The sequence below is a fragment of the Mycobacterium ahvazicum genome, assembly GCF_900176255.2.
GTDB lineage: Bacteria > Actinomycetota > Actinomycetes > Mycobacteriales > Mycobacteriaceae > Mycobacterium > Mycobacterium ahvazicum.
Window position 1 is genome coordinate 1,299,043 of sequence record NZ_FXEG02000002.1, and the last position, 57,671, is coordinate 1,356,713.

The following is a 57,671-nucleotide window of genomic DNA, read 5'->3' on the forward strand; positions in this document are numbered from 1 at the left end:
AGATCGGTATCCGTGTCACGCCGAAGGCCATCGCCACCCACAACACCGCCCAGGCATTGAGCGTCCATCTGGCCGAGACGCTGGTGGCGGAGGTGGCAACACCGGCGGCTACCGGGGCCCCGACAACATAAAGCGTTGTCCTTCCGGCGATCTCAAGCCCATCTCTCGTCTGCCCCATGGTTCGGTCGTTGGCGGGCTGCCCGGGCCAAATCGTGTACCGCCAAGACGGGGTCGGCGCCGAGAAGCTCCATAGCGGTTCAGGCTAACCGGGTGGTGGTCAGGGTCACCCCGGCGGCCGGCAGCCGCGCCATCAGTGCGTCGCCCATCGCCGCGGCGGGGGTGAGCACACCGGATAGACCGGACAGGCGGTCGCGATCGAGCGCGAGCGCCAGGCCGCTCTCGCCGAGCATGACCGAGGTCGCGTGGTACGCGTCGCAGTTCTGTGCGTACGTCGCCAGGTAGCGGGCCCCGGTCGTGGTGGTGGTGTAGGTCTGCATCCTGAAGTGACCACGTTGCTGCGAAGCGTCACTCGGACCGGCGCCCGGCTTGGGCAGCAGCCGCTGGACCCATCGCCGCGGCAATCGGTGCGAATGCCGATTCGCCAACCGGAAGCCGCCCGCCAGGGCAGCCGTGACGGTCCTGGCGGCGAGCGGAGCCACAAACGATCTTCCCAGACTCATCGTTTCCGAATAGCGGAACCGCCGGCCATACGTCCATTCTTGTAATGCATTGCTGCGTCGCACTATTCGGTCGTTGTAGGGGCCTTGAAAGAACCCTCCAAGCGAGAACTCGGCTAGTTCGGGTGCGACGTCGCGGCCCCGACGCCACGAAAAGTCGGGCTGCGGACCGAGTTCGGGTTCGGCCCCGCGGTCGGTGGTCAACGTGTAAGGATCCTCGACGAGTCGGCGCGCTTGCGCGTCGGCAGACGCTGTGCGCATCGCATCGAAATACGATGCGAGGGTTCCGCCGGAGGCCCCGGTTTGCCGAAACGCCCGCAGCACCAGCATCGTGTCGCAGAGCTGGCCGGCCCCGTCTTCGCGTGCCTGTCGGTACAGCTGGTAGACGTTGAGATCCGAAGGGATGGAGTCGAATCCGCACGACAGCACGATCCGGGCGCCGGTGTCGACGGCCTGCTTGTGGTATTGGTCGATGGCGTTGCGGGCGAACATCAACTCGCCGGTCAGGTCGGCGTAGTCCGTTGCGGCCGCAGCGCAGGCGGCCACCAGTGGCAGGCCGTATTGCGCGTAGGGCCCGACGGTCGTCAGCACCACCCGGGTTCGGGACGCCATCGCGGCCAGCGTCGGCGGTTGCGCCGCGTCGGCGACGATCACCGGCCAATCCGCCGCCGCGGGGCCCAGTGTCTGCCGCACGGCCCGCAGGCGTTCACTGCTCCGGCCGGCCAGGGCGACGCGTGCCGCAGATCCGCACCGGGCGAGGTATTCCGCGGTGAGCGTGCCGGAAAAGCCGGTGGCCCCGTACAAGACGATGTCGAACTCACGCTCGGTGGTCACTCCACCATCCAGCTGTCCTCGGCGGGTGCTGCGCACAACAGGGCATGGACTTGCTTCAGCGACTCCTCGTGGCCGGGCAGGTTGGAGTGGCGCTCGATGTACAGCTGACCCGCGAAGGTCCAGCAACTGTAGAGATCGACCGGTGCGTGGGCCGCGAAGTGGAATTCGCCGCCCACGTCGGTGATTTCGACGCCTTCGGGCGTGCGCAGGCCGGGGATCGAGCCGACGTCGGTGCACATCACGAACGGGGGGAGTCCGGGCAGGCTGCCTTCGTACTGGAGGCTGAAGTGCAGCGAGGACTGCTGGATCAGGCCTTCGGACAGGTCGGCGCGAAACGCCTCCACGATGCCGCCGGCCAAGCCGACGAGATCGGTGTCGGGCCCGATTTCGGCCAGATAGCTCGCCAACCCCAGCGGCATCGTGGCATCGGTTGCACCGACCGGGGGGGTGAGGTGATAGCGCAGGTCGACCGGATAGAAGTACGGAATCGGGATGTGCGGAGTGTTGCGGAGTTCCCATTCGGCCAGCAGCAGCGCCGCGGCCACCAGGGAGTTGAGGCTGAGCGCATTGGCCCGGCCCAATTCCACCAACGCCGATGTCTCCTGCTCGGTGAAGCGGACTCGTGCCACCGGAATATGTTGCATCAGATCGGAATTCGTCACTATGGCCGGCTTCTCGACGGCGGGCAGGTCGTAGGCGAAGGCCGCCGGGAAAAGCCGTTCCAGCCCCGAACGCTCCTGCTTGGCGACGCCGCGCTGTTCGAGCAGCGCCTCGAGCGATTCGGGAGCGGGTTGCGGGGTCACCGGACCGGCATCGCCGGTTTCCACCACGTTGGTATAGCGGGACAGCAGCTCTTCAAACAGGCCGAAGACATGGTGCCCGTCGGCCAGCGCGTGGTGTGCATACAAGGTCAGTTCGCTTTGTTCGCTGTTGATCTGCAACCGAAGATTCAGCAGGGATTGGTTCTGATCCAGGCGCATGCCGGCGATCGCGGCCTCCGACGTGTGCTCATCGACGATCCACAGCCCCGGATGCATGACGTCTTCGGCGACGATCTGATGCCGGCCGTCGTCGGCCTGCTCGAGGTGGCCGGCCCAGATGGGGTACATCTGCAGAAGCGCATCGAAAGCGTCTGCCATTGCGTCGATATCGACGTCACCGGTGATGTGTATCTTCAGCCCGAAAAAGGTCTCATTGGCCGCGAACACTTCTTCGCTGTGCGCGAGCTTGCGGATCACGGATCCGGAAAACACTGCTGACTTCCCCTATCTGCGTGTGCTGGCCCGTCGATAACCCACCAGCGTTGGTCCGATGCAGACCGCGGTGATGCCGGTGACCCACAGCAATGTCTCGATCATCGGCGAGCGCACCGGCCCGCCCAGCGCCAGCGCGCGCATCGTGTCGATCGCGCAGCTGATCGGCTGGTGGGCAACCACCGGCTGGATCCACTTGGGAAATTGGTCCACCGGCAGGAACCCGGTCGAGAAGAGGATCGCGAGTAGGTGCACCAGCGTAATCGCCTCGAGGAGAAAGTTCTTCGACGCATACCAGGCGATCGTGGTGATCAGGGTCGCGAAGGCGAGTCCGAACAGCACCGGGACGCTCAGCCACACCAGGGTGGGCAGGATGCCCTGTTTGAAGCGGAAACCCAGCACCATCCCCGCGACCAGCACGATCCCCGTCGTGACGACGATCCGGGCCATCTCGGCGACGATCCGCGAACAGACGCCCGACGCCCGGTGTACGGGCACCACCCACAGCCGGCGCAACAGGCCCTCGTCGCGCTCGACGATGAGGCCGATCGCACCGACGGTCGATCCGTTGACCGCCGCGGCGAGCACGTTCATCGGAACCGTGTTGAACAGCGCGTCGTACCCGGCGACCTGGGTAACGGCATGGCCCAGAACAATATTCATGGTGATCAGGAACAGCACGGGCAACACCGTGACCATGATGATCGCGGTGATGTCACGTGACCACTTGGTGAGTATCCGCCGGGTCTGCACCAGGGTTTGCGGGATCAGCAGTCGCGCCGAATTCTCGCGCACCCGCGGCGCGGCGGCGCGGCGCGCGGTTTCCTCGTATACCAGAGTCATCATGCCCGCTTCGCCAAAACGATGACCGATACCGGGACCAGCAGCGCGGCCAATCCGCACAACCACACCAGCGTCGGCGCCAGCACGGACCAGGTCAACGATGTGTGGAACGGTGCGACGTCGGCGGCCGCGGCATGCAGACTGTCGACCAGCGCGGAGATCGGCTGGTTGCGAACGAAGGGCTGGACCCAGCGGGGGAACTGCTCGACCGGTTGAACACCGACCGACAGCAACCCAAAGATCAACGGCGGCAACGTCAGCATGGGAGCCATCGCCTCGGGATTGCGGGATCCGGTGCCCAACAGGTCCGCCGCGAATGACAGCACCGCCCCGAACACGAGTACCAACACGCAGAAGGCAACGGTGTCGACGGCCGAGCCGCGAAAACGAAATCCTATGGTATAGCCGCAGATCAGGGCCACCGTCAGAGACACCGTGCACCGGTACAGCGCGGCGGAGATGCGGGCGGCCACCGGGGTGAACGGTGGGATCGGCATGGACCGGAACCGGCGGTTGACGCCCTGCACCGAATCCGTCGCGGCCCGAAACGCCGTCGACATCGCGGCAAAAGTGATGGCCTCCAAGGCGATCAGCGGCATCAAGTACTGCGCGTAGCTACTGGCCACACCCCTGGTGACGTTGCCCATGATCTGGTGCAGCGGGATGTAGAAGCCCGCGGTGAACACCACCGAGACCGCGATCGTGATTGCGAGCTCACCGTTGCGCACGGTGGGCGCGATGAAGCGAGTGGTGAGCACCCACCACTGGGCCCGCATCGAGGGGTGGGGTCGCGCCTGGGATCCCGCGAAGCCGGCGGCGGTCACCCGATCGCCTCGGCAACGGATGTCGCGGGATCCTTTGTCAACGCCAGGAATACGTCGTCCAGCGACGGGCGGCGCAGCGCAACGTCGGCAACGGCGATGTCGGCGGCGGCGAGCCGTCCCACGGCCTCGAGGAGCGTGTTGGCGCCGTCGGGGGCCGGCATGGCGATGCGGTCGGAATCGGTTGTCAGCGCGGCTCGATTCTCCTCCGTCAACAGCGAGCCCAGGATCTCGGCGATCACCGCCAGATCGTGCAAGTCGCGCGGAACGACTTCCAGGTAGCTGCCGCCCGTGCGTGCCTTGAGCTCGTCGGCCGTTCCCTCGGCGATGATCCGTCCGTGGTCGATGACGATGATCCGGTCGGCCAGCGCGTCGGCTTCCTCGAGATATTGTGTGGTCAACAGCGTGGCGATGCCGCGGTCCTTGAAATTGCTGACTAGATCCCAAATGCCTTGCCTGCTACGGGGATCCAAGCCGGTGGTCGGCTCGTCCAAGAAGACCACCTGTGGCGGGACCACCAGGCCGCAGGCAATGTCGATCCGTCGCCGCATCCCGCCCGAGTATGTCTTCACGCGCCGATCGGCGGCGTATACCAGATCGAATTCCTCGATCAGTTCCTTCGCGCGGCTGCGCGCGGCCGCCTTTTTCAACCCGTAGAGGCGACCGAACATGAAAAGGTTTTCCAGGCCGGTCAGCGTATCGTCGATCGCCACCTGCTGTCCGGTCAGCATGATCGACCGGCGCACACCGGCCGGCTCGGACACTACGTCGTAGCCGGCGACCAGCGCGCGGCCCTCGTCCGGGCGGCTCAGCGTCGACAAGATGTCGACCAGCGTGGTCTTGCCGGCCCCGTTCGGGCCGAGCAGGCCGAGCACCTCACCACGGCCGACTTCGAAGCTGACCTCATGCAGGGCCACGAAATCACCGAAGGTCTTGCGCACTTTGTCGACGACGACGGCCTTGTCGAAGTCACGCTCTGCGTTGTTCATCGAGCCCCCCTCAGTCGAACGACGACAAGTCCACCAGCGCCAGCTCTACCGGTGCCGAGCCCGTATCGCCATCGTCGGGGATGGCATCGACAGCCTCGGAGATCAAGGCCCGCACTGCGACGGGGAAACGTTCGACCAGCGCTTGCGCCCGCTGCAGTGCGACGCGGCGCGCGTCGTACCACCAATCCAGATGCAGCGCGCCGGAATAGCGGTACACACGAAGTTCGACCGCATGGCCCAGCCCAGGAATCGGATCGCGCACCGGCAGCGCCGCGTCGGAATCGAACTGCACCGGCGCGTCCAATGGCGGCGGCTCCGGGACCGTGCCGACGTAGCGCAGGTGGATGTCGGAGGCGCCGGCGGCGGCCAGCGTCCGGGCGGTGGGCGCATACACGTAGCGAAGCAGTCCGTAGCCGACGCCGAAGTGCGGCACGGATTTCAGGGTGTCGCTCACGCCTGCCAGCAGCTCGGTCGCAGCCGCGGCCTTCGTGCATCGCAGCGCGGCCGGATAGATCGTCGTGAACCGGCCGATGGTGCGGCGCAGATCGACGTCCGGCCTCAGCACCGAACGGCCGGTGCCCTCCAAGTCGACCGAAACCGCACCCTCGCCGACGGTTTGGGCGATCGTTGCGCTCAACGCCGCCAGCAGAACCTCCTCGATCGACACGCCGAGCCTGCGGCGGGCGTCGTCGACTTCGGCTGTTTCCGCGACGTCCAGCGCCGACGGCAGCCTCAGCAGGTCGCCGGCGCTCGGCGGGTCGGTGATTGCGGGATCGCCCAGGTGGACCGTCGCCGTGGTCAGGGTCTGCAGCCAGAAGTCGCGGGTGTCCACGACGGCCGGATGCGTTGCCAGGGCCCCGGTGCGCAGCGACCAATCGCGCCACCCGGCGGCGGTCGGGGGCAGCAGGATCTCTTCGCCCGCAAGGTGTTGGGACAAGGCGGTGAACAGATCGGTCAGCAGGATTTCGCGCGAGGCGATGTCCGCGATCATCTCGTGGGCGGACAACACCAGGTAGGAACCGGCGGCGCCACCGGTGATATGGGTCGCGGTGAACAACGCGGTCAGGTCGTCCTGGGCCACCAGTTCGGCCACCACGTCGCGCACCGCGGCCCGCTCGTCGGCCACCCCGGCGGGCAGCGTCCGCGACGACAGGCGGCCGAATTCCTGTGGCGCGGCGATGTGCTGCTCCCAGGTGCCCGCTCGGTCGACGAGCTCGAGGCGCAACGCGTCATGGTGATTGGCCAACGCGGTCAGCACGGCGCGGACGTCGTCGATCGTGACGCTGGGCGCGAGTGAGAAGATCAGCGGGACGCGCCAGCGACCGGCTTCTCGCACACCGTGTTCCAGGAAACCGGCGATATTGGCGGGCACCGGTGAATACGCGTCGGCGTCCGGTGGTTGCGTCAGCCCGGCCCCGGTGAACTCGGCGTCGACGGCAGCGGCCAGGCTGGCCAGGGTCGGGTGTTCGTAGAGATGCTGCGGGGTGACGACCAAGCCGGAATTGTTGGCACTCGTCGAGATGCCGATCGCGATCAGCGAGTCTCCACCGAGGTCAAAGAAATTGGCGTTGCGGTCCAGGGAGGTGACGCCCAGGCACTGCATCCAGATGCGATGCAACGTCGCCTCGGTGGCCGATTGACCGTTGACCGGTGCCGCGGCGACGGCGACGCCGTTGGTGGACGAGCCGTTGACCTCCGCGGCCGCGCCGGTCCACACGATGGGCTTGGGGTCAACCCAATGCCGCTCGCGTGCAAAGGGATAACCGGGCAGGCTGACGATGCTGTTGGTTGATCCGGTGACCGGCGACCAGTCCACGGCCACGTCGGCCGCCCATAGCTGGCCGAGGCCGAGCAAGAAGGCGTCCCGGTCGTCGGTGTTCTGCACGGGGTGGCGCATCAGCCGCACGGCGCGGTGCTTGCCCGACCACTTGGAGTGCCGGATCGCCGATCCGGTCAGGCTGCCGCCCGGGCCCATTTCGACCAGGACCCGGTCGGCATCGCTCAGCAACACGTCGAGTTCGTCGGCGAACTTGATGGTCGCGCTGATCTGGCGCGCCCAGCTGGCCGGGTCGGTGGCCTGCTCGTCGGTCATCCAGGTTCCGGTCAGGTTGGACAGCAGCGGCGTGTTCGGCCGGTGCAGCTCGACACCGCAGAGGAACTCCTGGAACTGCGCTGCCATGGAATTCATTGCGCTGGAATGGAATGCGTGCGTCGCGCGGACCCGTCGAGCGTTGATGCCGCGTTCGCGCAGCCGCCCGGTGAACGCGCGAATCTGGTCGTTCGGTCCGGCGACGACGCAGTTGCCGGGATCGTTGACCGCGGACAGATCGACCCCGGGGGTAAGGAATTCGGCGATGTCGTCGGGCCCCAGCGCCACGGCGACCATGGAGCCGGGCGGGGATTCGTGCATCAGGCGGGCACGCAAGGACACCGTCTTGATCGCCGTCGGAAGATCGAAAACCCCCGCCAGCGTGGCCGCGATGTACTCGCCGGTGCTGTATCCGATGTACGCGCCGGCTCGCACACCAAAGGTCTCGACCAGTCTCGCCAACGCGTACTCCACCGTGAACAGCGCCGGCTGAGAACGGTCAATGCGCTCCAAATCCGTTGTGGCGTCGCCGAATATCTCGGCACGCAGGTCGATCCCCATCTCGTCGTTGAATCCCGCCACGCAGGCGTCGAAGTGTTCGGCGAAAACCGGCTCGGTATCGTACAGACCCCGGGCCATCCCGACGTGCTGAGCGCCTTGCCCCGGAAACATGAAAGCGACCCGGTCGGCCGTGGATTCGTCGGTGTCGCCGTGACTGACGGACTCCCCGACGAAAACGTTGTCGTGCTCCGCGGCCTGCAGTACCTTCGCCGCGTGCTCGCGATCGTGCACCACCGCCGCCATGGCGATGCCGTGCTTGCGACGAGCGGACAGGGTGAAAGCAGCGTCCGCCAGGTCGGGTCCGTCCGGGTCGGCCAACGTCCGGGCCAGGGCGGCACGCGATTCCTCCAGCGCCGCCGGCGTTCGTGCGGACAACAGCAGCACCTGGGGACGGTCGGGCTTGGCGGCGTCCGGGACCCGCGGCGCTTCTTCCACCACGACGTGCACGTTGGTGCCGCCCACGCCGAACGAACTGACACCGGCCCGGCGCACGCCGTCCCATTCCCACGGGCCGTACTCGCTGCGCACGGTGAACGGAGTCTCGTCGAGATGCAGTTCCGGGTTGGGACTGGTGAAGTGCAGCGTGGCGGGAATCGCCTGGTGCTTCAGGCACAGAATCGCCTTGACCAGACTCACCACGCCCGCGGCCACCTCGAGATGGCCGATGTTCGATTTGACCGACCCCAGCACACACGGTCCGGGCCGCGGCGTCTCGGACACGGCGAACGCGGCTTTGAGGCCCTGGACTTCGATCGGATCGCCCAGCGCCGTACCGGTTCCGTGTGTCTCGACGTAACTCACGGTCGAGGCATCGATACCCGATACCGCATGGGCTTCGGCGATCACATCGGCCTGCGCGGCGGGGTTCGGCGCCGCGTACCCCATCTTCATGGATCCGTCGTTGTTGATCGCGGACCCGCGGATGACCGCGTGAATCCGGTCCCCGGCATCGATGGCGGCCTGCAGTGGCTTGAGAACCACGATCGCGGCACCGCTGCCGAACACCGTCCCATCGGCGCGCACGTCGAACGGGCGGCAGTGGCCGACCGCCGACACCATCGCTCCCGGTGAGTTCCAGTAACCGACACGATGCGGGATGGCCAGCGATGACCCGCCGGCCAGGGCCATGTCACATTCCCCGGACAGCAGGCTCTGGCAGGCCAGGTGGATGGCGACCAGTGACGACGAGCACGCGGTCTGAACCGAGATGCTCGGCCCGCGCAGGTCGAATTGATGCGATACCCGCGTCGCCAGGAAGTCCTTGTCGTTCTGCAGGAACAGGTTGAACTGCTCGAAGTCGAGTCCGGTCGCCATGAAGGCGCCGCCGCCGTGATGCGACGCCAGGTTGTGCATCAGATAACCGCTGGGGGAGCTGGTTCCGTAGACGCCGATCGCGCCGTCGAACTCGGCGGGGTCACACCCGGCATCCTCGAACGCATGCCACGCGCACTGCAGGAACAACCGGTGTTGCGGATCCAGCTTGCGGGCGAGTTGCGGTGGGAATCCGAAGAACTCGGCATCGAACTCGTCGAAACCGTCGATCAGGGGCGCGCGCCGTACATACCCGGGGTTCGCCAGCACCTCGTCGCCGACGCCGGCAGCGCGCAGGTCGTCCTCGGACAGCGTGGTGATCGACTCCTCGCCGCGCCGAAGGTTGTCCCAGAAGTCCGCAACATTGTTGGCGCCCGGGAATCTTCCGGCCATGCCGATCACCGCGATGGCGTTGTCCGGCGGTGCCGTTGCGTAAGCCTCTGGCGTGCTCATTCCTAGCGTCCTCGCTTCCGCCGCTGTGCGGCTTGTTGGCGCGCCGCCGCGCGCTGCTGTGCCCGGTCGCGAACAGCACCTTCTTGCTGGTGTGCTTGCGCGTCACCGGTAAGCCCAAGCTGGCGGAGCAGCTCGGCCGTGAGATCGTTGAGCGTCGCGCCCTGCAGCAGTAGCGCCACCGGCGGCTCCGCGCCGAAATCCGCCCGCGCGGAATTGCGGATGCGCACGGCCATCAGCGAATCCATCCCCAATTCGACCAGCGGCAGGTCCGCGTCGACGGCCGATCGTTCCGCGTAGCCCATCACCGCGGCGATGCGTGCGTGCAGCCGGTCGGCGATCGCGGCTTTCGCTTCGGCGGGATCCAAACCGTGCAGCGCCTCGGGTCCGGCCCAGTTGCCGCCGTCGCCCGCGGCCTCGAGTTCGGCCACCACGCTGGTGAAGTAGCCGAGGTTGCGAATCTCGGGGAAGGCGATCAGCGCCCGGTCGGGACGCAACCGTGCGACGCCGGTGTGGCCGCGACCGGTGGCCAGCAACGGCTCCAGGGCCGCGGCACCCTCGGCCGGGGTGATCGGATCCAGCGGCCCGCCGGTCAGCGTGCGGGCCAGTCCGACCTCGGCCCACGGTCCCCAGTTGATCACCGCCGCAGGCAAACCCGAGGCCCGCCGCCAGTCGACCAGGGCGTCCAGCCAGGCGCTCGCGCAGGCGTACGAGGCCTGTCCCGGACCGCCCAGCAGGGACGAGGTGGAGGAAAAGCCGAGCCACCAGTCCAATTCGCACCCGAGGGTGGCCTCATGCATCCGCGCGGCGCCGATCACCTTGGGCGCCCATACGCGCTCCACGCTGTCCTTGGTCATGGAGAACACCAGGCTGTCGTCGAGTACCGCGGCGGCGTGCAGGACGCCGCGCAGTGTCGATTCCCCGGCGGACGCCACCAATTTCTCTGCCACGCCGTCGACGGCGAGATCGCCCAGGACGACCGCGATCTCGGCCTTGCGTTCCAATTCGGCCAGCACCGCCCGCTGTTCGTCGGACGGTTCGCTGCGACCGTTGAGAACGATGCGGCCGGCGCCGCGCTCGGCCAGCCAGTGCGCGAACACCAACCCGAGACCGCCCAGGCCGCCGGTGATGATGTAGGACGCCCCGGCGCGCACCACCTCGCCACCGGCGGGCTCGTCGAGCGTCGCCCGGGATAGCCGCTCGACGTACCGCTGGTCGCCGCGCCAGGCGATCACGTCGTCGATCGAGCCGGACACCGCGGACTCCAGTTCGGCGTTCAGCACGGTGTCCGGATCGCGGGTGAGGTCGAGATCGACCAGCGTGGTTCGCAATTCGGGGTGTTCGTAAGCCAGCACGCGCACCAGGCCCTTGAGCGCCCCGATCCCCGGCTGGCCGGCTTGCGCACCGATGGGCAGGCCGCCGCCGGAGATTAGCCAGAGCCGGGGCGGCCGGCCGTGCCAGCCGCCGATGATCGCGCGCACGACGGTCGAGACCGCCCAGACCGCTTCGCGGGACTGTGCGATGCCGTCGCGGTTCACGCTCGGGTTGTCCGCGATGAATACGACCACACCGACGGGCGGGTGTTCGGGGTCGGCCGCGGTGTCGGCGAACGCGGCGAGCACGGCGGACTCGTCGTGCAGGTCGGCGGTGACGACGCGGTGCGCCGGTGACCGCCATCCGGCGACGAACTGGTCGGCCCGGGTGGTCGTCCCATCGGTGAGCACCAGCCAGCTGCCGGGGACGTCCGACGGCCCGGCGCTGACCGGGCGGGGCTCCCACGAGGTATCGAAGACCTTCTGCGACAAGGGAAGCGGCACGCTACGGCGTTCCACCCGTCGCACGTAGATGTCGTTGATCTCCGCGGTGACGGTCCCGGCGTCATCGGTCAAGACGATTCTGCCGAGCTTTCCCGCCCCGCCCTCGTCCAGACCGGACAGCTGCGCCCGGCAGTGAGCTCGCCGGCCGGGGTTGCCGTACACCCGCACCGACTCGAAGGACACCGGGAGATAGCTCGCCTCGGCGGATCCGGCGAGTTCGTCATCGGGGATCGCGGCGGCCAAACTCTGCAGAGCCGCGTCCAGCATGACCGGGTGGAGCCGAAAGTCCGGGTGCCACGGCGACTCGTCAGGAAGAACGATGTCGGTTTCGACCGCACCACCGGGCAGCCGGCGGATCGCCGTCAAGGCGGCGAAAGCGGGACCGTGGAATTGACCGGCCCGCCGCAGCGCGGCGTACACATCGGCGGGGTTGATCGCCGTCTCGCCGCTGCCGCCGGCGGTTGCCGGCTGTTCGAGAGGGGTTTGGGGCGTGCGTACTTCGGCCCTGGCCGTCGCGTGCCGGGTCCAGTCGTTACCCGCTGAGCGGGAATAGATTTCGATCCGGATCTTGTCGTCGGCGCCCCGCATCAACTGGGTGGTCAACTGGGTGTGGTCGTTCAGGGTGAGCATCTGCTCGACTTCGAGCTGGTTGAGCGACACGGCGTCGGCCGGCACGCCCAACGCCTCACTGGCTGCGGCCAAGGCGATTTCGGTGAACCCCGCGCCGGGCATGGTCGCCTGTCCGAACACCTTGTGGTCGGCAAGCCAGGGCGACACCTCGGTGCCGACATCGGCCTGCCAGACGTGGTCTTTACTGGACGGAACCTCGATGTGCACACCGAGCAGTGGATGACTGGCAACGGAATTCGACACCGCGGACCGGTCGGCGATCCAATATTGCGTGTGCTCCCACGGTGTGACCGGGAGGTCGGCCAGCCGGCCGTCGGCACTGTTCGTCGCCGCGTTCGCGTTGCCGGCGGACTGCGCGGCGAGCTGCGCGTGGAAGGTGACAGTGTCGTCGGTGTCACGCTGCAGGGTGCCGAGGGTGTGCGCGTTGGCCTCACCCAGGGTGTCGTTGATCGAGTGAGTAAGCAACGGGTGGGGGCTGATCTCGATGAAGGTGTGGTGGTCGGCACCCGCGGCGCTGACGGCTTGGTGGAACCGCACCGGGTTGCGCAGGTTTGCCGCCCAGTAGTCGGCGTCCAGCGCCGGGGCGGGACCCTCCAGCACCGTGGTGATCATCGGGATGGTCGGCGGCTTGGGGGCCAGATCGCTTAATGCCGAACGCAATTGCGGCAATATCGGGTCGATGATCGGGTGATGGGAGGCCACGTCGACCTCGATGCGCCGGGCCAGCAGGTTCCGGGCGGTCACCGCCGCGATGACCGCATCCACCTGGTCGGGTGGGCCCGCGATCACCGACTGGCTCGGCGAAGCGTGGACGGCGAGGGTGACGTCCGGGTACTCGCTGATCAGTGCCTCGACCGCGAGGGCGTCGAGTTCGAGCAGGGCCATCGCGCCCTGGCCGGACAACTGCGCCATCAGTTTTGAGCGGGTGGCGATCACCCGCAGCCCTTCGGCGGCGGTGAGCGCCCCGGACACCACGGCCGCCGACACCTCGCCCATCGAGTGTCCGATCACCGCGTCGGGTTCGACGCCGTAGTGGCGCCACAGTGCGGTCAGCGCCAGCTGGATGCCCACCAGCAGTGGCTGGATCTTGTCGATGCCGGTGACCGGGCTGCCGTCGGCCAGCGTCTGCTGCAACGAAAAGCCGGTCTGGGCAACGAATTCAGGCTCCAGCTCGGCGACGGCGGCGGCGAAGGCCGGTTCGTCGGCCAGCAGCCGGCGGCCCATGCCGGCCCACTGCGCGCCCTGGCCGGAGTAGAGGAACACGGTGCCGGATCCTGAGCCTGCCTCGCGTGCCGCCCCCACACCGGGCGCCGGCGTGCCGGTGGCCAACGCCCGCAGTCCCGTCACCGCCGCGGCGTGATCACGCGCCACGACGGTGCCCACCCAACTGTGCCGGGCACGGCGATGATTCACGGTGTGCGCGACGTCGGCCAGAGGGACCGCGGCGCCGGGACCGGCGATCCAGTCGGCCAGGGTCGCGGCCGACGACGCCAGTCGCTGCGGTGTCTTGCCCGACACCACCAACGTGGACACCACCGGCTGGGCCGCGGGTGGCGGGGACGCAGCGGGCGGCTGCTCGACGACCACGTGTGCGTTGGTGCCGCTCAGCCCGAACGACGACACCGCCGCCCGGCGGATGCCGTCGGTGGGCCACGCGGTGCCCTCGGTCGGCACGAACAGCCGCGTTCCCGACGGGTCGATCGCGGGGTTCCACCGGTTGAAGTGCAGGTTGCGCGGAATATATCCGCGGTTCACCGCGAGGATCGCCTTGATGAATCCGGTGACGCCGGCCGAGGCTTCCAGGTGACCGATGTTGGTCTTGACCGAGCCCAGCGCGCAGCGGCCCTGGCCGCCGCCATAAGTGGCGGCCAGCGCCTCGAATTCAATCGGGTCACCCAAAATCGTTCCGGTGCCGTGGGTTTCGACGTAGTTCACGGTGTCGGCGGTGGCGTCGGCCATCTTCAGCGCGGTGCTGATCACGTCGCGTTGTGCGGCGGCGTTCGGCGCGGTCATGCCGTTGGACCGGCCATCGGAGTTGATCGCCGAACCGCGGACGACACCCAACACCCGATCACCGTCGCGAACCGCGTCGGCCAACCGCTTGAGCACCACCACGCCGCAGCCCTCGCCGCGCACGAACCCGTCGGCGAGCGCGTCGAAGGTCTTGCACCGGCCGGTCGGCGACAGGGCCGACCACTTGGACAACGCGATGCTGGTGAACGGCGACAGGGACAGATGCACCCCACCGGCGAGTGCGACGTCGCTTTCCCGTAGCCGAAGGTTCTGGCAGGCCAGGTGGATGGCCACCAGCGACGACGAGCACGCCGTGTCGACGGCCACCGCCGGACCGCGCAACCCGAGCAGGTACGAGATGCGGCCCACCGCGGCACTGTGCGGGTTTCCGGTGCTCATGTAGGCGTCGATCTCGGTGTTGCGCTCGAGGTTGAGGATCGTGTAATCCCACGCCGACACACCCATGATCGCGGCGGTCTGGCTGCCGCTCAACGAATCCGGGGCCAGTCCGGCGTGTTCGAGGGCTTCCCAGGCGACCTCGAGCAGGATCCGCTGCTGCGGGTCCATCGCGACGGCTTCGCGCGGGGTGATGCCGAAGAAGTCGGCGTCGAATCCGGCGACGTCGTCGAGGAAGCCGCCCCACTTGGTCGTCATGCGTCCCGGCGCCTGCGGATCGGGATCGTAGAACGCGTCCCCGTTCCACCGGTCGGCCGGCACCTCGCCGACGGCGTCGCGACCGTCCATCAGCAGCTGCCAAAAGCTCTCGGGCCCAGTCACATTCCCGGGCAACCGGCAGCCGATCCCGACGACCGCTATCGGCTCGGCGATGTCGGTCGGAAATGCCGTGCCGGCCCGAACAAGCTCACGCGCGAGCACCTCGCGCGCCTTGGGGGACATCTGTGCCGCGCGTTCGGCAAGACTCGTCATTACTCACTGCCCCCCGTGGCTGTTTCGAGCTCGCTCGCCGCAACGAGGTCGGACAACAATTCCATTTCCTCATCGGATAGCTCGGTCTCGGCGTCGGCCTCCGGTTCGGCAGCGGCCACCGTGTCATAACCCAGGCGTTCGCACATCGCACCGGCGAGATCGTGGATCGTCGGGTACGCCCAGACCAGGGCGGCCGGCAACGTGGTGCCAAGGCTCGCCTCCAGCCTGTTGCGCAGTTCGAGGGCCATCAGCGAGTCGAGACCGAGCGACTCCATCGGCCGGTCATGTGCGATCGGCTCGGTGGAGCGCAGCACCGCCCGGATCTGGTCGGCGATCGCGGCCGCCAGCCGATCCGGGCGCTCGGCGGGGTCGCTGGCATCCAATTCGACGCGGATCGCGCCACCGCCGTGCCGCTGCGCCTTGGCCGAGTCGTGCAACGTCGCGAACAAGGACGAACCACCCGCGGCCGGGAAGGATTGGAACCACTGCCTCGTGTCGAGGTGGATGACCCCGGTGCGGGCGCGGTCGGCCGTCAACAGCCGCTGCATGGCCGCCAGCCCTTCTTCGACCGTGATCAGCGAGACGCCGAGATCGGCGAAGAACTGGGCGCGGCCGACGTCGGCCCATGGGCCCCAGTTGATTCCGACAGCGGGCAGCCCGCGCGAGCGTCGATAGGTGACCAGTCCGTCGACCCACGAGTTGGCGGCGGCGTAGCTGCCCTGGCCGGGCGTGCCCAGCAGCGAGGACGCCGACGAGAAGGTGAGCCACCAATCCACGTCCAGCCCGGCGGTGGCCTGATGCAGCCGCCATCCGCCGGTGACCTTGGGGGTGAACACGCGGCGCGCGGCCGAGTCCGAGATGTTCAGCACGATCTCGTCGTCGAGGACCATGGCACTGTGCAGGACTCCGGCCACCCGCAAGCCGGCGTCGTGGACCGCTTGTACCAGCCGGTCGGCCGTGCCCGGTTCGGCGATATCGCCGGTGACGACTTCGATCCGGGTGCCCCCGGCGCCGAGTTCCGCGATCGCCGCCGTCACGTCCGGTCCGGGTGCCGAACGACCGTTCAGCACAATCAATCCCGCGCCGTGGCGCGCCAGCCACTGGGCCACGACGAAACCGAGACCGCCCATGCCGCCCACGATGATGTAGCCGCCGTCGGGGCTGACCAGTTGCTGTGGGGTTGCCGCGATCGCGTCGATGCTGCCGGAGGCCGGTACGGTGACGGCGATCTTGCCGGTGTGCCGTCCGGATGCCATCAACGCGAAGGCGTCGCCCGCGTTTTCGAGGGCGAACGCGGTGACGGGAAGGACCTGCAGGGTGCCGTCCGCGACGTGCCGCAGGATTTCGGTGAGCATCGCGCGGTAGCGCGCCGGCTGCAGCTTGAGATTGAGGTCCAGGTCCACCACGGAGAACGACGCGCTCTTGGTCAGCGCCGCCAAGCCCAGGGTGGCGTTGGCGTAGACGTCCTTCTTGCCCAGTTCGATGAACCGGCCGCCGGGTGCCAGGATCTGCACCCCGCGCTGAATCGCTTCGTCGGGAAGCGAGTTGAGGATGACGTCCACGCCGTAGCCGTCGGTGATCTCGAGGATCTCGTCGGCGAAATCGGACGTGCGCGAATTGCCGACGTATTCGACGCCGCGCGCGGCGAGCATGTCACGCTTGGCGTCCGAGCCGGCCGTGGTGTAGATGCGGGCGCCGATCATCTTCGCGATCGCCATCGCCGCCACGCCGACACCGCCGGTGGCCGAATGGATCAGTACCCGTTCGCCCGGGGCCAACCGCCCGACCTCGACCAACGAGTGCCAGGCGGTCAGATACGCGATCCCGAACGCGGCCGCCTCGGCATCCGGCAGCGTGTCCGGAATCGGGGTGCACAGCTCGGCGAGCGTGGTCATGTGCGAGCCGAAAGTGCCTGGGCCGATGGCGATCACGCGCTGCCCGACTTGCACGGAGTCGACATCGCTGCCGACGGCGGTGACGACGCCGGCGCCCTCGCCGCCGATGACGGGAGCGGCGCCGTCGAGGGTGGGGTAGATGCCCATCGCCTTGAGCACGTCGCTGAAGTTGAGGCCCGCCGCGGCGATGCGGACCTCCACCTCGTCGGGCTTCGGCGAAATGCGCTGCACCGCATGCAGTCTGAGGGCATCCAGGCGTCCGGGCTCGTCGATCTGCAGCCGCACCGCGCCACCGGTGTCCAGGTTCACTTTCGCGTGCCGGGTTTCGCCGACCAGCTCACCGGAGGCCGTGGTGGGGGCCGGCAGCAGCCGGTTCAGGTAGCGATGCCCGTCGCGCAGCGCGACCTCGTCGGCGTCGGAGCCGGCCAGCAGCTCCTGGGCCAGCGCGGCCGCCGAGCCGGCACCGTCCGGGTCGACGTCGACGATCGTGGTCTTCAGCTCCGGATGCTCGAAAGTCAGCACCCGCGCGATGCCGCGCAGCTCCGTCTGAGCCAGCGTGACCGGTTCACCCGGGCCGACTTGCTGTGCGCCGCGGGTGACGATCCACAGTCGCGGGCTGTTGCGGGCGCCCATGCGGGTCACGGTCTTGGCGATGTCGGCGATCAGCAGGGTGCGCTCCAGCGCCAGGTCCAGTTGTGCCGTCTGCGGCAGCGATTCGTCGGCGGCGTGCGGCGGGCACAGGACGACGATGCCGTCCCAGGGCTTTCGGGTGATCGCCGCGCGCAGCTCGGCGGTATCGGTCGGGGACACCACGTCGACTTCGGCGGCGCCGTCGCTCAGCGACGACCGCAGCGCGGCCAGCAGCGGATCGCCGGCGGGGGCGTCGCCGATCAGCAACAATCCGCCGAGGCTGGCGGCCGCTTTGTCCAGCGGTGCGGGCTCCCACTCCAATGCCAGCAAGTGATCGTTGAGATGTGCTGCGCCGCTTGCCGACCCGAGTACCGCCATTTCCACTTCGTCGATGACGAGCAGTGGCCGTCCGTTGGCGTCGGTCAGCTCAACATGGCCGAGCAGCCGGTCCGGGCTGTCGGTGGCGGCAAGTGAGCCGGTCGAACACACACCGTCGGAGACGTCGCCGTACACGTGGATGCCCGCGAAACGGATTGGCAGCACCAGGGTTTGCCTTGTGTTCTGCCCTCCGGCCAGGTCGGTCGCGGCCCGGGTGGCGCCGAGGGCTTGCACCGCGATGTCCATCATGACCGGATGCAGCAGGAAGTTGCGGGCCCCGGCCTTGGCCGACGAGGGCAGCCGCCCCTGCGCGCGAGCCGCCCCCGAGGCCGCCACGGCCAGCCCGGTGATCCCGCGAAACGCCGGTCCGTGTTGTTGCCCGGCGGCACGTAACCGGTCGTACAGCTCATCCGGGTTGATCTCGGCCGCAACATCATTGGCAGCAACGGTCGGACCGGCCGGCCGGTCCACGGTCTCGCGCGCCACGGTGGCGCTGGCATGCTTGATCCATCCCGACGATGCGCTGCGGGTGCGCATTTCGATCTGGCACGTCTGCTCGCTGCCGGTGAGCGTCGTGACCAGCACCGTGTCGTCGGTCACCTGCAGCATCTGGTGCAGGCTCAGCTCGCGGATCATCCACGGCCGGTCGTCCGACTCCGACGCGAATGCATCCGTCGCCGCTGCCAGCGCGACATCGGCGTAGGCGGCGCCCGGCAGCACGCACAGATCGTCGATCACGTGATCGCCGAGCCACAACAACTCGGGGTTGAGCTCGCATTCCCAGACCCGGGTGCCGTTGGTGGGATCAGTGACGCCAAAACCCAGCAGCGGGTGGGTGTTCGGCGCGTGGTGCGCGGTGGCGCTGGGAGTGATCCAGTGATGGCCGTGCAGCCAGGGGGTGGTCGGCAGCACGATCTGTCGTCCGGTCGAAGTATCCGGTCGGCGGACGGTGTTGAGGTTGGTGTGGAAGGTCAGCGTGTCGTGCGTATCGCGCTGCAGGGTACCGATGCTGACGAAGCCGGGACTCTCGCGCGCGGTCAGCGTTTCGCCGATGGCGTGGGTGAGCAGGGGGTGTCCGCTGATTTCGATGAACGTGTGATGGGCCGCGCCGGCGGAACTGATCGCCTGCTGAAAGCGCACCGGGTTGCGCATATTGGTGGCCCAGTGCTCGGCGTCGAATGTCACTGGGCGACCCAGGTTTTCGTAGGTCGTCGAGATGATCGGAATGCTCGGTGTCTGCGGTCGCAGACCGGCCAGCTCGGCGCGCATCGCCGGCTGCAGCGCGTCCATCGCCGGGTTGTGCGGGGCCACTTCGATGTTGACCTTGCCGGCGAACTGACCCTGCGCGCGCACCTTGGCGATCAACTCGTCGATCTGCCCGGGGGGCCCCGAGATGACCGTCTGGCGCGGCGAGGCGTAGATCCCGAGGGTGACCTGCGGATAATCCGTGATCAGCCGCTCGGTGGCGGTGGCGTCGAGTTCGAGCATGGCCATCGTGCCCTGCCCCGACAGCGGGGCCATCAGCCGCGACCTGGTCGCCGTCACTCGAAGACCTTCGGCGGGTGTCAGGGCACCGGCCACCACCGCGGCCGCCACCTCTCCCATCGAGTGGCCGATCACCAGATCCGGCGTGACTCCGTAGAAGCGCCACAGCGCGGTCAGCGCCAGCTGCGCCCCGATCAGACCGAGCTGGATCTGCTCGATGCCGATCAGTTCCTTGCCGCCGGCGATCACGTCGTGCAGCGAAAACCCGGCCTCCGCAACGAAAACCGGCTCGAGTTCGGTCAGTGCCGCGGCGAACGCGGGCTCGTCGGCCAGCAGCCGGCGCCCCATTCCGGCCCATTGCGATCCGCGGCCGGAATAGACGAACACGGTGCCCGGCCCGGTGGATGTCTCGGGGCACCCGACCACACCCGGGCCTGGTTCACCGGCGGCCAGTGCGCGCAATCCCGCCACCGCCTGGTCGCGGTCGACGGCGGCCACTGTCGCGAACTTGGGGTGCCGGGCCCGGTGGTGGTTGAGGGTGTGCGCCACGTCGGCCAGCGGCACGTCGGCCCCCGGGCCGTCCATCCAGTCGGCGAGCACCGAGGCCGTCGCCGCCACGCGTTGCGCCGACTTGCCGGACAGCACCAGCGTCGACACCGCCGGCGGCGGGTCCTGCGGCGCGAGCGCCGAAGACGGTGCCTGCTCGATCACCACGTGCGCGTTCGTCCCGCTCACACCGAACGACGACACCCCGGCCCGGCGCGGCTGCTCGGTCGAGGGCCATGCCATGTCCTCGGTGGCGATCTTCAGCCGCGAAACACCTTGGCTCGCATGCGGAGTGAGCTCGGTGAAGTTCAGGTTCTGCGGGATGCGGCCATGTTCGACCGCCAGCACGGTCTTGATGAACCCGGCGATCCCGGCCGCGGCTTCCAGGTGGCCGAGGTTGGTCTTCACGGCGCCGAGCACCAGCGGCGCACGGCCCTCGCGGTCACCGAAAACCGTGCTCAGCGAATCGAGTTCGATCGGGTCGCCCAACGGGGTGCCGGTGCCGTGCGCCTCGATGTAGTCGATGTCGGCCGGTGTCAGCCTGGCCACTTTCAGCGCCTGGCGAAGCAGAGCCTGCTGGGCCGGGCCGTTGGGCACCGTGACCCCGCTGCTGGCGCCGTCGGAGTTGACCGCCGAACCACGTATCACGGCCAGGATGCGGTTGCCGTCTTGCTGCGCGTCGGACAGTCGCTTGAGCACCACCACGCCGGCGCCCTCGCTGCGCACATAGCCGTTCGCGCCGGCGTCGAAGGTCTTGCACTGGCCTTCGGGCGACAGCATTCCCCAGCGCGAGCACGCGATGCTGGCCACCGGGCTCAGCAGCAGGTTGGTCCCGCCGACCAGCGCCGTGTCGCTTTCCCGCCAGCGCAGGCTTTGGCAGGCCAAGTGGATGGTGACCAGCGACGAGGAGCATGCGGTGTCCAGCACCACCGCCGGACCCCGGGCGCCGAGCAGGTAGGCGGTGCGCCCCGCGGCGAAGTTCGCGGAGTTTCCGGTCAACAGGTAAGCGTCCAACTCGTCGGGTCGCACCGCGCCCGACATCTTCAGCATGTAGTCGTAGGCGGTGACGCCGACGAACACCCCGGTCTGGGTGCCCTGCAGCGTGTGCGGCGGAATCCCGGCGTCCTCCAACGCCTCCCACGCGACCTCGAGGAACAACCGCTGTTGCGGGTCCATCGCGGCGGCCTCGCGCGGCGGGATGGCGAAGAACTCCGCGTCGAATTCGTCGGGCTGCCAGCCGGACAGGAAGCCGCCCTGTCGGTTGCAGATCGTGCCCGGGACGGTGTGATCCTCGTTGTACAGGGCGTCGGCATCCCACCGCTCGGGCGGAACTTCGACGATGCCACTTCGCCGCTCGCACAACAGGTCCCAGAACTGTTCGGGGCTGTCGATGCCTCCGGGCAGCCGGCAGGCCATGCCGACGACGGCAATCGGTTCGGTGCTCGCCTGTTCGGCGATGGCCAGCCGCGCGGTCAGATCATCGATTTTGTGCAGCGCCTCGGTGATGATCGCCCGGCGGTCCGGTGTGGCGGCGGTCATCGAGAGCCTCGTAGCCTTTCCGAAAGTTCTGCCAGCAACTCGTCCTCGTCGAGCTCGTCGTAGGCATCGGCGACGGCTTCGGTTTCGGTGTCGAGCTCGGGGAGCGCGGTGGCCAGATAGTCGGTCAGGCTGTAGACGGTCGGGTAGTCGAAGACCACGGAGACCGGCAGCGCCTCGCCGAGATCGTCGGACAGTGCGCGGCGCAGCATCGCGCTCATCAGCGAGTCCATGCCGAGCTGGAAGAACCCGGTGGACGGATCGAGCGTCTCGGTAGGCGGCAGTCCCATCGCCTTGGCAGCCAGCATGCCGACCCGATCGAACAGCATCGTGTGGCGGCGTCCCGGCTCGCATGCGCGCAGCGAAATGCGGAACTCGCTTTCGCCCATGGCCGTCTCACCGGGCGCCGGCAGCAGGTCGTCGACGATGTGCAGCGCTCCGCGAGCCCGGTACGCGTCGGCCAGCAACGGCCAATCAGCTTGCACCACAACGGAGTGCACGCCAGCGGCGGGGCTCATCAGGTACGGCAGCGCGCCGATCGCAACCTCGTCGTCCATGGGCAGCAACCCGGATCCCACACTGACCTGACTGGCCTCGTCGGTGTCGGCCAACGACTTCCACAGTCCCCAGTTGACGGTGGTCGCCGGCAATCCCATCACGCGACGGCCGTATGCCAGCGCGTCCAGGTACCCGCTGGTGGCGGCGTAGTGACCAAGCCAGCGCGAACCGGTCAGCCCGGAGATCGAGGAGAACAAGACGAAGTGGCGCAGCGACGTTGTCGTCAGCGACAGCCGATGCAGCAGCGCGGCGGCGTCCAGCTTGGGGGCGAACATCGCCCGCACGTCGTCGTCGGTCATCTCGCTGAGCAACACGGGCTGGCCGGCGAAGGCCGCCAAGTAGATTCCCTGCAGCGGCGGCAGGTCCGCACCGAACCGGGCGAACAGCTCGCTCATCGCGGATTCGTCGGTGGCGTCGGCGGCCACGGTGACCAGGTTGGTGCCTTCTGCGGCGAGGGTTTCGGTCAGCGCCTGTAGGCGCAACCCGGGGTTGCGGGACACCGCGACGATGGTTTTGGCGCCCATCGCCGAGAGTTGGCGGATCAGGTGCGGACCGATGTTTCCGGTCGCCCCGACGACCAGCTGACTGCCGTCGGCGTCCAACGTGACCGGCGATTCCGTCGGCAGCGTCCGCCGATGCAGCCGGGCCACGTGGCGGGCGCCGCGCCGGTAAACGACCTGGTCCTCGCCGTCGGTGCTGCCTACTTCCCCGAGTAGCTGCCTGGCCACCACCGCGGCCGGCACGGAAGCATCGAAATCGACTATGCCACCCCAGATTTCGGGGTGCTCGAGAGCGAGGGTGCGACCAAGGCCCCACAGCAGTCCGTGCGTAGGGTTGGCGCGATCACCGTCGAAGACGGGTTGGGCGTTGCGGGTGACCAGGAACAACTTCTCCGATGAGTCGCCGGCCGCCAGCACCGCGACGAGCCGGCGCACCTGGTCGAACAGCTCATAGGCCAACCCGACATCGAACGAATCGTCGGCTACCGCCGGTGCATACAGCACGTAGTCGACTTCGCCGAGGGCTTCGGCCAATTCCACCGGGTCGGCGTCGGCGGCCACCGTTTCGGCATTCAATTGAGTCGCCAGCGCGGGATCGCCGATCACCAGCCATCGCCCGGCGCCGGCGGCCGCGAGCTCGGCATCGGCCAATGGAATCGCCGGCCACGCCAGCCGGTACGAGCAGTCGCCGAGCGGGCCCGCCGCAATGGCTGCAGAACCGTTGCAGCCCAACGTTTCCGGCGTTTTCCAGGCAATGGGGGTGGTGTCGATCCAGTGCCGGGTGTGGTGCCACGGAGTGGTGGGGATCTGGATGTGCGGCTCCGGCGGATGTGGCGTCTGGGGGGGATGCGTGCCGCGCACGGTGTTGAGGCTGGTGCGGAAGCTGATGGTGTCGTCGGTGTTGCGTTGCAAGCTGCCGACACTGACGTATTTGCTTCCGTGCTGCGCGCTGTGCAGCGTTTCGCTGATCGCCTGGGGCAGCAACGGGTGCCCGCTGATTTCGATGAAGGTGTGATGGGGTCCACCGGCCGGGCTGCCGGCATGAGCGATGGCCTGCTGGAAGTGCACCGGGTTACGCATGTTGGTGGCCCAGTGCTCGGCGTCGAAGGCCGGACGAATGCCGAGGTCTGCGTACGTGGTGGAGATGATCGGAATCGTCGGCGGCTGCGGCGCCAGGTCGGCCAGCTCCGCGCGCATCGCCGGCTGCAGCGCATCCATCGCCGGATTGTGCGGCGCCACTTCGATATTGACCCGGCTCGCGAAGCGGTTCTGACCCCGCAGCCGGGTGATCAGCTCGTCGATCTGCTCGGTGGGCCCGGAGATCACACTCTGGCTCGGCGAGTTGTAGATCCCGAGCGTCACCTGCGAGTACTCGAGGATCAATGCCTCGGTGGCGGCGGCATCGAGTCCGAGCAGCGCCATGCCGCCCTGTCCCGACAACGGGGCCATCAGCCGCGAGCGCGTGGCGGTCACCCGCAGTCCTTCGGCGGGGGTGAGCACCCCGGCCACCACCGCGGCGGCGACCTCGCCCATCGAGTGGCCGATCACCAGGTCGGGTTCCACGCCGTAGGAGCGCCACAGCGCGGTCAGTGTCAGCTGCATGCCGATCAGGCCGAGCTGAATCTGTTCGATACCGACGAGTTCCTTGCCACCTGCCAGCACGTCGTGCAGCGAGAACCCGGCCTGGCCGGCGAACACCGGCTCGAGCTCGGCGACGGCCGCGGCGAAAGCGGGCTCGTCGGCCAGCAGTTGGCGGCCCATGCCGGCCCACTGCGATCCGCGGCCCGAGTACACGAACACCGTGCCCGGTCGCGGCTCGTCGCTGTCCTGCGGGCCCACCACTCCGGGTGCCTGCCGGCCCGCGGCCAGGGCGCGCAACCCGGCCACCGCCTGGGCGCGGTCGCGGGCTACCACGGTGCCGAACCTGGAGTGCCGGGCCCGGTGATGGTTGAGCGTGTGAGCCACGTCGGCCAGGGCGACGTCGGCCCCGGCGCCTTCCATCCACTCGGCCAGCGCCGACGCCGTCGCGGCGACTCGTCGCGGCGTCTTACCCGCGACGACGAGGGTCGAGATGTTCGGATCAGACCTGGGCGCCGCCGGGGGCGCCACCTCTTGGCCCTGCTCGAGCACCACGTGCGCGTTGGTGCCGCCGAATCCGAAGGACGACACCCCGGCCCGGCGCGGATGCGCTGTCTGCGGCCAATCCATTTGCGTGTCAACGACCTTCATGCGCAGGTCGGTGAACGGGATGTGCGGGTTGGGGCTTTCGAAGCGCTGGTTCGGCGGAATCTGGCCGCGCTGCAACGCCAAGACCGCCTTGATGAAGCCCGCGATCCCGGCCGCGGCCTCGGTGTGACCGATATTCGTCTTCACCGCGCCGATCAGCAGGGGCGAGTCCTGCGATCGCCCGCGACCGAGCACCGTGCCCAGCGCCCGTGCCTCGATCGGATCTCCCAATAGTGTTCCGGTACCGTGGGTTTCGACATAGTCGACCTCGTTCGGCTGCATGCCGGCATTGGCGTAGGCGGCGCGCAGCACCGCCATCTGGGCCGCGGGGTTGGGGGCCATCAGCCCGTTGGAGCGGCCATCCTGATTGACGGCCGAGCCGCAGATCACGGCGAGCACCCGGTCGCCGTCGCGCTGTGCGTCCGTCAGCCGCTTGAGCACGACCACCCCGGCGCCTTCGCCGCGCACGAACCCGTCGGCCGCGGCGTCGAACGCGCGGCACTTTCCGGTCGGCGACAGCGCGCCGGCCTGATCGAAACCGCGAAATACGGTGGGGGTCAACAACACGTTCACCCCGGCCGCGATGGCCAGGTGGGAATCCTGAGTGCGCAGACTCTGGCAGGCCAGGTGGATGGCCACCAGCGACGACGAGCAGGCGGTGTCGACCGACACCGACGGGCCGCGCAGGTCGAGGAAATACGAGAGTCGGTTGGCGATGATGCTCATCGCGCCGCCGGTGTTGTTCCACGCGTCGACTTGAGGCAGATCGCCCAACGTGATGGCACCGTATTCGCTCGAGCACGCTCCGGCGAATACTCCGGTCTGCGTTCGGCTCAGCGAGGTCGGGGAGATGCCGGCGTGCTCGAGGGCCTCCCAGGCGACCTCCAGCAGCAGTCGCTGCTGAGGATCCATCTTGTTCGCTTCGTGCGCGGTGATCTCGAAGAACTCCGCGTCGAAGGCGTCGATGTCGGGCAGGAAGGACCCCCACCGGGTGGTGCGGGCCAGCGCCGCCGTCACCTCGGGTGAGCCGTTGTCGAACGGCCGCCAGCGCTGCGGCGGGACCTCGGAGATCGTGCAGCCGCGGTTGCAGAGCAACTCCCACAAGGCGTCCGGCCCACTGATGTCGCCGGGGAAGCGGCATCCCATCCCGATGACGGCGATCGGCTCGTCGAGCGAGTTGGGAGCCGGGCGTTTCAGCGCGGCATCCGCATCGGCGTCGGGCACGGGCGCGGTCAAGTGCGCGGCCAGCGCGTTGATCGTGGGGTGCTCCCAGAAGTCGACGGGCGAGACTTTGCGGCCCAGCAACTCCGACAACTCACCGGACAGCACAACCACCTCGCGCGAGCTCACGCCATGGTCTGCCAGCGACAGTTCGGGGTCGACCTCGTCGGGTGTGCGACCGATGTTCGTCACCAGATAGTCGACCAGCCAGTGGCGGAGGTCGGCTTCGCCGCGGATGCTGGACGTCACGCCGCCACACCCGGGTGTATCGAACCGAGTTGGCGCAGCAAAGCGTCGATGGAAGTGTCGGTCACCGGTGTCGCTTCACCTTCCAGGTCGCTGCAAGTCCTATCTGCACGCACCCTGCATGGCGTCCCGTCCAGCAGCTTTCGCGGCCCCCTCACGGGGCGCCCCCGGTGACACGGCAGCTGCTGGCGGAAACGTCGGCGCGCAAGAGTTGGACGGCCACGGCGCGACGATCGTCCACCCCGACCATCCGTCTCTTTAAGCAAGGTAAGCAATCTTTCATGGGGAAGTGTGAGAATGGAGAAATCCACAGATTTTGGGGCGGCGCCGTCTCGCCTTATTTTGCGCACGTCTACTATAGTGCTAGGTCCTCACGTTACTGCAGCTCAGCGCGGGTATCCAGCCGCGTGATTGGTGGTGCTGGTGGGGCAGGTGTTGTGATTAAAGGTCAGGGTGAGATGAATCTCACCTGCTCACCCAATCCGTGCAGCGCCGCGTTCTGGGACCTGCGCACCATTTTCACCAAGCAACATCTCACCCGCCGCGGGATGACCGGTGGCGGCGGTCGACCGCCCGGCACGGCCGCACGTGGTGTCGCTATTGCACCTGCGTCGAACGGCCGCGCGGCGAATGCCTGGCGGCGATCGGTCCGGGGCACCGCGGATCGCCGGGTGACAGCTCGTTCAGCTAACTTTGGCCGGGGGCGTTGAGGACGACCGCCTCGATGTCCTTGACCAGCTCTGGCAAGTGAGCGTTGAGGTAGAAATGATCTCCGGGGAACACCCGGATGGAGAACTCCGCGGTGGTGCGATCGGCCCAGGCCGTCATGTTCTCCTCCGCCACGATGAGGTCGTCATCAGCGACGAATGCGTGGATCGGGCATGCCAGCTTTATATCCGGGGGCCGGGTGTAGGCCGCAATGGTCCGGACGCTTTGCAATGTGGGCAGGATGCTCGAGGCGAATTCGTCATTTGCCAAATGCTCGGGATTCGTCTCGGTGACCTGGGCTACCAGGCTCAATATCTCGTGGTCGGATCCCTGCAATTCCTTGTAGCGGATGTGACCCGGCGCCGCGCACGACGATATGAACAGCGCACTGATCGGGTGTCCGGCCGATTGGAATCTCAGGGCCACCTCGAACGCGGCGAGCCCGCCCATGCTGTGTCCGAAAAATGCGACCTGACCTCCGGCTTTGGCGGCCGGCGCCATCATGTTGAAAATTTCGTCGGCAAACTCGGGAATGCTGGCGAGTTCGGTCAGCCCGCGGTCGCGCCGGCTCGGGTATTGCACGGCCACCCGTTTGATATCCGCGGAGAACGCCTTGGCAAACGGCACATAATAGGTCGCGGATCCGCCGGCATGCGGAAATATGAATAACGTCGGCGGCGGCGCGTTCACCGGCTCAGCGTATCGCGGTGCGGTTGATTGCCCGGCCGCCGCCGTGTGATCGCCTGGGCGGTGGCGCGAGGATGCTGACCTGCGCGGGCGATGTCGCCAAATTCCTGGAAGAATCCGTTTTCGAAGCTGGGTGTGGCCAATGCCCGACACACCGGTGTCGCCACCGCCGTCACAGAGGTAACACCAGGCACACTGGTAACAACGATGGTTTTCCGGAAGCCAGGAGGGTATGGCCGTGTACCGAGTCTTTGAAGCGCTTGATGAATTGGGCGCCATTGTCGAAGAAGCCCGCGGCGTGCCGATGACGGCGGGCTGTGTGGTGCCTCGCGGTGACGTGCTGGAGTTGATCGACGACATCAAAGACGCGATCCCCGGCGAGCTGGACGACGCCCAGGACGTGCTTGATGCCCGCGATTCGATGCTGTCCGACGCCAAGTCGCACGCCGAATCCATGGTCTCCTCGGCAACCACCGAGTCGGAGTCGCTGCTGAACCACTCCCGTGCGGAGGCCGACCGGCTGCTCTCCGATGCCAAGGCGCAGGCCGACCGGATGGTCAACGAGGCGCGTCAGCACAGCGAGCGGATGGTCGGCGAAGCCCGCGAGGAAGCGATACGCATCGCCACGGCGGCCAAGCGGGAATACGAGGCCAGCGTCAGCCGCGCCCAGGCCGAAGCCGACCGGCTGATCGAGAACGGCAACATCTCCTACGAGAAGGCCGTGCAAGAGGGCATCAAGGAGCAGCAGCGCCTGGTCTCGCAGAACGAGGTCGTGCAGGCGGCCAATGCGGAGTCGACCCGCCTGATCGACACCGCACACGCCGAGGCCGATCGGCTGCGCGGGGAGTGCGACATCTATGTCGACAACAAACTGGCCGAGTTCGAGGAGTTCCTCAACGGCACGCTGCGTTCGGTGGGGCGTGGTCGCCACCAACTCCGTACCGCCGCCGGCACGCACGACTACGCGACCCGCTAAGGACAGCAACACCCTCGGCTCCGGCCGAGCATAGCCACCTGGGCGAATGGTCGAAGCGCCGCTCGGAGCACCTGGACGGCGCCGTAAGATTTTTTCCATGGCGCGCGAACACAGCACTACTGCGCAGCAGCATCCGGCTTCGCCGATGACGGTGGACGTCACCCGGCTCGGGCGACGACCGGGATCGATGGTGACGCTACGTCACACCGTGCCCAGCCCGTTGCGCATCGGATTGGACATGATCGCGATCCCGCAGGGCGCTCCGCTGGACATGGATCTACGGGTCGAATCGGTGTCGGAAGGCGTGCTCGTCACCGGGACCGTGTCGGGGCCGACGGTCGGCGAGTGCTCGCGGTGCCTGACCGAGGTGCACGGGAACGTGCAGGTCGGCTTGACCGAACTGTTCGCCTACCCGGACAGCACCACCGAGGCGACCACCGAGGAAGACGAGGTCGGCCGGGTCGTCGACGACCGCATCGACCTCGAGCAGTCGATCATCGATGCCGTCGGACTCGACCTTCCGTTCGCGCCGGTATGCCGACCGGATTGCCCCGGGTTGTGCCCGGAGTGCGGCGTGGCGCTGGCCAATGACCCCGGCCACCACCACGACACCATCGATCCGCGATGGGCCAAGCTGGTGGACATGCTCTCCGACGACCTCTCCGACGACGATGCCGCGGACTCGGACGCCTCGCGGGGTGACCGGTGACTTCGCGGCAACCTCTGCTCGACGCGCTCGGGGTCGACCTGCCCGAGGAGCTGCTCTCGTTGGCGTTGACCCACCGCAGCTACGCCTATGAGCACGGCGGACTGCCGACCAACGAGCGGCTGGAGTTTTTGGGCGACGCCGTACTGGGCCTGACGGTCACCGACGAGCTCTACCACCGTCATCCCGACCGTTCCGAAGGCGACCTGGCCAAACTGCGCGCCAGTGTCGTCAACACCCAGGCGCTGGCCGACGTCGGGCGGCACCTGTGCGACGGCGGACTGGGCGTCCACCTGCTGCTGGGGCGCGGCGAAGCGAACACCGGCGGGGCCGACAAGTCGAGCATCCTGGCCGACGGCATGGAGTCGCTGCTCGGCGCGATCTACTTGGCGCACGGCATCGAATCCGCGCGCGAGGTGATCCTGCGCTTGTTCGGTGCGCTGCTCGACGCCGCGCCGACGCTGGGCGCCGGGCTGGACTGGAAGACCAGCCTGCAGGAGCTCACCGCGGCGCGCGGCATGGGCGCGCCGTCCTACCTGGTCACCTCCACCGGCCCGGACCACGACAAGGAATTCACGGCCGTCGTCGTCGTGATGGAGACCGAATACGGGTCGGGTGTCGGCCGCTCGAAGAAGGAAGCCGAGCAGAAGGCGGCCGCCGCGACCTGGAAAACGCTGGAAGCGTTGGACACCGCGGGGACCACATCTATCTGAATGGTGCCCGTCTAGATGCCCGAGCTGCCCGAAGTCGAGGTGGTGCGCCGCGGTCTGCACGCCCATGTCGTGGGCAAGACGATCACCGCGGTTCGGGTGCACCACCCCCGCGCGGTGCGCCGCCACGAAGCCGGTCCCGCCGACCTCACGGCCCGGCTGCTCGACGCGCGGATCGAGGGAACCGACCGGCGCGGCAAGTACCTGTGGATGCTGCTCGACGGTGACGTCGCGCTGGTCGTCCACCTCGGTATGAGCGGGCAGATGCTGCTCGGCAAGGTGCCGCGGGCTGATCACGTCCGGATCTCGGCGTTGCTCGACGACGGGACCGTGCTGAGCTTCGCCGACCAGCGGACCTTCGGCGGCTGGATGCTGGCCGAACTCATAGAAATCGACGGCAGCGTGGTGCCGCAGCCCGTCGCGCACCTGGCGCGCGATCCGCTGGACCCCCGGTTCGACATCGACGCCGTCGTAAAAGTGTTGCGGGGCAAGCATTCCGAAATCAAACGTCAGCTGCTGGATCAACAGGTGGTGTCGGGCATCGGCAACATCTACGCCGACGAAGCGTTGTGGCGGGCCAAAGTTCATGGTGCCCGGGTGGCGGACACGCTGTCCCGCCGCCAGCTGACCGCCGTGCTGGACGCCGCCGCGGCGGTGATGGGCGAGGCACTCGCCAAGGGCGGGACCTCGTTCGATTCGTTGTATGTCAACGTCAACGGCCAATCGGGCTACTTCGACCGATCGCTGGATGCCTATGGGCGCGAAGGCGAGAACTGCCGGCGCTGCGGTGCGGTGATCCGCCGCGAGAAGTTCATGAACCGCTCGTCGTTCTACTGTCCGCGGTGTCAACCCCGCCCACGCCGTTAGGACTTTCTCGCGCAAAGCTGAGGCTATCCTCAGCATCGTGAGGTTATCCTTACCGAGATGATGAACCTCCGGCGTTGGAGCGGTTAATGCGCGATTCGGTGCGAGATGCAGACCGTGTTGCGGGTTCGCCCACCGTGCTGGCGCAGCTGTCGCCGGGCGAGCGGGCGACGATCCTGGGCGTGACGCCGGCGGCCTCCACCGTGGTGGCGGGCCGCCTGCGGCAGCTGGGATTTCGGCCGGCCTCCGACGTCCAGGTGATCCGCCGCGCACCGATGGGTGACCCGACCATCTACCGGGTTCAGGACACCGAACTATGCCTGCGCCGGCGCGAGGCGCGGCTGATCGAGGTCACCCCCGGGACCGGCGCATGACGTCCTGCCACGAAGAAGGCGGCTCCGGGGTCGCCGTTGCGGGCAAGGCAAGGATCGCCCTGGTGGGAAGTCCCAATGCGGGCAAGACGTCGGTGTTCAATCACCTGACCGGATTGCGTGCCAAGACCGGTAACTACCCGGGCGTCACCGTCGGGCGCAGCGTCGGCATCACCAAGGTCGACGGCGTCGAGGTCGCCATCGAGGACCTGCCCGGCACCTACAGTCTCGACCCGATCAGCCCGGACGAGCAGGTGGTCTCCGACCTGTTGGGCGGCGAGGTGTACGGCGACGGGCCGCCCGACGCGATCGTCATCGTCGCCGACGCCACCACGCTGCACCGCTCGGTGATTCTGCTGGCTCAGGTGCTGCGGCTCGACCTGCCGTGCCTGGTGGTGCTGACCATGACCGACGAGCTGACCGCGCGCGGTGGCGGCATCTCCGTCGACGCGCTGGCGACGGCGCTGGGTGTCCCGGTGGTCGCGGTGGTGGCCAACCGCGGGGTGGGCATCGATACCCTGCGCGCCCAACTGGTGTCCTTCCACCAATGGCAACGGCCCCCGGTCCTGCCGCCGGCCGATGACGACGCCATCGACGGCTGGGGCAAGTCGGTGCTGGATGCGGCCTATTACCACGCGCCCCAACCGGATCGGCGGACGCGACGCATCGACGCCGTAGTGCTGCACCCGCTATGGGGGACGGTGATCTTCTTCGCGGTGATGTTCTGCTTCTTCCAGGTCGTCTTCACCGTCGCCGCACCCCTGCAGGATCAGGTGGGGGACTGGCTCAACTCGTTGGGCACTCTGGTCAGCAATCACGTCGGCAACTACGTCGTGCGCGGGCTGCTCGGCCAGGGGCTGATCGGCGGCGTCGGAACGGTGCTGCAGTTCATCCCGCAGATCGTGTTGTTGTTCCTGCTGATCGCGCTGCTGGAGAATGTCGGCTACATGGCGCGCGCCGCATTCCTGATGGACAGGGTGATGGCCTCGACGGGGCTGGAAGGTCGCGCCTTCGTCGCGATGCTCTCGTCGTTCGCCTGCGCCATCCCCGGGATCATGGCCACCCGGACGCTGCCGTCGTCGCGGGACCGGATCGCCACCATCATCACGGCGCCGCTGATGACCTGCTCGGCGCGGCTTCCGGTGTTCACGCTGTTGGTCGGCATCCTCGTGTCCCCGAAGACGCACTGGGGCGGGTTGAGCGCCCAGGGCGTCGCGATGTTCGCGCTCTACGTCTGTGGCGGCACCTCCGCCCTGATCGCCGCCGCGGTGTTCAAATCGACGATCCTGCGCAGCGATCTGCTGCCGTTCACGATGGAGCTTCCGCCCTATCGCTTCCCCTCACCCAAGAACGTGCTGATCACGATGTGGGATTCGGCGAAGATGTTCTTGCGCAAGGCCGGAACCATCATCTTGGGCACCTCGGTCGTGCTGTGGGTGCTGCTCAATCTGCCGGCGCGCCAAGCCGAGACCGCGAAGTTGTCGCCGGCCGACGCGACCGCCTACGTGATGGACCACAGCTTGGCCGCCGACCTCGGCAAGGCGGTCGGGCCGGTGTTCAAGCCGCTCGGATTCGATTGGCACGTCAACATCGCCCTGCTCGGTTCGATGTCGGCGCGCGAAGTGTTCGTGTCCACCCTGGGGCAGGTCGCGGCGGCCGAGAGCCCCGACGATCCGCACGAAGCGCTGGTCTCGTTGACCGACGACGAAGGCCACCAGGTGTTCACCGCGCCGACGGTCATCGCGCTGATGGCGTACTTCATCTATGCGCTGCAATGTATGTCGACCGTTGCGGTGATGCGCCGCGAGACCAACTCGTGGAAATGGCCCGCGATCGCGTGGTCCTACATGTTCGTCCTGGCCTGGCTGATGGCGTTTGCCGCCCGGTCGGTCGCGATAGCGCTGGGCGCATGATTCCGCTGCACGCCACGGCCACCGACGACCCGCGCCGGCTGCGCTGGGTGGTCGCGGCCGATCACCTGCCGCCGCATGGCACGGTCCGGGTCGCACCGGGCCGGCTGGGCGCCCTGCTGCGGGCCCGCGTGATCGACGAAATCGTGGTGGGTCCCGGCGGCATCCTGATCACGGTGGCCGGCACCTGGCGTGAACTGGGCGACGAGATCCGCGAGGCGCTCAGCGAGGCGCTGCAGCACCCGGGGAGTTGGACGGTCGACGAAACCCCTTTTGCCGCAGGCACTTTGGAAGCCGCGGTAACGGAGCTGCTGGCCGGCCCGGTGGGTGCGCTGGCCGCCTCGCACGGCGGATCGATCGAGCTGGTCTCGGTGGTCGGCCACCACGTGACGGTGCGGCTGGCCGGCGCCTGCGACGGATGCCCGGGCGCGTCGGCCACGCTGCGCGACGCGCTGGAGCGCGAGCTGCGCCGGCGCGTCGACGATCAGGTAGTTGTCTCGTCCGAAAACGATTCGCCCTCACCATCTTTCGGTAAGAAGCTGCTGTCGTTGATAGTCCGCTGAGCGCGTCTTCGCTCGTCCCCGGTAGAAATGAGCCATGACGGAACTGTGGGTCGAACGCACCGGGACACGCCGCTACACCGGCCATAGCTCGCGGGGCGCGCAGGTTCTTGTCGGCTCCGAGGACGTCGAGGGCGTGTTCACCCCCGGCGAGCTGCTCAAGATCGCGCTCGCCGCATGCAGCGGGATGTCCAGTGACCAGCCGCTGGCCCGCCGGCTCGGCGACGACTACCACGCGGTGGTCCGGGTGTCCGGCGACGCCGACCGTGACGAAGAGGTCTATCCACTGCTCTCCGAAACTCTCGAGCTGGACCTGTCCGGACTGTCCGACGACGACAGGGAACGCCTGCTGGTGGTCGTGAACCGCGCGATCGATCTGGTCTGCACCGTGGGGCGCACCCTGAAGGCGGGTACCACGGTCAAGTTCGAGATCGCCTCCGAAACCAAAAATGCCGGGTCCTGACGTCCGGCTCACCGCCTGGGTGCACGGCATGGTCCAGGGTGTGGGTTTTCGCTGGTGGACTCGCTGCCGGGCGCTGGAGCTGGGCCTGACCGGCTACGCCGCCAACCAGGCCGACGGCCGTGTCCTGGTCGTCGCCCACGGGCCGCGGGAAGCCGGCGAGAAATTGCTGGAGCTGCTCGAAGGCGGTCATTCCTGGCCGTCCCGGCCCGGTCGTGTCGACAAGGTCGTGGCCGAGTGGTCGCAGCCGCGGGAGCAATTCGAGGGGTTCGTCGAGCGGTAACGGCGACCGCATCGCCGAGCGTCACACTGGCGTGGCACCAGACCGCGACGGTCACGCTGGCGTGACGCTCGCCGGGAGGCGCATCGCCTTTTCAGTGACTGAAGTGGCCACTGTGGCCAGTGCGGCAGAGTGTGAACACCGGGTGTATCTCAAGCGAGCCGACACCCCGCGGTGACGGCGAGTCGGGGCGATTTGAGCGGTAGTCTGGCTCGCCGTGTACCTCAAGAGTCTGACGCTGAAGGGCTTCAAGTCCTTCGCTTCGCCGACGACTCTGCGCTTCGAGCCGGGCATTACCGCCGTCGTCGGACCCAACGGCTCCGGCAAATCCAACGTGGTGGACGCGCTGGCGTGGGTGATGGGGGAGCAGGGCGCCAAGACGCTGCGCGGCGGGAAGATGGAAGACGTCATCTTCGCCGGCACCTCGTCGCGCGCCCCGCTGGGCCGCGCCGAAGTCACCGTGACGATCGACAACGCCGACAACGCGCTGCCGATCGAGTACTCCGAGGTGTCGATCACCCGGCGGATGTTCCGCGACGGCGCCAGTGAGTACGAAATCAACGGCGCCGGTTGCCGTTTGATGGACGTCCAGGAGCTGCTGAGCGACTCCGGCATCGGTCGCGAGATGCACGTGATCGTGGGACAGGGCAAGCTCGACGAGATCCTGCAGTCGCGACCCGAGGACCGCCGCGCGTTCATCGAGGAAGCCGCGGGTGTGCTCAAGCACCGCAAGCGCAAGGAGAAGGCCCTGCGCAAGCTCGACGCGATGCAGGCCAACCTGGCGCGGCTCACCGACCTGACCACCGAGCTGCGGCGCCAGCTCAAACCACTGGGCCGCCAGGCCGAGGTGGCCCGACGTGCGGCGACCATCCAAGCCGACCTGCGCGACGCGCGGCTGCGGCTGGCCGCCGACGACCTGGTCAACCGGCAGGTGCAGCGCGACGCGATCCTGGAGGCCGAGGCCACCATGCGCCGCGAGCACGACGAGGCCGCCGGCCGGCTGGCCGTGGCTTCGGAGGAGCTGACCGCGCACGAGACGGCGCTGGCCGAGCTGTCGGTGCGCGCCGAGTCGGTCCAGCACACCTGGTTCGGCCTGTCGGCCCTGGCCGAACGGGTAGGCGCCACGGTGCGCATCGCCAGCGAGCGTGCCCAGCACCTGGATCTCGAGCCGGTGGCGACCAGCGACACCGACCCGGACGCACTGGACGCCGAGGCCGAGCAGGTCGCGGCCGCCGAGCGCGAGCTGCTGGCTGAGCTGGATGCCGCCCGGACCCGGCTGGAGACCGCCCGCGCCGAGTTGTCCGAGCGGGAACGTGAGGCCGCCGAGGCCGACCGGGCGCATTTGGCCGCCGTGCGGGCCGAGGCCGACCGTCGCGAGGGCCTGGCCCGGCTGGCCGGTCAGGTCGAGACCATGCGGGCCCGGGTCGAATCGATCGATGACAGCGTCGCGCGGCTGTCCGAGCGCATCGAACACGGCGCGGCCCGCGCGCAGCAGGCCCGCGCGGAGTTCGAAACCGTGCAGGGCCGCGTCGGCGAACTCGATCAGGGCGAGGTCGGCCTGGACGAGCATCACGAGCGGACGGTGGCCGCACTGCGGTTGGCCGACGAGCGCGTCGCCGAGCTGCAGGCCAGCGAGCGCGAGGCCGAGCGCCGGGTGGCGTCGCTGCGGGCCCGCATCGATGCGCTCTCGGTCGGGCTCGAGCGCAAGGACGGTGCGGCGTGGCTCACCCAAAACCACAGTGGCGCAGGGCTTTTCGGGCCCGTCGCGAAGCTGGTCAAGGTCCGTTCCGGCTATGAAACGGCACTGGCCGCGGTGCTGGGATCCGCGGCGGACGCGCTGGCCGCCGAAAACTTCGGCGCCGCCCGGTCCGCGGTCGCCGCGCTGAAGCAGGCCGACGGCGGCCGCGCTGCGCTGGTGCTGGGAGACTGGCCGGCCGATCATCCCCCGCCCGCGGCACCGCTACCCGACGGCGCGCTGTGGGCGCTCGACCTGGTCGAGGCGCCGCAGCGGCTGCGGGGCGCGATGGTGGCCATGCTGTCCGGCGTCGCGGTGGTCAGCGACCTGGGCGCGGCGCTGGATCTGGTCGCGGGCCGGCCGCAGTTGCGCGCGGTCACCCTCGACGGCGACCTGGTCGGCCGCGGCTGGGTGAGCGGCGGTTCGGACCGCAAGCCGTCGACCCTGGAGCTCACCTCGGAGATCGACAAGGCCGGCAGCGAGCTGGCCGCCGCGGAGTCGCAGGTGGCGCAGTTTTCCGCCGCCCTGTCCGGCGCCTTGACCGAGCAGCGCGGGCGCCAAGACTCGGCCGAGCAGGCGCTGGCCGCGCTCAACGAGTCCGACACCGAGATCTCGGCGATGTACGAGCAGCTGGGCCGGCTCGGGCAGGACGCCCGCACCGCCGAGGAGGAGTGGAACCGGCTGCTGCGCCAGCGCGAGGAGCTGGAGGCCGGGCGCGCCCAGACCGTCGAAGAGGTCACCGAACTCGAGACCCGGCTCCGCAACGCCCAGGCCAGCCAGCTCGCCCCCGCGGAAGACCCCGTCGATCGTCAGCGGATCGCCGCGGCGGCCGACACCGCCCGCGGCGTCGAGGTGGAGGCCCGGCTCGCGGTGCGCACCGCCGAGGAGCGGGCCAACGCCGTGCGCGGCCGGGCCGATTCGTTGCGCCGCGCGGCCGCCGCGGAACGTGAGGCGCGGGTGCGCGCCCAGCAGGCACACGCCGCGCGACTGCGGGCGGCCGCGGTGGCCGCGGCGGTGGCCGACGCCGGCCGGCTGCTCGCGGAGCGGCTGAACCGGGTGGTGGCCGCCGCATCGCAGATCCGCGACGCGATGGTCGCCGAACGCGAGGCGCGGTCGACGGCGATGGCGGCGGTGCGCAACGAGGTGCACACGCTGAGCACCCGGGTAGCGACACTGACCGACTCGCTGCACCGCGACGAGGTGGCCAACGCCCAGGCGGCGCTGCGCATCGAGCAGCTCGAACAAATGGTGCTCGAGCAGTTCGGCATGAGCCCGGCGGATTTGATCGCCGAGTACGGGCCGGCGATCGCGCTGCCGCCCTCCGAGCTGGAGATGGCCGAGTTCGAGCTGGCCCGCGAGCGCGGCGAGCAGGTCACCGCGCCCGCGCCGATACCGTACGACCGGCCCACCCAGGAGCGGCGGGCCAAGCGCGCCGAGCGGGAACTGGCGGAGCTGGGCCGGGTCAATCCGCTGGCCCTCGAGGAGTTTGCCGCGCTCGAAGAGCGCTACAACTTCCTGTCCACCCAGCTCGAGGACGTCAAGGCGGCCCGTAAGGATCTGCTCGACGTGGTCGCCGACGTCGACGCCCGCATCCTGCAGGTGTTCAGCGAGGCGTTCGTCGACGTAGAGCGCGAATTCCAGGAAGTCTTCACGGTGCTGTTCCCCGGCGGCGAGGGCCGGCTACGACTGACCAACCCGGACGACATGCTCACCACCGGCATCGAGGTGGAGGCGCGTCCGCCCGGCAAGAAGATCACCCGGTTGTCTTTGCTGTCCGGCGGCGAGAAGGCGCTGACCGCCGTCGCGATGCTGGTCGCGATCTTCCGCGCCCGCCCGTCGCCGTTCTACATCATGGACGAGGTCGAGGCCGCGCTCGACGACACCAACCTGCGCCGCCTGATCTCGCTGTTCGAGCTGCTGCGGGCTCGCTCGCAGCTGCTGATCATCACCCACCAGAAGCCGACCATGGAGGTCGCCGACGCGCTCTACGGCGTCACCATGCAGGGCGACGGCATCACCGCGGTGATCTCGCAGCGTATGCGTGGACAAGAGGTCCAGCAGCTCGCCACCACGTCTTCTTGAGCGCCGGGCGGCGGCTGCCGCTGTCGGCTGCGCGGTGTGGCCCTGAAACAATGTCAGCGTGTCGCAAGGTCTTTGGATCGCCCTCGCCGTCCTCAGCGTTCTAGCCGCCCTGGTTGTCATCGTTGCGCTGGTCCTGGGGCTGACCCGGTACCGCCGCAGGCGGATCAACCTGACCCGGACCGAGCCGGGCGCCCTGGACCGATCCGGGGGCTACGTCGCATCGTCGGGCATCACCTTCAGCCAGGGCGCGCCGACGGTCGACACCACCGGCCTGCCCGCGGTGGGCGACGACGCGACCATCCCGCGTGACGCGCCGCGGCGCACGATCTCCGACGTCCAGCTGCCGGCGCCGGAGGCCGAACCCGAGACCGTCACGCCGCCGCCGGTCGCTCCGCCGGTTCCGGAGCCGCCCGCCCCACCGGTTCCCGAGTCGCCCGTCGCACCGGAGGCGCCCCCGGAAGCTGAACCGCAAGCCCCCGCGGCGGCCGAGATCGAGGAGATCGCGCCGACCGAGGGCCGGCTGGAACGCCTGCGCGGGCGGCTGGCGCGGTCCCAGAACGCGCTCGGGCGCAGCATGCTGGGCCTGATCGGCGGCGGCGACCTGGACGAAGACTCGTGGCAGGACGTCGAGGACACCCTCCTGATCGCCGACCTGGGCCCCGTCGTCACCGAATCGGTGGTCTCACAGCTGCGCAGCCGGCTGGCCAGCAGCAACGTCCGCACCGAGGCCGACGCCCGGGCGGTGCTGCGCGACGTGCTGATCAAAGAGCTGAAACCCGAGATGGATCGCTCGATTCGGGCACTGCCGCACGACGACCACCCGTCGGTGCTGCTGGTCGTCGGCGTCAACGGCACCGGCAAAACCACCACGGTCGGCAAACTGGCACGGGTGCTGGTGGCCGACGGCCGGCGGGTGGTGCTGGGCGCCGCCGACACCTTCCGGGCCGCGGCCGCCGATCAACTGCAGACCTGGGCGTCTCGGGTGGGTGCCGAAGTGGTGCGCGGCGCCGAGGGCTCCGATCCGGCGGCGGTGGCCTTCGATGCCGTCGACAAGGGCATCAACACCGGCGCCGACGTCGTGCTGATCGACACCGCGGGCCGCCTGCACACCAAAGTGGGCCTGATGGACGAGCTCGACAAGGTCAAACGCGTGGTAACCCGGCGTGCCGCCGTGGACGAGGTGTTGCTGGTCCTCGACGCCACGATCGGGCAGAACGGCCTGGCCCAGGCGAAGGTTTTCGCCGACGTCGTCGACATCACCGGCGCGGTCCTGACCAAGCTGGACGGAACGGCCAAGGGCGGCATCGTTTTCCGGGTGCAGCAGGAACTCGGCGTGCCCGTGAAACTGGTCGGCCTCGGTGAAGGCCCCGACGATTTGGCGCCTTTCGAGCCGGCCGCATTCGTGGACGCCCTGCTCGGCTGAAACCCCTTACACGGCGGCCGTTTCGTTAATGACGCCGAAACATGGTGGCCCCAACTCGGAAACAACCATTGCGCAAGGTTCTGGATCAGGTCATCAGGCACATGTCTGATGACCCGTTCAGGGCCGACCGGAGGTGATAGCGAGTGAGTTTCCCAGTAATGGGCCAGCCCAATACCGGCGATACCGCATGGATGCTGGCGAGTTCAGCGCTGGTGCTGTTGATGACGCCAGGTTTGGCATTCTTCTATGGCGGCATGGTGCGCGCCAGAAGTGTGCTCAACATGCTGATGATGAGCATCAGCGCCATGGGCGTGGTGACGGTGCTGTGGGTGTTATATGGCTATTCAGTTTCGTTCGGCACTGACGTTGGCAACGTCATGGGAAACCCGACGGAATACTTCGGTCTGAAGGGCCTGATCGGCGGTAACGCCGTGGCCGCCGACCCCACCAAGGGCGTTGCGGCGACCGACATTCCGCTGGCCGGCACGCTGCCGGCGACCGTGTTCGTGGCATTCCAGCTGATGTTCGCGATCATCACCGTCGCCCTGATCTCGGGCGCGGTGTCCGATCGGCTGAAGTTCAGCGCCTGGCTGGTCTTCTCCGGCCTGTGGGCGACGCTGGTCTACTTCCCGGTTGCGCACTGGGTCTTCGCGTTCGACGGCTTCGCCGCCGAGAAGGGTGGCTGGATCGCCAACAAGCTGCACGCGATCGACTTCGCCGGTGGGACCGCGGTCCATATCAACTCCGGTGCCGCGGGTCTGGCACTGGCGCTGATTCTGGGCAAGCGCAAGGGCTGGCCCACGACGCTGTTCCGCCCGCACAACCTGCCGTTCGTGATGCTCGGCGCGGGCCTGCTGTGGTTCGGCTGGTACGGCTTCAACGCCGGGTCGGCCACCAGCTCCAACGGCGCCGCCGGGTCGACCTTCATGACCACCACGATCGCGACGGCTGCCGCGATGCTGGCCTGGTTGCTCACCGAGCGCATTCGTGACGGACACGCCACGACGCTGGGAGCGGCGTCGGGCATCGTGGCCGGGCTGGTCGCGATCACCCCGTCCTGTTCGTCGGTGAACGCGCTGGGCGCGCTGATCATCGGTCTGGTGGCCGGCGTGCTGTGTGCGCTGGCGGTCGGGCTGAAGTTCAAGTTGGGCTTCGACGACTCGCTCGACGTGGTCGGTGTGCACCTGGTCGGCGGATTGGCGGGCACGCTGCTGGTGGGCCTGCTGGCCGCACCGGAGAGTGTGGCGATCAACGGCGTCACCGGCGTATCCAAGGGATTGTTCTACGGTGGCGGCTGGGATCAGCTGGAACGGCAGGCGGTCGGCGCGTTCAGCGTGCTGTTCTACTCGTTCACCGTGACGATTATCCTGGCGTTGATCCTGAAGTACACCATCGGGCTGCGGCTGAATCCTGAAGCGGAAGCTTCCGGCATCGATGAGGCCGAGCATGCGGAGAGCGGATACGATTTCGCCGTGGCCACGTCGTCAGTCCTTCCCCGTGCCACCCTGCCGGACAGCTCTAACGGACTGGACGTCGCAGTGGCCGAGAAAGTGGAGGCGGAATAATCATGAAGCTGATCACCGCGATCGTGAAGCCGTTCACCCTCGATGACGTGAAGACCAGCCTCGAAGACGCGGGCGTCCTGGGGCTGACCGTCAGCGAAGTCCAGGGTTACGGCCGCCAGAAGGGGCACACCGAGGTTTACCGCGGTGCTGAATACTCGGTCGATTTCGTGCCGAAGGTTCGGATCGAGGTCGTTGTCGATGATTCCGTCGTCGACAAGGTCGTCGACAGCATCGTCCGGGCGGCCCGCACTGGCAAGATCGGTGATGGCAAGGTCTGGGTCAGTCCCGTGGAAACCATTGTGCGAGTGCGCACCGGTGAGCGCGGGACCGATGCGATATGACGCTAGCCGCAAGTTGAGGTTCCAGCCCGGGCGGGCCGGGAGGTTATGAAACCGACCGAGCCCGACCGGGAACCTGGAGCGGACGCCGCGCAGACTGAAATCGCTTCTGGTGCAAGCGATTTGGCCTCTGCGCGGCGTACGCTGCTGTCTGAGGGCAGCACCCTGCACGCGGCCGAACTGCGGCACGCCTGGCTGGAACTGCATGAGTCGTGGCTGGCGGCCAAGTCCGCCGAACTCGGGATCACCGACAGCAGTGGCTTCGCGCTCGTCGGGGTCGGCGGCCTGGGCCGGCGCGAGCTGCTCCCTTATTCCGATCTTGACTTGATGTTGTTGCACGACAACGTGTCTGACGACGTGCTGCAGCGGGTCGCCGACGGGCTGTGGTATCCGTTGTGGGACGCCAACGTTCGGCTCGACCACAGCGTGCGCACGGTATCCGGAACGCTCGGTGTCGCCAACGGCGACATGATCGCCGCCCTGGGCCTGCTGGACGCTCGCCACATCGCCGGTGATCCCGCGTTGTCCGAGGAGTTGATTGCCGGCGCAAGAAAGCAGTGGCGCACCGCAATTCGCTCTCGGATGGACGAGCTGGTCGAGATGACCAACGCCCGCTGGCGGCGCTGTGGCCGGATCGCGCAACGCGCCGAGCCCGATCTGAAATCAGGCCGCGGCGGCCTGCGCGACGTCCAATTGCTGGACGCGCTGGGCGTCGCCCAACTGATCGACCGCCGCGGCATGAGTCGTCCGGAGATCCCGGGCGGTTCGCTCGACGACGCGTATCTGACGCTGCTCGACGTGCGCACCGAACTGCATCGGGTTTCGGGCCGCGGACGCGACCAGCTGCTGGCTCAGTTCGCCGATGAGATCAGCGCCGCCCTGTACATGGGTGATCGATTCAGCTTGGCGCGCACGCTTTCCGACGCCGGCCGCACGATCGCGTACCACGCCGAAACCGGCCTGCGGACCGCGCAGAATGCGCTGCCACGCCGCGGCATCACCGCGTTGGTCCGACGCCCCAAGCGGCGACCGCTGGACGAGGGCGTGGTCGAGTATGACGGCGAAATCGTGCTGGCTCGCGAGGCGCAACCCCAAACCGATGCCGGACTGGTGCTCCGGGTGGCGGCCGCGTCGGCCGACACGGGGCTGCCGATCGGTGCCGCGACGCTGAGCCGGCTGGCCGCCAGCGTCCCCGACTTGCCGACACCGTGGCCGCGGGAGGCGCTGGACGACCTGCTGGTGGTGCTGTTGGCCGGCCCCACGATGGTCGACACGATCGAGGCACTGGACCGTACCGGCTTGTGGAGCAAGCTCTTTCCCGAATGGGACGCGGTGCGCGACCTTCCGCCGCGCGATGTGTCCCATGTGTGGACGGTGGACCGCCACATCGTCGAGACCGCCGTCAACGCGGCACCGCTGACCACCCGCGTCGCGCGATCGGACCTGCTCGCGATCGGCGCGCTGCTGCATGACATCGGCAAGGGCCGCGGCGTGGACCACTGTGTGTTCGGGGCGGATTTGGTGCCACCCATCGGCGAGCGGCTGGGGCTGGAACCCCGGGACATCGAGACACTGGCGGGCATGGTCCGCCACCATCTGCTGCTGCCCATCACGGCCACCCGAAGCGATCTCAACGATCCGAAAACCATTGCGTCCGTTGCCGAGGCGTTGGGCGGGGATCTGCAACTGCTGGAGCTGCTGCACGCGCTCGCCGAGGCCGACTCGAAGGCCACCGGGCCGGGGGTTTGGAGTGACTGGAAAGCCTCGCTGATGGAGGACCTGGTGCGCCGCTGTCGGCTGGTGATGGTGGGTGAGCCGCTGCCCAAAGCCGAACCGACTGCGCCACATTATCTTTCGCTGGCGGCCAGCCACGGCGTACACGTGGAGATCAACGGTGGGGAGTCCGAGCGTCTGCACACGGTGATGGTCGCGCCGGACAAGCGGGGACTGGTGTCCAAGGCCGCCGCAGTGCTGGCGCTGAATTCGCTGCGGATCCATTCCGCGACGGTCAACACGCACGAGGGCGTCGCGATCGCCGAGTTCGTGGTGTCGCCGCTGTTCGGCTCGCCGCCCGAAGCGGGCCTGCTGCGCCAGCAGTTCGTGGGCGCCCTGGCCGGCGACGTCGATGTCCTCGGCGCGCTGGAAAAGCGCGACACCGATGCCGCCAACTCGGCGATGGCCCGGGCGGGGGAGATTCAGGTGGGGGCACCGCTGACCCGATCCACCGCCCCGCCGCGCATCCTGTGGCTTGACGCCGCCGCGCCCGAGCACCTCGTCGTCGAGGTGCGCGCGATGGACCGGCTCGGGCTGCTGGCGTTGCTGGCTCAGGCGCTCGAGCGGGCGGGAGCAGATATGGCCTGGGCGAAGGTCAATACGTTCGGATCGACGGCCGCCGACGTGTTCTGTGTGACCATGCCGGGCGACGCCGTCGACGGCGACCAGCGCACGGCTGCCCGCGCCGACGTGGAGAAGCAATTGCTGGCGGTGCTGGGCGCCTCCGCGGACGCGGTGGTCGACGAGCCCGTCACCGAGTGAACTACGCCAGCTCCGAATTCAGTTGGCGCAGCGCCACAATGCGGTCCTTGAGCTGATCGCGGGTGGCCGCGGCGATCGGCGGTCCGCCGCAACGGCGGCGCAGTTCGTTGTGGATCCAGCCGTGCGGCTTGCCGGTGCGGTGATGGGCGACCGACACCAGACTGTTGAGTTCGCGGCGCAGCTCGCGCAGCTGCCCGTGCATGGCCCCCGGCCCGGAGGGTGCGGGCGCGGATTGTCCGGAGGCGGCCCGCTTCTGCAGCTGCTCGTCCTGGCGGCGATGCAGCAGCGCCCGCATCTGGGTGGCGTCGAGCAAACCAGGGATGCCGAGGTAGTCTGCCTCCTCGTCGCTGCCCGCCGCGGCGGCGGTGCCGAACGAGGACCCGTCGAAGATGACCTGATCCAATTCGGCGTCGGCGCCCAGCGACGTGAAACCCTTTTCCAGGTCGGTCTTTTCGTTCTGCTCCCCGACGGCGCGATCGGAGAGCAGGGGGTCGTCGAGTGACTCCCGGTGCGGTTCGCCGAGCACGTGATTGCGCTCGGCTTCCAACTCGCTGGCCAGCATCAGCAAGTTGGGCACCGACGGCACGAAGATGCTCGCGGTCTCGCCCGGGCGCCGCGACCGCACGAAGCGCCCGATGGCCTGGGCGAAGAACAGCGGCGTCGAGGCGCTGGTGGCGTAGATCCCGACCGACAGCCGGGGCACGTCGACACCTTCGGAGACCATCCGCACCGCGACCAGCCAGCGTGAGGTGCTGTCGGAGAATTCGGAGATCCGCTGCGACGATCCGGGATCGTCGGAGAGCACCAGCGTCGGCGCTTCCCCGGTCAGCCGGGTCAGCAGGGTCGCATACGCGCGGGCCGCGGTCTGATCCGACGCGATGATCATGCCGCCGGCGTCGGGCACATGGGTGCGCAGCTGACGCAACCGCTGATCCGCGGCGGTGATCACCGCGGGCATCCATTCGCCGGCGGGGTCCAGCGCGGTGCGCCATGCCCGTGCGGTCTGCTCGGCCGATAGCGGCTCGCCGAGGCGCGCTTCGTGTTCCTCGCCGGCGCTGTCGCGCCAGCGCGCTTGCCCGGAGTAGGCGAGAAACACCACCGGGCGCACCACCCCGTCGGCCAGCGCTTCGGCATAGCCGTAGGTGTGGTCGGCTTGCGAACGGCGAATTCCGTCCAGGCCCGATTCGTAGCTGACGAACGGGATGGGGCTGTCGTCGCTGCGAAACGGGGTGCCCGTCAAGGCAAGTCGGCGTGTCGCGTCGCTGAATGCTTCACGGATGGCGTCGCCCCAGGTCTTGGCGTCACCGCCGTGGTGGATCTCGTCGAAGACGACCAGCGTCTTGCGCTGCTCGGTGCGGACCCGGTGCAGCGTCGGATGCGAGGCGACCTGGGCGTAGGTGACCATCACGCCGTGGTACTCCGGCGAGGTCGCCGCGCTGGTGTTGGAGAATCGGGGGTCCAGGTATATGCCGTGCCGCAGCGCGGCCTGCGCCCACTGCACCTTGAGGTGCTCGGTGGGCACCACGACGGTGATCTGCTCGACGACACGACTGCTCAGCAGTTCGGCGATCACCCGCAATGCGAACGTCGTCTTCCCGGATCCGGGGGTGGCCACGGCCAGGAAGTCGCGCGGCGAGTCGGCCACGTATTTCACCAGCGCGCGGCGCTGCCAGCCTCGCAGCGGTCGCGTGTCGATTCCAACGCTCGCGTCAGCGACCGGCTGCATCGACACGACTCCCCTCAGTAGTTGCTCTCCGACGCGGCCAGCTCAGTTAAGTGGCGGGTGTGAAATGTAGCATGGCAACGCTTTTCGGCGCTGGACCGACGCTGCAACGACTCGAAAGAGACGAAAGCCAGGTTATCCGGAAAGCCGTGAAGGGTTCGCAAAATCGCGGGTTTGTAGCCAGTAATCTATCCGCGCGGCGACGTCGGCCCAGCCCGGTTCGAGCATCATGTTGTGGCCCATCGCGAAGAACTCCGGCTCGGTGCCGTAGGCCCGCGCCGTGGCGCGCACCTCCTCGACGCTGACGAACCCGTCGTACAGCGCACCCAGGACCAGGATCGGCGTGTGGACCCGTCGGGTCCTGACGCGGCGCAACACCGGATCGGTCATGGCAGCGCGCACGCTCTCGGCTCCGGCGCGAAGACGACAGGATTCGACGATGGCCTCGGGCGTGTCGGCGCAGAACAGGTACTCGCGGGTCAGCTCCGGGGTGGCCAGGAATTTCAGCAGGGTCGGGTCGCTCCAGGCCTCCAGAGTCATCGACGGCCGGCGCCGCCACACCCGTATCGCCAGGCTGAGCACGCCCGTCGGCGGCACCGAGCCCAGCAGCACCGCGGCCGGGGCGCCGTGCTCCTCTAGGTAGCGCTGGATCACGAAACCGCCCAGCGAATGGCCGATCAGCACCGGCCGGCCACCCAAGTCGTCGGCCACCGACTGCAGATCATCCATGTAGTCGGCGACGGAAACCTTGGACAGGGGTTTGGCGGTGGGGCTGGTGCCGTGTCCGCGCAAGCTGATCGACACCGCGCGATAGCCCGCGTCGGCGAAGTAGTCCAGGAAATGGTCGTCCCAGCACCACGCGCCATGCCAGCCGCCGTGCACGAAGAGCAACGGCACCGGATGGTCCTGGCTGCAGGACCCCTTGTCGATTACCTCGAGCATGTGCTGACATTTGCTGGCCGCGGCTGTGGCGTCAAGGGCCTGACCCCACTCACCGGGCGTCACGCCAGCGTGGCTTTGACCGACGCCAGTCACGCCGGCGTGACGTTCGCGCCCGTGGAGGGTCCGTAACGCACTCCAGTAGCCTGTTGGGGTGTTTGAATCGCTCTCCGACCGGTTGACCGGTGCCCTTGCGGGGCTGCGCGGCAAAGGTCGACTGACCGACGCCGACATCGATGCCACCACGCGCGAAATCCGTCTCGCGCTGCTGGAAGCCGACGTCTCACTTCCTGTCGTGCGGGCCTTCGTCGCCCGGATCAAGGAGCGCGCCCGGGGCGCCGAGGTGTCCGGTGCCCTCAACCCGGCGCAGCAGGTCGTCAAGATCGTCAACGAAGAACTGATCGGCATCCTCGGCGGCGAGACCCGGCAACTGGCGTTCGCGAAGACACCGCCGACCGTCATCATGCTCGCCGGTCTGCAGGGTTCCGGTAAGACCACGCTGGCCGGGAAGCTGGCCGCCTGGTTGCGCGGCCAGGGGCATACGCCGCTGCTGGTGGCCTGTGACCTGCAACGTCCCGCCGCGGTGAACCAGCTGCAGGTCGTCGGCCAGCGCGCCGGGGTGCCGGTCTTCGCGCCGCATCCGGGGGAGTCCCCGGGCTCCGGCCCCGGTGACCCGGTCGCCGTCGCATCGGCCGGGCTCGCCGAAGCCCGCGCCAAGCACCACGACGTGGTGATCGTCGACACCGCCGGCCGTCTGGGTATCGACGACGAGCTGATGAGCCAGGCCGCGGCCATCCGGGACGCCGTCGATCCCGACGAAGTGATCTTCGTGCTCGACGCGATGATCGGTCAGGACGCGGTCACCACCGCCGAAGCGTTCCGTGAGGGTGTCGGCTTCACCGGCGTGGTGCTGACCAAGCTGGACGGCGACGCGCGCGGTGGTGCGGCGTTGTCGGTCCGCGAGGTCACCGGCGTGCCAATCCTTTTCGCGTCCACCGGCGAGAAGCTGGAAGACTTCGACGTCTTCCACCCGGACCGGATGGCCAGCCGCATCCTCGGCATGGGCGACGTGCTCAGCCTGATCGAACAGGCCGAGCAGGTCTTTGACGCCGAGCAGGCCGAGGCCGCCGCGGCCAAGATCGGGTCCGGCGAGCTGACCCTCGAGGACTTCCTCGAACAGATGCTCGCGATCCGCAAGATGGGCCCGATCGGCAACCTGCTGGGCATGCTGCCCGGTGCCGGGCAGATGAAGGACGCGCTGGCCGAGGTCGACGACCGCCAGCTCGACCGGTTGCAGGCCATCATCCGCGGGATGACGCCGCAGGAGCGCGCCGACCCCAAGATCATCAACGCCTCGCGGCGACTGCGCATCGCGAATGGATCCGGTGTCAGCGTTTCTGAAGTCAACCAGCTCGTGGACCGCTTCTTCGAAGCCCGCAAGATGATGTCGTCGATGCTGGGCGGCATGGGCATCCCGGGGATGGGCCGCAAGTCCATCAACCGAAAAGGCAAGGGAGCCAAAGGCAAGAAGGGTAAGAAGGGAGGCCGCGGGCCGACGCCACCCAAGGCGCGCAACCCGCTGATGCAGGGCATGCCGGGGATGCCGGCGGGGTTCCCCGATCTGTCCCAGATGCCGGAGGGCCTCAACGAGCTGCCGCCCGGTCTGGCGGACTTCGATCTGTCCAAGCTGAAGTTCCCGGGCAAGAAGTAGCCGCGCGGTGCCCATGCACGTGCGGGGTCGGGGACTACCCCCGGAAAATGGCCAAGACGCCGCGGTCGAACTGTGGATCGTCGACGGCAAGATCAGCACCGAACGCGTCGCCGGGGCCGACACCGTGTTCGACGGCGGCTGGATCCTGCCCGGGCTGGTGGACGCTCACTGTCACGTCGGTCTCGGCCACGACGGCGAGATCCCCCTCGAGGACGCGATCGAACAGGCCGAGACCGAGCGCGAGGTCGGCGCCTTGCTGCTGCGCGACTGCGGCTCGCCGACCGACACCCGCAGCCTTGACGACCACGACGACCTGCCGCGCATCATCCGGGCCGGAAAGCACATCGCGCGCCCCAAGCGCTACCAGGCCGGCTTCTCGGTCGAGCTCGAAGACGAATCACAGCTGCCGGACGCGGTGGCGGTCGAAGCCCGGCGCGGCGACGGCTGGATCAAGCTGGTCGGCGACTGGATCGACCGCGGTGTCGGCGATCTCGCGCCGCTGTGGTCCGACGACGTGCTCAAGGCGGCGATCGACACCGCGCACGCGCACGGCGCCCGCGTCACGGCGCACGTCTTCAGCGATGAGGCGATGCCGGGGCTGATCAAGGCCGGGATCGACTGCATCGAGCACGGCACCGGGCTCACCGACGAGACCATCGAGCTGATGCTTGCGCACGGAACCGTGCTGGTGCCCACCCTGATCAATATCTTCGACAATTTCCCGGGGATCGCCGACGCCGCGAAGCGCTACCCGACCTATGCCGCGCACATGCGCGATCTGTATGCGCGCTGCCCCGAGCGGATCGCGGCGGCCGTGGATGCCGGCGTGCCGATCTATGCCGGAAGCGACGCCGGCACGATGATCGCGCATGGCCGGATCGTCGACGAGGTCGAGGCGCTGACGAAGGTCGGAATGAGTCCGACCGACGCGCTGGGCGCCGCGTGCTGGGATGCCCGGCGCTGGCTGGGCCGTCCCGGCTTGGAGCACGGGGCGTCCGCGGATCTGGTCTGCTATGCGCAAGACCCGCGTAACGGTCCCGGTGTTTTGTCCCGGCCCGACCTGGTGATCCTGCGCGGCAACGTCTTTCGGCCTTGACGCACGCCGCGTGCCGTCAGGACGCCTGGTCAGCGAGGCGCCGCGGTGGCGGATAGAATGACCCGATGGCGTTGGCCAGCGGCGCGGTTTTTGCCGGTTATACCGTCGCTCGAAGGCTCGGATCCGGGGTGACTGGAGATGTCTACCTTGTTCAGGATCCTCGTTCGGCGCGCTGGCAGGCACTGAAAGTTCTGTCCCCGGCGCTGTCGTCGGACCGCCGGTTCCGCCGGGATTTTCTGTCCGAGACCCCGACGGTGTCGAGCCTGCATCACCAGCACATCGTCGAGGTGCACGACCGCGGCGACTACGACGGACAGCTGTGGATCGCGATGGACTACGTGGAGGGCAGCAACGCCGCGCAGCTGCTCAAGGACCGATTCCCGGCGGTGTGGCCGGTCGGTGAAGTGCTGGCGATCATCACCGCGGTGGCCGACGCACTGGACTATGCGCACCAGCGCGGGTTGTTGCATCGCGACGTCAAGCCGGCCAACATTCTGCTGACCAACCCCTCCGACGGCGAGCAACGGATTTTGTTGTCGGACTTCGGAGTAGCCCGCCCACTGGGCGAGCACTCCGGCGTGGTCGGCACGCATGTCCCGGTCGGCACCGTGGGCTACGCCGCGCCCGAGCAGTTGATGGGCGCCGACGTCGACCGGCGCGCCGACCAGTATGCGTTGGCGGCAACGGCATTTCACCTGTTGACGGGCGCACCGCCAACCGAGTACCGCAGTCCGTCCGCCGCGCTGCGCGAGCTGCTGGAAGGTGCACCGCGCAAACTCAGCGACCAGCGCCCGGAATTGGCGCAGCTGGATCACGTGTTCGCGCGGGCGCTCGCCAACCGGCCCGCCGACCGGTTTGCGAGTTGCCGAGAGTTCGCCGAGGCCGCCAATGCACTGTTCGCGACCCAGCGGGCGGATCGCAGTCCCGAGGCTGTCCTTGTCCTCGACTACCCGGCCTTCGGGTGGCCCGACGACGAGGACGCCGCGAGCACCGAATCGGCCGCACCCGATGCCGAGGCACCGGCCGCGCTGCCGACGCGGCGCAGGCCCCGCAAAATCGTGCTCGGCGCCGCCGCGATCCTGCTGCTGATCGCGTTGTTCGCGTTCGGCCTGATCATCGGGCGAAAGATGGAGTCGACCGCGGCACGCGGGGCAAGCGCCCCCGCCAGCGCACCGCCCCGTCCGGCCCGCCCGCTGCGCTGGACGGCACCTATCGCCTCGACGCGCAGCGGTCCAAGGAGACCTTCGACTACACGCCGAGCCCGCAACCGCCGGACGTCTCGACCTGGTGGGCATTGCGCTCGTCGTGCACGCCGTCGTACTGCTCGGCCGCGGCGGTACTGCTGGACAACAACGACCACACCCAGCCGGCCAACTCCGGCGGTCGTCCGGTGATTTTTCAGTTCACCGACGGCCAATGGCAGGCGCGGCCGGAAACGGTGCCGTTTCCGTGCGTGGGGCCGACCGGGTTGGCCAAGTCGCAGACCACGGTGCAGACGCTGGCATTGCGGCCCAATCCGCAGGGGGACCTCGTCGGTGAAATGGATCTCGTCGTGCAAACCGACGAGTGTGGTCAGCGCGGATCGGTGATCCGGGTTCCCGCGACGCTGACCCGCACCGCCGATACCCCGTCCGGCGTCTCCGTGCCGGACCCGGTCTCGGTCCCCGAACCCACCGGCCTGCTCAGCCCCGCCCCCGCAGCGCCCAGCGCCACGAAACCGGCGAAGCCGGGAGGGTAATCCGGTAGAAAGATTGCGAGCGCTCACTATCTATGATAGGTTCGCTCCAACATACCGGGAGGCGACAATGACGTACGACGTGATCATCCGAGATGGCTTGTGGTTCGACGGAACCGGCAGCACGCCGCACACCCGCACGCTGGGTATCCGCGACGGCGTGGTGGCCACGGTGTCGACCCGGCCGCTCGACGAGACGGGCTGCCCAGAGGTCATCGACGCGGCCGGCAAGTGGGTGGTGCCGGGCTTCATCGACGTGCACACCCACTACGACGCCGAGGTACTGCTGGACCCGGGCCTGCGCGAGTCGGTGCGCCACGGTGTCACCACGGTGCTGCTGGGCATGTGCTCGCTGTCGACGGTCTACGCCAACAGCGAAGACGCCGCGGACCTGTTCAGCCGGGTCGAGGCGGTGCCACGCGAATATGTGCACGGCGCGCTGGAGACCAACCGGACCTGGGCGAACGCCGCGGAGTACATCGCCGCCGTCGACGAGTTGCCGCTCGGGCCGAATGTCAGCTCGCTGCTTGGGCATTCGGACCTGCGCTCCGCGGTGCTCGGGCTCGACCGGGCCACCGACGCCGACGTCAGGCCCACCGACGCCGAACTGGACAAGATGGCGACGTTGCTCGAGGAGGCGCTCGACGCCGGAATGCTCGGCATGTCAGGCATGGACGCCGCGATCGACAAACTCGACGGCGACCGCTTCCGCTCCCGGGCGCTGCCGTCGACCTTCGCGACCTGGCGGGAGCGGCGCAAGCTGATCAAGGTCCTGCGCAAGCGCGGCCGGATCCTGCAGAGCGCGCCCGACGTCAACCGGGCGGCCACGGCGATCATGTTCTTCCTGGAAAGCAGCCGAATCTTCAGACGCCGCAAGGGCGTTCGGATGAGTCTGCTGGTGTCGGCGGACGCCAAGTCCAACCCGCTCGCCGTCTACGTGTTCGGGCCCGGCGTCCGGCTGATGAACAAGCTGCTGGGCTCGAGCGTGCGGTTCCAGCACCTGCCGGTGCCGTTCGAGCTGTACTCCGATGGCATCGACCTGCCGGTCTTCGAGGAGTTCGGTGCGGGCACCGCCGCCTTACATCTGCGAGACCAGTTGCAGCGCAACGAATTACTGGCCGACGAGGCCTACCGCCGCGAGTTCCGCAAGGAGTTCGACCGCATCAAGCTGGGCCCGTCGCTGTGGCACCGCGACTTCCACGACGCCGTCATCGTCGAGTGCCCCGATAAGTCGTTGATCGGCAAGAGCTTTGGCGCGATCGCCGATCAGCGCGGACTGCACCCGCTCGACGCGTTCCTCGACGTGCTCGTCGAAAACGGTGAACGCAATGTGCGATGGACGACCATCGTTGCCAACCACCGGCCCAAGCTGCTCGACGCGCTGGCCAACGAGGAGAGCGTGCACATGGGCTTCTCGGATGCCGGTGCGCACCTGCGCAATATGGCGTTCTACAACTTTCCGATCAAGCTGCTCAAGCGAACCCGCGACGCCTACCGGGCGGGTGCGCCGTTCATGTCCACCGAACGGGCCGTGCACCGCCTGACCGGTGAGCTGGCGGAATGGTTCGGCATCGACGCCGGAACGCTGCGCCAAGGTGACCGTGCCGACTTCGTGGTGATCGACCCGGCCGGCCTGAACGACGAGGTCGAGGCCTACCACGAGGAAGAGGTCCCCTTCTACGGCGGCCTGCGGCGAATGGTCAACCGCAACGACGATGCCGTCGTAGCGACCGCTGTGGGCGGCACCGTGGTCTTCCGCGCCGGCGAGTTCCGCGACGGCTACGGCCAGACCGCGAAGTCGGGCCGGTACCTGCGGGCGGGTCAGCGGCATCGGGGCCGCAGCGCTCACAAAGTCAGTGCCTGAGATGGCCCGAACCCAGCAGCAACGCCGCGAGGAGACGGTCGGGAGGCTCCTCGAGGCGTCCATCGCAAGCATCGTCGAGGTCGGCTACGCGCGGGCATCGGCGGCCGTGATCACCAAGGCGGCCGGGGTGTCGGTGGGTGCGTTGTTCCGCCACTTCGAGACGATGAGCGACTTCATGGCGGCGACGGCGTCGGAGGTGCTGCGCCGGCAGGTGGAGTCGTTCACCAAGCAGGTCGCCCAGATCCCGGCCGACCGGCCGGCGCTGGAAGCGGCGCTGACGATTCTGCGGGACATCACCGGCGGTCCCACCAACGCCGTGCTCTACGAATTGATGGTCGCCGCGCGCACCGACGCGAAGCTGCGCGCCCATCTGCGCGAGGTGCTGGCGCAGTACACCGCGAAGATTCTCGACGCCGCGCGGGCGCTGCCGGGCGCCGACGCCGTCGGCGAGGAGACGTTCCCGGTGCTGGTGGCGCTGATGACCAACGTGTTCGACGGCGCGGCGATCGTGCGCGGGATTTTTCCGGAGCCCGATATCGAAGAGCAACGCATTGCGTTGCTGTCCAAGCTGATAACCGGGCTTGTTCCGAGCGAGTTTTAGAGTGAGCCGATGCTCGACGACGGATTGAGCGCGAAGCCCCAGTCGAACAGGCCGCCCGCCTGATCCCAGTACGTCGGTCCGCCGGGCTTCACCATCCCGTACATCATCGCGACCACCAGCCGGCGCCCACCGCGCGACGCGGCGCCGACGAAGGTCTTGCGCGCCGCATTGGTGAACCCGGTCTTGCCGCCGATGGCGCCCGGATACCGGGTCAGCAGCTCGTCCTGGTTGGTGATCGGCTCGTCGCCGTGATCGCCCGGGAACAGCGCCGACGGCTCGGCCGTGATGTGGGCGAACATCGGGTTGGCCATCGCGGCCCGGAAGATGACGGCCAGGTCGTGCGCGCTGGAGGCGCCGGATCCGCCGGGGCCGTCCAGCCCGGACGGGGTCGCGGCGTGGGTGCTGGTCGCTCCGAGGGAGGCGGCCTTCGCGTTCATCTTGGCCACCGTGGCGTCGGCGCCGCCCAGCAGATGCGCCAGCGTATTGGCGGCGTCGTTGCCGGACACCAGCAGCAGGCCGTCGAGCAACTGGCGCGCGGTGTAAACCCGGCCGGGTTTGATTCCGACGCAGTTGCATTCGACCTGGGTGTCTGCCACGTCGGCGACGACCGTCGAGTCCATGCTCACCTCGTCGAGAGCCACCAGCGCCAACAGCACCTTGATCGTGCTCGCGGGCGGATGAACCGCGTACTGGTCGCGACCGGCCAGCACCTGGCCGCTGTCCAGGTCGGCCAGGATCCAGGTCTGGGCCGGGCCGTCGGGGATCGGAACCGAGCCGACCGGCTGCATATCGTCGGCCCAGGAGGCGGGGGCGGTGACACCGGCGACCGTGAGCAGCGCAGCAGCTGCGGCGATGAGTTTCCGCATGGGCGCACAGTGTAACTTCCGGGCCTGGCCGACGCCTGCTGCCTCACGGGCACCAGGGCGGCACCGGGCAGAACGGCAGCGGGGGCAGCGGCAGATACGAGGTCTGGGTGGGCACCGGCCCGGGCGGCGGCGGCTGCTTGAACGGAAGGGAGGACCACGAGTAGAAGACGCCGGTGCCGGTGTCGTGGACCCCGGCGTAATCCCAGTAGAAGTCGTGGCAGACGCTCGGGTCCCAGGGGATGGGCCGGCCTGCCGGATCGGGATCGCCGGGGCACCAGCGCTGGCAGGCGCTGCCCGGCGCGCAGCTCCCTGGGGCGGCGGCGGCGCTCGGCGCCCCGACCCACACCAACAAGGCCGTTGCTAAGCAGGTGATTCCTGCTCTCATAGCGGGGATTATTCTCCTCGGCGGCTTTGCGTGGTATGGCAAAAGGGGAGGAGACAGCCATGAGTCGACGAATCGACTACCAAGCCGTGGCACCGCGGGGTGTGAAACTGCTGGGCGGCGTGCATCTGTATGTCAGCCAGTCGGGTCTGTCGCCGGTGTTGCTGACCCTCGTCTACCTGCGGGTGTCGCTGATCAACGGCTGTGCGTACTGCATCGACATGCACACGCGCGAGTTGCGCGACCTGGGGGTGTCGAACGAGAAGATCGCGTTGGTCCCGGTGTGGCCGGAAGCCGGTGAGCTGTTCGACGGCCGCGAGCGGGCCGCGCTGGCGTGGGCGGAAACCGTCACCGAAATATCGAGCACGGGCGCACCCGACAGCGCGTACGCGGCCGCGTCGGCGCAATTCGACGACAAGGAATTGGTCGATCTGACGATCGCGATCGCGACGATGAACACCTACAACCGGTTGGCGATCAGCTTCCGCAACCCGCCGGCCGCAGTGGTCGCGAAACACGACGCCAAACACGCTGGAACACAAGGAAACTGACGACCACTCGGGGTGCCTGGGTGTTCCCGATGCCCCGGGTGTTGAATCGATGCATGTTGAGCCTGGCCGAAATTTCCGACCGTCTGGAGATCCAGCAGCTAATGGTGGACTATTCCACCGCTATTGACCAGCGGCGATTCGACGATTTGGACAAGGTATTCACCGAAGACGCTTACATCGACTACACGGCCTTGGGAGGTATCGAAGGCCGTTATCCCGAGGTCAAGAAATGGCTCTCCGAGGTGCTGCCGGGCTTTCCGGTATACGCGCACATGCTCGGCAACTTCTCGGTCCAGATCGACGGGGACAAGGCCACGTCGCGGGTGATCTGTTTCAACCCGATGGTCTTTCCCGGCGCCGACGGAAAACCCGGGGACCAGGTGATGTTCTGCGGGCTCTGGTACGACGACGAGTTCGCGCGCACGCCGCAGGGCTGGCGGATGACACGCAGGGTCGAGACGAAGGTCTTCCAGAAGATCATGTGACGCCGCGGGCGAGGTGGGCCAGGCGTCGGGTCAGTGCCCTTGTCCGCGGGGTTGATTGGCCTGGAAGCACTGCACGCGCTTGGCGGCATCCTCCGGCGAGACTCCCATGGTCACCAGAATCTGGGTCACTTGGGCGGCGGGAATGCCCGAATCGAGATCGTTCTGGATGATGTGGACGCTGGGAAACCAGAATTCCGCACTGACCCCCGGCGGGGGCGGCTTCGTGTCGACGCACTGGGCGTAGCCATCGATGCCGGTCGCAGCGTGCGCGGACGGCGCCCCCAGCAGCGCGAACGGGGCGCTGAGCACGGCGGCAACAGCGACGGGACCGGTCACTCGCCGGCTCCAGCTGAAATTCACGATCCGCATCGATCGGCTCCCTACTTTCGCCCCCGCGCAATCCTAACCAGTTTGACGTCCCGCATAGCCGAAAGTCGCCGGTGCAGGCGAATTTCTGCCGGAGCCCCTCGTTCTGGCACAATAGGCGGCTGTCCGCCGCGCGACCCGCCCCGTCGCCGGGGTGCTCGTTCGGCGGTCATACACGCGAGGCAAAACCGGATCCGGGCATCCCGCCCCGATCGCTGAATTGCAGCGTGACACCCAGGAGAATTCGCTTAATCATGGCTGTCAAGATCAAGCTCACCCGGCTTGGCAAGATCCGCAATCCCCAGTACCGCATCGCCGTCGCCGACGCCCGCAACCGCCGCGACGGCCGCTCGATCGAGGTGATCGGCCGGTACCACCCGAAGGAAGACCCCAGCCTGATCGAGATCGACTCGGAGCGGGCCCAGTACTGGCTTTCGGTGGGTGCGCAGCCGACCGAGCCGGTCGTCAAACTGCTGAAGATCACCGGCGACTGGCAGAAGTTCAAGGGTCTGCCCGGCGCCGAGGGCAGCCTGCAGGTCGCCCCGGCCAAGCCCACCAAGCTGGAGCTGTTCAACGCCGCGCTGGCCGAGGCCGACGGCGGACCGACCACCGAGGCGTCCAAGCCGAAGAAGAAGGCCCCGGCCAAGAAGGCCGCCAAGGCCGACGAGGCGCCGGCGCAAACCACCGAAGCCCCGGCTGAAACCGCCGAAGCCCCTGCTGAAACCGCCGAGACCCCGGCCGAGCCGGCTGCCGAAGCGCCGGCCGAGCCCGCCACCGAAAGCTGACGGTCGCAATGAGTACCGTCGTCGTCGACGCTGTTGAACATCTGGTTCGCGGAATCGTGGACAACCCGGACGATGTCCGGGTGGACCTGGTGACGAGCCGGCGTGGGCGCACCGTCGAGGTGCATGTCCATCCCGAGGATCTGGGCAAGGTGATCGGTCGCGGCGGACGCACCGCGACCGCGTTGCGCACGCTGGTCGCCGGAATCGGGGGCCGCGGTATC

The 57,671-nt window shown here is 68.2% G+C and carries 39 protein-coding genes and 1 pseudogene (2 of these 40 only partly in view); 25 read left to right on the top strand and 15 right to left on the bottom strand.

Annotation, left to right across the window (positions count from 1 at the left end; genetic code table 11):
• On the top strand, nt 1-131 hold the end of the coding sequence (pks2, locus tag MAAFP003_RS08385) for a sulfolipid-1 biosynthesis phthioceranic/hydroxyphthioceranic acid synthase (RefSeq protein ID WP_096286020.1). The gene continues 6,427 nt to the left of window position 1, outside the view; only the last 131 of its 6,558 coding nucleotides appear in the window; its start codon lies beyond the left edge, outside the window; it ends in the stop codon at nt 129-131.
• A gap of 126 nt (nt 132-257) precedes the next feature.
• Here pks2 and MAAFP003_RS08390 read toward each other — a convergent pair whose 3' ends face one another.
• From MAAFP003_RS08390 to MAAFP003_RS08435, 10 genes are all read right to left on the bottom strand, one after another.
• Nucleotides 258-1,511 (bottom strand): saccharopine dehydrogenase family protein, encoded by a 1,254-nt coding sequence (locus tag MAAFP003_RS08390; protein WP_096286022.1) that lies wholly within the window; start codon nt 1,509-1,511, stop codon nt 258-260.
• Nucleotides 1,508-2,764 carry a phthiocerol/phthiodiolone dimycocerosyl transferase family protein gene (locus MAAFP003_RS08395; RefSeq protein ID WP_096286024.1) on the bottom strand — a complete coding sequence of 419 codons (1,257 nt, stop codon included), beginning with the start codon at nt 2,762-2,764 and terminating at the stop codon, nt 1,508-1,510. The genes MAAFP003_RS08390 and MAAFP003_RS08395 overlap by 4 nt, the downstream gene beginning before the upstream one ends.
• 12 nt (nt 2,765-2,776) lie before the next feature.
• A complete protein-coding gene (locus MAAFP003_RS08400; RefSeq protein WP_096286026.1) occupies nt 2,777-3,610 on the bottom strand; it encodes an ABC transporter permease in 834 nt (277 codons plus the stop codon).
• The gene (locus tag MAAFP003_RS08405) at nt 3,607-4,383 is read right to left on the bottom strand and encodes an ABC transporter permease (protein WP_096290979.1); all 777 of its coding nucleotides are present in this window, start codon (nt 4,381-4,383) and stop codon (nt 3,607-3,609) included. Before MAAFP003_RS08405 ends, MAAFP003_RS08400 begins: the two co-directional genes overlap by 4 nt.
• A 44-nt stretch (nt 4,384-4,427) precedes the next feature.
• A complete protein-coding gene (locus MAAFP003_RS08410; protein ID WP_096286028.1) occupies nt 4,428-5,417 on the bottom strand; it encodes an ATP-binding cassette domain-containing protein in 990 nt (329 codons plus the stop codon).
• Between the two features lie 10 nt (nt 5,418-5,427).
• Nucleotides 5,428-9,831, bottom strand: a complete 4,404-nt coding sequence (locus tag MAAFP003_RS08415) for a type I polyketide synthase (protein ID WP_096286030.1) — start codon at nt 9,829-9,831, stop codon at nt 5,428-5,430.
• A 2-nt stretch (nt 9,832-9,833) separates the two neighbouring features.
• Nucleotides 9,834-15,215 (bottom strand): type I polyketide synthase, encoded by a 5,382-nt coding sequence (locus MAAFP003_RS08420; RefSeq protein WP_096286032.1) that lies wholly within the window; start codon nt 15,213-15,215, stop codon nt 9,834-9,836.
• Nucleotides 15,215-21,688, bottom strand: a complete 6,474-nt coding sequence (locus MAAFP003_RS08425; RefSeq protein WP_096286034.1) for a type I polyketide synthase — start codon at nt 21,686-21,688, stop codon at nt 15,215-15,217. The genes MAAFP003_RS08420 and MAAFP003_RS08425 overlap by 1 nt, the downstream gene beginning before the upstream one ends.
• On the bottom strand, nt 21,685-26,439 hold the full coding sequence (locus MAAFP003_RS08430) for a type I polyketide synthase (RefSeq protein ID WP_096286036.1): 4,755 nt from the start codon (nt 26,437-26,439) through the stop codon (nt 21,685-21,687). The genes MAAFP003_RS08425 and MAAFP003_RS08430 overlap by 4 nt, the downstream gene beginning before the upstream one ends.
• A 684-nt stretch (nt 26,440-27,123) precedes the next feature.
• Nucleotides 27,124-27,834 (bottom strand): thioesterase II family protein, encoded by a 711-nt coding sequence (locus MAAFP003_RS08435; RefSeq protein ID WP_279304388.1) that lies wholly within the window; start codon nt 27,832-27,834, stop codon nt 27,124-27,126.
• 235 nt (nt 27,835-28,069) lie between these two features.
• Here MAAFP003_RS08435 and sepIVA point away from each other — a divergent pair, with 235 nt between their 5' ends.
• The 14 genes from sepIVA to MAAFP003_RS08505 all read left to right on the top strand — a co-directional run bounded on the left by sepIVA (nt 28,070) and on the right by MAAFP003_RS08505 (nt 44,346).
• Complete coding sequence (gene sepIVA, locus MAAFP003_RS08440; RefSeq protein WP_096290981.1) at nt 28,070-28,807, top strand: cell division protein SepIVA; 738 nt, start codon at nt 28,070-28,072, stop codon at nt 28,805-28,807.
• 97 nt (nt 28,808-28,904) lie between these two features.
• A complete protein-coding gene (locus tag MAAFP003_RS08445; protein WP_207768486.1) occupies nt 28,905-29,516 on the top strand; it encodes a YceD family protein in 612 nt (203 codons plus the stop codon).
• Nucleotides 29,513-30,226 carry a ribonuclease III gene (gene rnc, locus MAAFP003_RS08450; protein ID WP_096286040.1) on the top strand — a complete coding sequence of 238 codons (714 nt, stop codon included), beginning with the start codon at nt 29,513-29,515 and terminating at the stop codon, nt 30,224-30,226. The genes MAAFP003_RS08445 and rnc overlap by 4 nt, the downstream gene beginning before the upstream one ends.
• Before the next feature lie 15 nt (nt 30,227-30,241).
• Complete coding sequence (mutM, locus tag MAAFP003_RS08455; RefSeq protein WP_096286042.1) at nt 30,242-31,090, top strand: DNA-formamidopyrimidine glycosylase; 849 nt, start codon at nt 30,242-30,244, stop codon at nt 31,088-31,090.
• A gap of 98 nt (nt 31,091-31,188) precedes the next feature.
• Nucleotides 31,189-31,461, top strand: a complete 273-nt coding sequence (locus MAAFP003_RS08460; RefSeq protein WP_243393833.1) for a FeoA family protein — start codon at nt 31,189-31,191, stop codon at nt 31,459-31,461.
• Complete coding sequence (gene feoB / locus MAAFP003_RS08465; RefSeq protein WP_096286044.1) at nt 31,458-33,371, top strand: ferrous iron transporter B; 1,914 nt, start codon at nt 31,458-31,460, stop codon at nt 33,369-33,371. The genes MAAFP003_RS08460 and feoB overlap by 4 nt, the downstream gene beginning before the upstream one ends.
• Nucleotides 33,368-33,931 carry a NifU family protein gene (locus MAAFP003_RS08470; protein WP_096286046.1) on the top strand — a complete coding sequence of 188 codons (564 nt, stop codon included), beginning with the start codon at nt 33,368-33,370 and terminating at the stop codon, nt 33,929-33,931. The genes feoB and MAAFP003_RS08470 overlap by 4 nt, the downstream gene beginning before the upstream one ends.
• A gap of 34 nt (nt 33,932-33,965) precedes the next feature.
• Nucleotides 33,966-34,391 (top strand): OsmC family protein, encoded by a 426-nt coding sequence (locus MAAFP003_RS08475; protein WP_096286048.1) that lies wholly within the window; start codon nt 33,966-33,968, stop codon nt 34,389-34,391.
• Nucleotides 34,378-34,671, top strand: coding sequence for an acylphosphatase (locus MAAFP003_RS08480; protein ID WP_096286050.1), 294 nt, complete (start codon nt 34,378-34,380; stop codon nt 34,669-34,671). The genes MAAFP003_RS08475 and MAAFP003_RS08480 overlap by 14 nt, the downstream gene beginning before the upstream one ends.
• Before the next feature lie 214 nt (nt 34,672-34,885).
• Nucleotides 34,886-38,485, top strand: coding sequence for a chromosome segregation protein SMC (gene smc / locus MAAFP003_RS08485; RefSeq protein WP_096286052.1), 3,600 nt, complete (start codon nt 34,886-34,888; stop codon nt 38,483-38,485).
• Nucleotides 38,486-38,543: 58 nt separating this feature from the next.
• Complete coding sequence (gene ftsY, locus MAAFP003_RS08490) at nt 38,544-39,908, top strand: signal recognition particle-docking protein FtsY (RefSeq protein WP_096286054.1); 1,365 nt, start codon at nt 38,544-38,546, stop codon at nt 39,906-39,908.
• Between the two features lie 158 nt (nt 39,909-40,066).
• Nucleotides 40,067-41,473: an ammonium transporter gene (locus MAAFP003_RS08495; RefSeq protein WP_096286056.1), complete on the top strand. Its 1,407-nt coding sequence runs from the start codon at nt 40,067-40,069 to the stop codon at nt 41,471-41,473.
• 2 nt (nt 41,474-41,475) lie between these two features.
• On the top strand, nt 41,476-41,814 hold the full coding sequence (glnB, locus tag MAAFP003_RS08500) for a nitrogen regulatory protein P-II (RefSeq protein ID WP_096286058.1): 339 nt from the start codon (nt 41,476-41,478) through the stop codon (nt 41,812-41,814).
• A 45-nt stretch (nt 41,815-41,859) separates the two neighbouring features.
• Nucleotides 41,860-44,346, top strand: a complete 2,487-nt coding sequence (locus tag MAAFP003_RS08505) for a [protein-PII] uridylyltransferase (RefSeq protein ID WP_096286060.1) — start codon at nt 41,860-41,862, stop codon at nt 44,344-44,346.
• A 1-nt stretch (nt 44,347) separates the two neighbouring features.
• Here MAAFP003_RS08505 and MAAFP003_RS08510 read toward each other — a convergent pair whose 3' ends face one another.
• Nucleotides 44,348-46,072 carry a DEAD/DEAH box helicase gene (locus tag MAAFP003_RS08510; protein WP_096290983.1) on the bottom strand — a complete coding sequence of 575 codons (1,725 nt, stop codon included), beginning with the start codon at nt 46,070-46,072 and terminating at the stop codon, nt 44,348-44,350.
• 132 nt (nt 46,073-46,204) lie between these two features.
• Complete coding sequence (locus MAAFP003_RS08515; protein ID WP_096286062.1) at nt 46,205-47,011, bottom strand: alpha/beta hydrolase; 807 nt, start codon at nt 47,009-47,011, stop codon at nt 46,205-46,207.
• 151 nt (nt 47,012-47,162) lie between these two features.
• On the opposite strand from MAAFP003_RS08515, the gene ffh reads away from it, so the two are divergent.
• The 6 genes and pseudogenes from ffh to MAAFP003_RS08545 all read left to right on the top strand — a co-directional run bounded on the left by ffh (nt 47,163) and on the right by MAAFP003_RS08545 (nt 54,015).
• Nucleotides 47,163-48,719 carry a signal recognition particle protein gene (gene ffh, locus MAAFP003_RS08520; protein ID WP_096286064.1) on the top strand — a complete coding sequence of 519 codons (1,557 nt, stop codon included), beginning with the start codon at nt 47,163-47,165 and terminating at the stop codon, nt 48,717-48,719.
• A 13-nt stretch (nt 48,720-48,732) separates the two neighbouring features.
• Entirely contained in the window at nt 48,733-49,815 is a 1,083-nt protein-coding gene (locus MAAFP003_RS08525) for a metal-dependent hydrolase family protein (protein ID WP_096286066.1), read from the top strand.
• A 65-nt stretch (nt 49,816-49,880) separates the two neighbouring features.
• A pseudogene (locus tag MAAFP003_RS30220) lies at nt 49,881-50,609 on the top strand (serine/threonine-protein kinase); the annotation flags it as partial.
• A gap of 167 nt (nt 50,610-50,776) precedes the next feature.
• Nucleotides 50,777-51,553 carry an Rv2253/PknI dimerization domain-containing protein gene (locus MAAFP003_RS30225; RefSeq protein ID WP_480212825.1) on the top strand — a complete coding sequence of 259 codons (777 nt, stop codon included), beginning with the start codon at nt 50,777-50,779 and terminating at the stop codon, nt 51,551-51,553.
• 67 nt (nt 51,554-51,620) lie between these two features.
• Nucleotides 51,621-53,414, top strand: a complete 1,794-nt coding sequence (locus MAAFP003_RS08540; RefSeq protein ID WP_096286069.1) for an N-acyl-D-amino-acid deacylase family protein — start codon at nt 51,621-51,623, stop codon at nt 53,412-53,414.
• A 1-nt stretch (nt 53,415) separates the two neighbouring features.
• The gene (locus tag MAAFP003_RS08545; RefSeq protein ID WP_096286070.1) at nt 53,416-54,015 is read left to right on the top strand and encodes a TetR/AcrR family transcriptional regulator; all 600 of its coding nucleotides are present in this window, start codon (nt 53,416-53,418) and stop codon (nt 54,013-54,015) included.
• On the opposite strand, the gene MAAFP003_RS08550 is transcribed toward MAAFP003_RS08545, so the two are convergent.
• Both MAAFP003_RS08550 and MAAFP003_RS08555 read right to left on the bottom strand, forming a co-directional pair.
• On the bottom strand, nt 54,012-54,881 hold the full coding sequence (locus MAAFP003_RS08550) for a D-alanyl-D-alanine carboxypeptidase family protein (RefSeq protein WP_096286071.1): 870 nt from the start codon (nt 54,879-54,881) through the stop codon (nt 54,012-54,014). The two genes, MAAFP003_RS08545 and MAAFP003_RS08550, sit on opposite strands and share 4 nt — an antisense overlap.
• A 43-nt stretch (nt 54,882-54,924) precedes the next feature.
• On the bottom strand, nt 54,925-55,266 hold the full coding sequence (locus MAAFP003_RS08555) for a hypothetical protein (protein WP_133160833.1): 342 nt from the start codon (nt 55,264-55,266) through the stop codon (nt 54,925-54,927).
• 59 nt (nt 55,267-55,325) lie between these two features.
• Between MAAFP003_RS08555 and MAAFP003_RS08560 the strand changes: the two genes are divergently transcribed.
• Entirely contained in the window at nt 55,326-55,814 is a 489-nt protein-coding gene (locus MAAFP003_RS08560) for a carboxymuconolactone decarboxylase family protein (RefSeq protein ID WP_096286075.1), read from the top strand.
• A gap of 53 nt (nt 55,815-55,867) precedes the next feature.
• Nucleotides 55,868-56,299, top strand: a complete 432-nt coding sequence (locus MAAFP003_RS08565; protein ID WP_207768487.1) for a nuclear transport factor 2 family protein — start codon at nt 55,868-55,870, stop codon at nt 56,297-56,299.
• A 30-nt stretch (nt 56,300-56,329) separates the two neighbouring features.
• On the opposite strand, the gene MAAFP003_RS08570 is transcribed toward MAAFP003_RS08565, so the two are convergent.
• A complete protein-coding gene (locus MAAFP003_RS08570) occupies nt 56,330-56,668 on the bottom strand; it encodes a hypothetical protein (RefSeq protein WP_207768488.1) in 339 nt (112 codons plus the stop codon).
• A gap of 251 nt (nt 56,669-56,919) precedes the next feature.
• Between MAAFP003_RS08570 and rpsP the strand changes: the two genes are divergently transcribed.
• Complete coding sequence (gene rpsP, locus MAAFP003_RS08575; RefSeq protein WP_096286081.1) at nt 56,920-57,450, top strand: 30S ribosomal protein S16; 531 nt, start codon at nt 56,920-56,922, stop codon at nt 57,448-57,450.
• Between the two features lie 8 nt (nt 57,451-57,458).
• Nucleotides 57,459-57,671: the 5' portion of an RNA-binding protein gene (locus tag MAAFP003_RS08580; RefSeq protein ID WP_025736282.1), read on the top strand. It continues 30 nt past the right edge of the window; 213 of the gene's 243 nt are visible here — the first part of the coding sequence; its start codon is at nt 57,459-57,461; the stop codon falls past the right edge of the window.

Excerpts from the sequence above, each read along its gene's own strand:
- MAAFP003_RS08400 (WP_096286026.1), bottom strand. The coding sequence starts at position 3,610 with ATGATGACTCTGGTATACGAGGAAACCGCGCGCCGCGCCGCCGCGCCG.
- MAAFP003_RS08405 (WP_096290979.1), bottom strand. The coding sequence starts at position 4,383 with ATGCGGGCCCAGTGGTGGGTGCTCACCACTCGCTTCATCGCGCCCACC.
- MAAFP003_RS08410 (WP_096286028.1), bottom strand. The coding sequence starts at position 5,417 with ATGAACAACGCAGAGCGTGACTTCGACAAGGCCGTCGTCGTCGACAAA.
- MAAFP003_RS08415 (WP_096286030.1), bottom strand. The coding sequence starts at position 9,831 with ATGAGCACGCCAGAGGCTTACGCAACGGCACCGCCGGACAACGCCATC.
- MAAFP003_RS08420 (WP_096286032.1), bottom strand. The coding sequence starts at position 15,215 with ATGACGAGTCTTGCCGAACGCGCGGCACAGATGTCCCCCAAGGCGCGC.
- MAAFP003_RS08425 (WP_096286034.1), bottom strand. The coding sequence starts at position 21,688 with ATGACCGCCGCCACACCGGACCGCCGGGCGATCATCACCGAGGCGCTG.
- MAAFP003_RS08445 (WP_207768486.1), top strand. The coding sequence starts at position 28,905 with ATGGCGCGCGAACACAGCACTACTGCGCAGCAGCATCCGGCTTCGCCG.
- mutM (WP_096286042.1), top strand. The coding sequence starts at position 30,242 with ATGCCCGAGCTGCCCGAAGTCGAGGTGGTGCGCCGCGGTCTGCACGCC.
- feoB (WP_096286044.1), top strand. The coding sequence starts at position 31,458 with ATGACGTCCTGCCACGAAGAAGGCGGCTCCGGGGTCGCCGTTGCGGGC.
- MAAFP003_RS08470 (WP_096286046.1), top strand. The coding sequence starts at position 33,368 with ATGATTCCGCTGCACGCCACGGCCACCGACGACCCGCGCCGGCTGCGC.
- MAAFP003_RS08475 (WP_096286048.1), top strand. The coding sequence starts at position 33,966 with ATGACGGAACTGTGGGTCGAACGCACCGGGACACGCCGCTACACCGGC.
- MAAFP003_RS08480 (WP_096286050.1), top strand. The coding sequence starts at position 34,378 with ATGCCGGGTCCTGACGTCCGGCTCACCGCCTGGGTGCACGGCATGGTC.
- MAAFP003_RS08495 (WP_096286056.1), top strand. The coding sequence starts at position 40,067 with ATGGGCCAGCCCAATACCGGCGATACCGCATGGATGCTGGCGAGTTCA.
- glnB (WP_096286058.1), top strand. The coding sequence starts at position 41,476 with ATGAAGCTGATCACCGCGATCGTGAAGCCGTTCACCCTCGATGACGTG.
- MAAFP003_RS08505 (WP_096286060.1), top strand. The coding sequence starts at position 41,860 with ATGAAACCGACCGAGCCCGACCGGGAACCTGGAGCGGACGCCGCGCAG.
- MAAFP003_RS08510 (WP_096290983.1), bottom strand. The coding sequence starts at position 46,072 with ATGCAGCCGGTCGCTGACGCGAGCGTTGGAATCGACACGCGACCGCTG.
- MAAFP003_RS08515 (WP_096286062.1), bottom strand. The coding sequence starts at position 47,011 with ATGCTCGAGGTAATCGACAAGGGGTCCTGCAGCCAGGACCATCCGGTG.
- MAAFP003_RS08525 (WP_096286066.1), top strand. The coding sequence starts at position 48,733 with ATGCACGTGCGGGGTCGGGGACTACCCCCGGAAAATGGCCAAGACGCC.
- MAAFP003_RS08540 (WP_096286069.1), top strand. The coding sequence starts at position 51,621 with ATGACGTACGACGTGATCATCCGAGATGGCTTGTGGTTCGACGGAACC.
- MAAFP003_RS08545 (WP_096286070.1), top strand. The coding sequence starts at position 53,416 with ATGGCCCGAACCCAGCAGCAACGCCGCGAGGAGACGGTCGGGAGGCTC.
- MAAFP003_RS08550 (WP_096286071.1), bottom strand. The coding sequence starts at position 54,881 with ATGCGGAAACTCATCGCCGCAGCTGCTGCGCTGCTCACGGTCGCCGGT.
- MAAFP003_RS08555 (WP_133160833.1), bottom strand. The coding sequence starts at position 55,266 with ATGAGAGCAGGAATCACCTGCTTAGCAACGGCCTTGTTGGTGTGGGTC.
- MAAFP003_RS08560 (WP_096286075.1), top strand. The coding sequence starts at position 55,326 with ATGAGTCGACGAATCGACTACCAAGCCGTGGCACCGCGGGGTGTGAAA.
- MAAFP003_RS08565 (WP_207768487.1), top strand. The coding sequence starts at position 55,868 with ATGTTGAGCCTGGCCGAAATTTCCGACCGTCTGGAGATCCAGCAGCTA.
- MAAFP003_RS08570 (WP_207768488.1), bottom strand. The coding sequence starts at position 56,668 with ATGCGGATCGTGAATTTCAGCTGGAGCCGGCGAGTGACCGGTCCCGTC.
- rpsP (WP_096286081.1), top strand. The coding sequence starts at position 56,920 with ATGGCTGTCAAGATCAAGCTCACCCGGCTTGGCAAGATCCGCAATCCC.